The organism is Caulobacter sp. GW821-FHT10C03 (assembly GCF_059415485.1).
Genome location: NZ_JBWKNI010000001.1, coordinates 370,334 through 423,142, shown reverse-complemented (window position 1 = coordinate 423,142; position 52,809 = coordinate 370,334). Strand labels below are relative to the sequence as shown.

Below are 52,809 nucleotides of genomic sequence, written 5' to 3'. Positions count from 1 at the left end.
TACCGCACCGGCGTCGGCGAGCAGAAGAGCATTACCCTGGCCGACGGCTCGGTCGCCACCCTGTCGACCGACACCGTGCTGCGCGTCACCGAATGGGGCCAGCGGCGCGGCCTGACGCTCGATCGCGGCGAGGCCTTCTTCCAGGTGGCCAAGAACCCGCAGCGCCCGTTCGTGGTGACGGCGCAGGGCCGCACGGTCACGGCGCTGGGCACGGCGTTCAACGTCCGCATCGATCCGGGCGTCTGGTCGGTCAGCCTGCTGGAAGGCAAGATCCGCGTCGCCGATCCGGTGGCCCACAACAGCGTCGACCTGCTGCCCGGCTCGCGCCTGGAGCAGCGCGCCGGCGCGACCTGGGCGGTGGCCGCCGCCGATGTCTCGGCCCTGACCAGCTGGCGCCAGGGCAGCCTGACCTTCGACAACCAGCCGCTGTCGGAGATCGTCGGCGAGCTGAACCGCTATTCGGACCGCAAGATCCGCATCGCTTCGCCGCGCGTGGCCGCCACCCCGATGAGCGGCCGCTTCAAGACCGGCGACGTCGGCGGCTTCGTGGATGCGCTCAGCGCCTACGGCGCGGCCAAGGTGCGCCAGGGCGAAGGCGGCGAGATCGTCCTGGTTTCGCCGTAGCGGCGATCCACATCCCTTCGGATCGAACTCTTCAGCCGCGGATCAACCCGACGAGGGCGCGTCGGGCCAGCAGCCTCTCGGCCGCCGGCCCACGCCGTTGTCACTCGCCGAAGCGGAAGCGCAGGCCCAGGCCGTAGTAGCGGCCCTCGTAGCGGACATCGACCGGATAGGTCCGGTCGGGCGAGTAGTTGTTGTAGTTCTCGAACGGCTTGGCCAGCAGGTTGCTGACGTCGAGGCTGACGGTCAGTTGCTTGGAAATGTCGTAGCTCAAGGAGGCGTCGAGACGGGACGTCGCCCGCACCCCTACGCCGGTGTACTGCGAGCCGTCGGTCGCCTGACGGTAGTAGCTGACCCAGGGCGAGCGTCGATTGTAGGAGATGCGCCCCGTCACGCCGTTGCGCTCGTAGAACAGAGCGGCGTTGTAGGTCCACTTGGAAAGGCCCGTGATCTTGACGTAGGACGCATCGGCGCCGAGCGTCTGGGGGAACTGGTTCTTGCCGTCGATGTAGGTGACGTTGCCCTGGACGCCGAAGCCCTTGAAGGCTTCGGGCAGGAAATCCAGGAAGGTCTGGGCGTTGACCTCGAAACCCTTGATCTTGCCCGCCCCGGAGTTTTCCGGACGGCTGATTTCGATCAGGCCATAGACTGGATCCTGGACCCGGCTGGTGTAGTTGCTCGTGAACCCGAAGAGGTCGCGATAGAAGCCGGCGACGGTGATGCTGCCCGTGCTGGAGAAATAGTACTCGGCGCTGATGTCGTAGTTCTTGGACGTGAGCGGCACGAGGTCGGGATTTCCGCCCGAGCCGTAGGCGTTGGGTTGCACCGGCGCGTTGGGATCGACCGGTTCGTTGGGGTCGCGAACGACCTGCGTGACGTTGAGGGCCGGGTTGAGCGCGCCGAAATCGACGCGGGTGCGGGTCTCGGTATAGCCCAGGCGCAACTGCACCTTGTCGAGCGGCCGGATCCGCAGGCTGATGTTCGGCAGCACGTCCGTGTAGTTCTGCTCGATCGTCCTGGGGATCAGGCTCGTGGCGCCGTTGACCGAGACGCGCGAGACGCCGGAGTATTCGCCGACCGTCTGAACCACCCGGACACCGGCCACGCCGTCAAACGCGATCGAACCCACGTCGAAGGCGTACTTGGCCTGGACGTACCCGGCGTAGCTCTGTTCGGTGGCGCTGAAGGCGCCGCCCTGGTCGAGGGGCACGTCCGGGCTGCTGAAGGCCGTCAGGGTGTCCTTGTAGCCCTGGTCGTTGGGATAGAGCGCGATCAGCTGCTGCAGGGCTTCGATCGAGCGTTGCCGCAGGGCGGCGGCGTTCGCCGCGATCCCCTCGCGGGTCGGCATCAGATACTGGGTGAAGCCCTGTGAACTGCCGCGGAACGGATCCTCGATCATCTCGAGCTGCCCAACAGGCAGGCTGGACAGCGCGATCTTCAGCGGCAGCACCCAGGCGTAACGCGAGCCCTGGATCAGCGAGGCGTCGCGATCGGTGTAGCGCAGTCCGAACTTGATCTCGGGCAGGAACGACAGGCGGGTGTCGAACACCGCGTCGCCGCGCCATTGGACCCCGCTGCCCTTGGCGATGTAGTGGCGCTCGTAATAGCCGCGCCAGTAGTAGTTGGCCGGGTTGGCGGCGTCGAAGCCGGTGAGGTCGAACGCCGCGCCGTCCTTCTCGTTGAACTTGACGACCACGGTCGGCGCGGTGGTGAAGGCGCTGTCCAGGCTCCAGTTGCGGGCCTCGTACTCGCTGTCCTCGTAGGCGAGGTCGGTCGACAGGGTCAGGCGATCACCGCGCCAGACGGCGCCGACCGCGCCCTGGTAGGTGTTGGTGTGATCGGCGCCGGTCGAACGATAGGCCTGGGGCGCGACGCCGCCAGTCTTGGTGAAGCCGGCGGCCTGGTCGGTCGTCCCCGGAACCAGCGTGACGTTCGTCAGGGTGGGGTCCTGCAGGACGGTGGAGTCCCAGTCACGAAGGTTGACGTCCAGGTTGTCGGTCGCCTGACGGCCGCGATAGCCCTGGTAGATCCCATCGAAATAGATCTCGAGCTTGTCGTTCGGCTTCCACTGGAGGGCGACGTTCGCCGAAGGCCGGTAGCGCTTGCCGCCGTCGTTATAGAGACCCACCGAGTGGGGGTAGTAGAAGCTGTTGCCGGCGCTGGCCGGCGAGACGCTGGAGGCCGGGCTGACCTGGCGGATCCACTGATTGTTGTAGCGCACGCCGTTGCGGTATTGCGACTGAGCGTAGGTGGCGTTGGCCAGGACGCCGATCTCGCCGATCGACGTGTCCCAGCGGTCCGAGAACAGGATGTTGCCGTTCGGGTCGAACTTCTCGGTCTGGTCGTTGTAGGTGAGGCGCACGCCGCCGCCGATGAACCGGCCCTTGAAATCGAGCGGTCGACGCGTGCGGACGTTGATCAGGCCGGCCAGGCCCGGCTCGACGATGTCGGCGGTGCCGGACTTGTAGATCTCGATCCCCGCCAGGGCCTGGGCCGGGAAGTCCTGCAGCTGCACGCGACGCAGCTCGGCGGTGAAGATCTCGCGGCCGTTGTAGGTGGTGGCGACGTCGGGCAGGCCTCGGATCAGGACACGATTGGCCTCGTCGCTGAAACGTTCGACCTGCACGCCGGAGATGCGCGCCAGGGTCTCGGCGGCCGTGTTGTCGGGAAGCTTGCCGATGTCCTCGGCGACGACCGCGTCGAGGATGGCGTCCGAGGTGCGCTTGATGGTCTGCGCCGAGCGCATGCTCTGGCGAAGGCCGGTCACGACGACCTCGGTCACGGCCGAGGTCTCCGTCGTATCGGTGGCTGTGTCCGTAGCCGCGGCCGTCGTTTGCGCGAGCGCGGGCATGCCGAGAAGCGCCATCGGCGCGACCGACAGCATGAAGGCAATACGCTTCATCAATCCCTCCCATGTCGAGCGCGAGGTATTTTCCTCGTCGCTTCATTTGTCCGACTAAATGTGCAGAGCAATCATTTCCGGTCAATCCAATTGATATGATCAATGCGAAAATTGAAATATGGATTTCACATTTCAGCAGATTTCGAAATCGCGTTCAGGGATGCGGACGCGCATAACCCCATACAAGGAAGGGAAGCTTGGCTTTTTCGGATGGGCGCTCGTTTCAGATGTCGATGCGGAGCGTCGGTTCGACAAAGGCGAGCAGCAGCAAGCTATACTCTGACAAAATGGAGTTTTTATCGGGCTCCGCTTGACCTTGCGGCACGCGCCGCGACGGGGGCGGAGGTCCCTGGCTCCAGGGCGGCGACGACCGGAGACGGGGCGCCCCCGCCCACTTTCTCCCCTCCCCGGTTGAGGAACGGCCTCCCCCCTGCGTCATGGAAGTAGACAGCGGCGCCGTTCGCGTCGCGTTCAGGGAGGCTTTTCGTGACTTCGATCTTCAAGACCGCCGCCGCAGGCTTGGTTTGCGCGCTGATGGCCTCGAGCGCCATGGCCGCGCCGCTGAGCGCCGCCCAGAAGACCCAGCTGAAGGCGAACGTCGACGCCTACACCCCGCAGATGAACGAGGCGGCCCTGAAGATCTGGGATTACGCCGAGCTCGGCTACCTGGAGGCCAAGAGCACGGTCGTGCTGCAGGACCAGCTGAAGGCCGCCGGCTTCGAGGTGAAGGCGGGCGTGGCCGACGAGCCCACCGCCTTCGTCGCCAGCTTCAAGCAGGGCAAGGGCCCGGTGATCGCGGTGCTGGCCGAGTTCGACGCCCTGCCGGGCCTGTCGCAGGCCGCCGTGCCGACCAAGACCCCGCGTGAAGGCACCGACAACGGCCACGGCTGCGGCCACAACCTGTTCGGCGCGGCCTCGGTGGCCGGCGCGGTCGCCCTCAAGCAGTGGATGATCCAGAACAAGGTGCAGGGCGAGATCCGCGTCTACGGCACCCCGGCCGAAGAAGGTGGTTCGGGCAAGGTCTACATGGTGCGCGAGGGCCTGTTCGACGACGTCGACGTGACCCTGCACTGGCACCCGGGCAACGAGAACTCGGCCCGCCAGGGCACCTCGATGGCCAATATCAGCGGCAAGTTCCGCTTCCGCGGCAAGTCCTCGCACGCCTCGGGCGCGCCGTGGGCCGGGCGCTCGGCGCTGGACGGCGTGGAGATCCTCGACACCGCCGCCAACTTCATGCGCGAGCACATTCCCGACGGCACGCGGATCCACTACGTGATCACCAACGGCGGCAAGGCCCCCAACGTCGTGCCCGACTTCGCCGAGGTCTATTACTACGTCCGCAACAGCGACCCGAAGGTCGTGGTCAGCGTCATGGACCGCGTCAAGAAGGCGGCCGAGGGCGCGGCCATGGCCACCGAGACGACGGTGGAGTTCGAGCAGACCGGCGGCGTCTACAACCTGCTGCCCAACGACGTGCTGGGCAAGGTGATGAACGACAGCCTGGTCAGCGTCGGCGGGATCACCTGGACGCCGGAAGAGACCGCGTTCGCCAAGACTCTCGCCAAGAGCCTGACCAACGGCGGCGGCGACCTGGCCTCGGTCGGCAAGATCGAACCCTACGCCCCGGCCGACATGAAGGGCGGCGTGGGCGGCTCGACCGACGTCTCGGACATCTCGTGGGTGACCCCGACGGTGGGCCTGTCGACGGCGACCTTCGTGCCGGGCTCGGCCGGCCACAGCTGGCAGAACGTGGCGGCGGCGGGCAACTCGATCGGCCTCAAGGGCGCGGCCGTGGCGGCCAAGACCCTGTCGATCACCGGCGCCGAGCTGTTCATGAACCCCAAGCTGATCGCCGACGCCAAGGCCGAGCTGAACAGCCGCCGCGGCGACGGCTTCCAGTACAAGGCCATGGTCGGCGACCGCAAGCCGCCGCTGGACTACCGCAAGGCCGGCGGGGCTGAATAAACGCTTCGACCGCGTGAAGACGATGGGGCGGCAGGCTTGCTTGCCGCCCTTCTCTTTGCCCGCTCAGAGCAGCTTCGGACCCAGGAAGATCGCCAGGGCCGCGACCAGCCAGGCGGCCAGCGCGCCGAGGATGGCCAGGCGGTAGTCGACCCGCTCGCTCAGCAGCCAGGCGACGCCGAGAAAGACGAGATAGGCCGGGATGGTCTTGGCGCCGGCCAGGCACGCGGTCCTGAAGCCGCCCGGCTCGCCCTTGGAGCCCACGGCCAGCAGGGCGATGATGGCGAAGGTCGGCGCCAGCGGCAGGATGCCGGGCAGGACGTTGCCCTTCTTCGAGGCCAGCACGATCAGGGCGGTGACGAGGCCGCCAAGCAGCCCCTTCCACAGAACCTCCAGCAGGATCGGCATCAGGCCTGGACGCCCCGCGCCCGCAGCTTGGCCTTCAGTTCGCGGATCGGACGGGCCAGCAGGAAGCCGAACGACACCGCGCCCTCCTTGGTGTGGACGGCGTGGTGGATACGGTGGGCCTGGATCAGGCGCTTCCAGTAGGCCGACTTGCCCAGCGGGACCTTGAAGCGCTGGTGCACCATGCCGTCGTGGAAGATGAAATAGACCGCGCCATAGGCGGTGATCCCCAGGCCGACGGGCAGCAGCCACGGCAGGCCGCCATTGGTCCCGAACCAGATGGCGACGATGGCGGGCGCGGCGAAGACCACCGCGAACAGGTCGTTCAGCTCGAAGGCGCCGTGGCGGGGCTCGTGGTGCGAGCGGTGCCAGACCCACAGGAAGCCGTGCATGACGTACTTGTGGGTGAACCAGGCGAAGCCTTCCATGAAGGCGAAGGCGGCCAGGAACAGGGCGACCTGAAGTCCGAAGGTGACCATCGCTTTCCTACTCTGGAGACCGCCGCCTGATCGGATCAGGCTTTTGCGGACTCATCCTTGCCCTGGCTCAAATCTAGCGCTGCGGATCGCGCGACAGGGCCTGGGCGACGCCGAGACCCGTCGCGCCGACGGCGGCCAGCACGATCCAGGCCTTATACACCGACGCGATCCCGCCGTCGCGCCAGAGCACGGCCTGATAGGCGTCGATGACCCAGGCGTGGGGCGTCAGCCAGCCCAGGCTCTGCAGCCAGGCGGGCATGAGAAAGCGCGGGGCCATGCTGCCGCCGATCGCGGCCAGCACCAGGATCACGAAGGTCGACAGCATCTGGGCCTGGTCGCGCGTGCGGCACAGCGAGACGAGGCCGAGCGCCAGGCCCGCCGAGCAGACGCCGGCCGCCAGGGTGGTGGGCAGCCACAGGGCGAAGTGCTGGAGCGCCTCGACGCCGTAGACGGCTTGGGCGACCACGAAGATCATCACCGCCTGCACAATGGCCTGGGCGGTCAGGAAAAGGAACTTGCCGGTGACCACCGGCCCCATGCCGGCCACGCCCGCCAGCAGGCGGTCGGCGACGCCGGCGCGGCGCTCCTCCATCAGCGACAGCGCCCCCTGCATGGCCGAGAACAGGGCGAACAGGATCATCACCGCCCCGGCGTAATAGGCGATCACCGCCCCGCCCTTGCGGGCGCCGGCGATCTGCTCGCGATCGAACAGGTCTTCCTTCAGCGCCGGCGGCTTGGCGCGCAGTTGCTTGGCGGCGGCGTCAATGCGGGCGGACTGGACGGGCGAGAGTTCACCGAGCGCCGGCGTCAGGGCCTCGACCGAGCGACGCAGGGCAGCATCAGGCGCGGCGGCGGCCAGGGCCTGCTGGGTGCGGGCCTGGGCCAGGGGCGCGGCCACGGCACGGGACGGGTCGGCGACGATCAGGAACGGCTTGCCCGGCGCGGCGGGGTCGGTGCGGATGACGAGGCCGACATCGACCTGTCCGGACTTGACCCTGGCCCGTACGGCGGCGGGATCGGGCGCGGTCTCGGCGCGGACGTCGGGGCTCTTGAGCAGGGCGGCGGCGACCCGGCGAGAGGCGTCGGTCTTGGCGAGATCGGTCACGGCCAGCTTGGGCTGCAGATTGTCGCCCGAAGTCCCGGCGAACACCGACGAGAAGATCAGGAACACCAGCGGCGGCAGCAGGAAGGTCATAACCAGGGCCGCGCGGTCACGCCACAGCTCAAGCGCCATGACCCGCATCATGGCCAGCGCCATCAAGGCCCGGGTCTTCATGCGGCCTTCCGGTCGGCGACAAGGGTGAAGAGGTTGGCCAGGGACGGCTCACGCACGCGGATCTCGCGCGGGGCCAAACCGAGCTTGCGCAGACGGGCGTCCAGGCGCCCGGCCGCCGCGTAGCCGCCGGCGTCGAGGCGGGTCCAGACGCCCGGACGGCGGGTCGGCTCCAGCCCCTCGGCGGCCAGGCGGATCTCGCCGGCGGTGTCGAGGCCTTCCGACAGATGGACCAGGATCTCCATCTGGTCGCCATAGGCCTCGGCGACCAGGGCGCGCGGCTCGCCCTCCAGCACCATGCTCCCGTCGCGCAGGAAACCGACGCGGTCGGCCAGGGCGCCGGCCTGGTCCAGGTCGTGGGTGACGATCAACACGGCGACGCCCAGGTCGCGCAGGTCGCGGATCACTGCGTCGACGGCCTCGCGGGCGTCGATGTCGACCCCGACCGTCGGCTCGTCGAGGATCAGCAAGGTGGGCTGGTGGACGATGGCGGCGGCGATGTTGGCGCGGCGCTGGAAGCCGCCCGACAGGGTGCGGACCGGCGCGTCGGCGCGCTCCAGCGTGCGGGTCAGCTCCATGGCCCGGCGCACGGCGGCGGGGATGGCGGCGCGCGGCACGCCGGCCAGGACGGCGAAGGTCTCGATGTTCTCGCGCACCGAAAGGTTGGCGTAGAGGGCGATCTCCTGCGGCACGAGGCCTAGCCCTGCGCGCGCGGCGGGGGTGCGGGCCGGGTCGGCGCCGTTGAGGCGCACGCTGCCGGCGTCGGGCTTCAAACGACCGCAGATGGCGCGCACCAGGGTGGTCTTGCCAGCGCCGTTGTGGCCCAGCAGGGCGTAGATCTCGCCCGGATGCAGGGTCAGGTCGACGCCCTTCAGCACCCGGCGCTGGCCGTAGGAACGCACGACGCCTTCAGCAACCAGAATAGGGTCTGGGATCACGCCGCCGCCTTGCGCGCGGCGAACAGCCGGCCGGCGTAGGGACCCAGCAGCCCGCCGCCGCCGGCGCACGCCAGGGCGGCCTCGGCCGCGGAGAGATGCTCTTCCATGGCCGCGCGGGCGCCGGCCAGGCCCAGGCGCGACACGGCCGTGGTCATGGCGGCGTCCTTGCCGACGTCCTTGCCGGCGGCCTCGACCGAGCCCTCGGCGTCGATGATGTCGTCGCGGATCTGGAAGGCCAGGCCCACCCGGCGGGCGAACTCGCCAACCTGTTCGACGGCCGCCGCGTCGGCTCCGCCGATCAGGGCCCCGACCTGGGCGGCGGCGATGATCAGCACGCCGGTCTTCTCGTGGTTCAGCCGGTCGATGGCGGCCATGTCGCGCAGCTGGTCGCGGTCGAGCAGGTCGCGGGCCTGGCCGGCCACCAGGCCCATGAAGCCGACGGCCTCTGCGGCGCGGGCCACGATCTCGGCCCGCAGCTCGCCAGGCAGCGCCTTGTCGGCGGCGATGACGGCATAGGCCTGGTTCAGCAGACCGACGCCCGCGAGGATGGCGGTTGCCTCGTCGAAGGCGCGGTGGATGGTCGGCAGGCCGCGACGCAGGCCGGCGTCGTCCATGGCCGGCAGGTCGTCGAGCACCAGCGAGGCGGCGTGGATCATCTCGAAGGCGCAGGCCGCGTCGAGCGCGGCGCCTTCATTGGCGCCGAAGGCCTCGGCGGCCAGCAGCACCAGCATCGGACGGAAACGCTTGCCCGGGGCCAGCAGCGAATAGCGCACCGCCTCGACCAGGCGATCGGGCGCGGTGCCCGGCGCGGGCGCCAGTTCGGCCAGGCGACGATCGACGCGAGCGCGCAGGGCCTCGACCCGCGTCGGGAGTCCCTGTTGGATTTGTTGCAACGTGCCCTGGTCGTCCATCTCGCGAGTCGCGCCGTACGTAGCCACCCCGTCGCGGGCGATTCATTTGAAGGCGCCCCGCCGCTGCGTCAACCCAAGCGGGTCGCGGTATGCGGGTCTTGACCCGACGCCCGAGGGGCGCGTCCATGGCGGCATGTCCACGCCCCTCCCCGCTCCCGCCGCCCACGCCCGCGAGATCCTGGCCCGCCTGGGCGTCGACCTGTCCGCCGACGGCGGCAGCCCGGTGCGCTCGCCGATCGACGGCCAGGTCCTGGCCCATGTCGCCTTCGACGACGCCAAGGCCATCGAGGCCAAGGTCGCCGGCGCGGCGCGGGCCTTCCGGACCTGGCGCTGCGTTCCGGCCCCGCGCCGGGGCGAACTGGTGCGGCTGTTCGGCGAGGAGCTGCGGGCCGCCAAGGCCGACCTCGCCGCCCTGGTCACTCTCGAGGCTGGCAAGATCGCCTCCGAAGGCGCCGGCGAGGTGCAGGAGATGATCGACATCTGCGACTTCGCCGTCGGCCTGTCGCGACAGCTGCACGGCCTGACCATCGCCTCGGAGCGCCCCGGCCACGCCATGCGCGAGACCTGGCACCCGCTGGGTCCTGTCGCGGTGATCAGCGCCTTCAACTTCCCGGTTGCGGTGTGGGCCTGGAATGCCTGCCTGGCCCTGGTCTGCGGCGATCCGGTGGTCTGGAAGCCGTCGGAGAAGACGCCGCTGACGGCGCTGGCGACCCAGGCCCTGCTGGAACGGGCGTTGGCCCGCTTCGGCGACGAGGCGCCGGCGGACCTGTCGAGCGTAGTGCTGGGCGGCCGCGACGCCGGCGAGCGCCTGGCCCGCGATCCGCGCATCCCTCTCGTCTCGGCGACCGGCTCGACCCGCATGGGCAAGGCCGTCGCCCCGCTGGTGGCCGAGCGCTTCGGCCGCTCGATCCTGGAGCTGGGCGGCAACAACGCCATGATCGTGACGCCCAGCGCCGACCTCTCCCTCGCTTTGCGCGCAATCGTGTTCTCGGCCGCCGGCACGGCGGGCCAGCGCTGCACGTCCCTGCGTCGGCTGATCGTGCACGAGAGCCTGGTCGACAAGGTGAGCGACGCCGTCGCCGCCGCCTTCGAGCGCCTGCCGGCCGGCGATCCGCGCCAGGACGGGGTGCTGCTGGGTCCGTTGATCGACAAGGGGGCCTACGAGGCCTTCGTCCACGCCCTCGACCAGGCCCGGGCCGACGGCGCCGATGTGGCCGGCGGCGAACGGCTGCGCGAGGCCGAAGCGCCGGAAGCCTTCTACGTCCGCCCGGCCGTGGCCCGCCTGCCCGCGCCGACGGCCGGCATGGCCCGCGAGACCTTCGCGCCGCTGCTCTACATCGTGCCCTATTCGGACTTCGACGAGGCGGTGGCGATCCAGAACGACGCGCCCCAGGGCCTGTCGTCCTGCGTGATGACCAACGACGTGCGCGAGGCCGAGGGGTTCCTCAGCCCCTGGGGCAGCGACTGCGGCATCGCCAACGTCAATATCGGCCCGTCTGGCGCGGAGATCGGCGGGGCGTTCGGCGGCGAGAAGGAGACCGGCGGCGGGCGCGAGAGCGGCTCCGACAGCTGGAAGCAGTACATGCGCCGCCAGACCGCCACGGTGAACTATTCCGGCGCCCTGCCCCTGGCCCAGGGGGTGCGGTTCGACCTGTAGGGAGCTTGGCCGTATCAACTCTTGGAGAAGGTGAGAAAATTCACACTCCCAGGTTGTTGCGCGAACTAGCGTGCGCCCGCTCATTCCGAGCCGGAGGCAACGTCATGTCGGCCTATCCCATCGCCATCTACGGCAACGGCCTGTTCCAGGACGGCTATCCCACCCCGCCCGTGCCCTATGCCGAGCAGGCGGCGCAGCTGAACCAGGGCATCACCACCGTGATCCTGTGGTCGATCCACATTCACGACGGCGGCGACCTCTATCTGAACGACACGCTGTTCGTGCAGGACGGCAAGATCCAGTACGCCACCGACGGCAAGAGCGGGGTCAATCCGGACTTCCCCGAGCTGATCAAGGCGCTGATGACCGGCGGCAGCGTGCGCGACCTGATCGTCTCGGTCGGGGCCTGGGGCACCACCAGCGACTTCACCGCCTGGCTGGGCTCGCGCGACGCGGTGAAGACCAACCTGGCGGCGCTGAAGTCGGCCTTCGGGGTCAGCGGCGTCGACTTCGACTACGAGTCCCAGACCGGCTACACCAACGACGAGCAGACCATGATCGTCACCCTGACGCTCGACGTCGGGTCGCTGGGCCTCTACGCCACCTACTGCCCCTACACCGCCACCGACTTCTGGACCGGCGCGCTGAGCGCGGTCTACGCCCAGAACGACCAGTCCCAGATCGTCAAGTGGATGAACCTGCAGTGCTATGCGGGCGGCGCCAGCAACACGCCGAGCGACTGGATCGCGGCCGTGCAGGCAACGCCGAACACGGGCGTGACCAACCCCGGCGCGTTCATCGTGCCGGGCTATGCGGTGGAAGGCGCCGACGGCGGCGATCCCAGCTATATCGAGCAGGCCTTCGCCCAGTCGGCGGGAACCGGCGTCACCGGCGGCTTCCTGTGGAACAGCGGCGGCATCTGGTCGACCGAAGCCTCGAATGGAGGCGAGCCGACCCCAGCCGACTACGCCCAGGCGATCACCGCCGGGCTCGGCGCGACGACGACCGCGCGCGAGCCGGTGGACGCCTGACGCCCTGAAGACCCTCGCCCCGCGGTTCGCCGCGGGGCGAGGTTTGTGGGTCGCGCCGCCGGACGCATCACCCTAGGGTAACCTCGATCCCAACGGAGACGAGGCCCAAAGGAGGCGTTTTAAGGCGTGGAGACTGTCGAGATCGTTCTGGCCCTGCTGGCCGCCGTCGTCCTGAGCGGCGCCGCCGCCCGGTTCCTGCCGCTGGCCGTTCCCGCGCCCCTGGTGCAGATCGGCCTGGGCGCGCTGATCGCCCTGGTCACCAAGACGCCGGTCTCGCTCGATCCGCACCTCTTCTTCCTGCTGTTCCTGCCGCCGCTGCTGTTCCTCGACGGCTGGCGGATCCCCAAGGACGAGTTCTTCAAGGACTTGCCGGTGATCCTGGAGCTGGCCCTGGGCCTGGTGGTGCTGACTGTGGTCGGGGCCGGGTTCCTGATCCACTGGATGATCCCGGCCATGCCGCTGGCCGTGGCCTTCGCCCTGGCCGCGGTGATCTCGCCGACAGATCCGATCGCGGTGTCGGCCATCGCCCAGCGGGTGCCGATCCCCAAGCGGCTGATGCACATCCTGGAGGGGGAGTCGCTGCTGAACGACGCCTCGGGCCTGGTCTGCCTGCGCTTCGCCATCGCCGCGGCCCTGACCGGCAGCTTCGTGCTGCACGAGGCGGTGCTGAACTTCGCCTGGGTGGCCCTGGCCGGCGTGGTCGTCGGCGTGGCCACCACCCTGGTCGTGACCACCCTGAACGCCTGGCTGACTCGCTCGGGCGCCGAGGACGCCGGCCCCCAGACCCTGATCAGCCTGCTGATCCCGTTCGCCGCCTATCTGCTGGCCGAACGGGTGCACGCCTCGGGCATCCTGGCCGCCGTCGCCGCAGGCGTGGCGATGAGCTTCTCGGAAGTCGCCCGCCAGACCGTGGCCGCCACCCGCGTCCGCCGCAACATGGTGTGGGACACCCTGCAGTTCACCGCCAACGGCGTGATCTTCGTGCTGCTGGGCGAGCAACTTCCGTCGATCCTGGCCGGAGCGGTCGAGACCGTGCAGACCACGGGACACCACGAGCCGTGGTGGCTGGCCGTCTATGTGGTCGCCATCACCCTGAGCCTTGGCGCCCTGCGTTTCGCCTGGGTGTGGGGCTCGCTGAAGCTGACCCTGCTGCGCGCCAAGCGTCGCGGCGACGAGCGGTCCAGCCCGGACTGGAAGATCATCGCCGCCACCGCCTGCGCCGGGGCGCGCGGGGCCATCACCCTGGCCGGCGTGCTGACCCTGCCGCTGGTCACCGCCTCGGGCGAGGCCTTCCCCGCTCGGGACCTGGCCATCTTCCTGGCGGCCGGCGTCATCGTGCTGTCGCTGCTGATCTCGGCGACCGCCCTGCCGCTGCTGATGAAGAACCTGCAACTGCCGCCCGACACCGCCAGCCACGAGCAGGCCGAACGCGCCCGCGAGGCCCTGGCCATCGCCGCCGTCCAGGCCGTCGAGCAGATGCAGGCCGCCTCGCCGCACGCCGCCGACGCCGACTTCCAGACGGCCTCGGCCCGGGTGGTCGACATCTATCGCGACCGCCTGGACGGCCTGGCCCAGACCGGCGAAGCGGCCCTGGCCGCTCGTCGCGGGCGCGGCTTTGAGAAGGAGGTGCGGCTGGTGGCCTTGCAGGCCGAACGGCAGGCGCTGCACGGGCTGATCCGCCAGCGAGCGGTCGCCGGCGAGGCGCAGACCAAGCTGATGCGCGAGATCGACCTGGCCGAGGCGCGGTTGAAGGTGTGACCAGGGTGGAGGGGATGTCGCCGCCCGAGGCCACCCTCCTCCCGTAAAATCCCCGCGAAAGCGGGGACCCAGGCTTTTCTGCAACCCACAGCGCTCGACGATAAAACACCTGGGTCCCCGCTTTCGCGGGGATTTTACGGATTTGGGGAACGCCCCCCACCGGCCTTCGGCCGCCTCCCCCAGAGGGGGAGGTTCGCATCGTCAAAGCGGAATGTTGTCGTGCTTCTTGGCGGGGTTGGTCAGCACCTTGCCCTTCAGCGAATGCAGCGCCCGTACGATGCGCTTGCGGGTGCCGTGGGGCATGATGACGTCGTCGACATAGCCGCGAGAGGCGGCCACGAAAGGGTTGGCGAAGCGGTCCTTGTATTCGGCCTCGCGAGCGGCCAGGGCCTGCGGGTCCTTGGCCTCCTGGCGGAAGATGATCTCGACCGCCCCCTTGGCCCCCATCACCGCGATCTCGGCCGTCGGCCAGGCGTAGTTGACGTCGCCGCGCAGGTGCTTGGAGCTCATCACGTCATAGGCCCCGCCATAGGCCTTGCGGGTGATCAGGGTGACCTTGGGCACCGTGGCCTCGGCGTAGGCGAACAGGAGCTTGGCGCCGTGCTTGATCAGGCCGCCGTACTCCTGCTTGGTGCCCGGCATGAAGCCCGGCACGTCGACCAGGGTGACGATCGGGATCTCGAAGGCGTCGCAGAACCGCACGAAGCGAGCGGCTTTCCTGGAGCTGTCGATGTCGAGCACGCCGGCCAGCACCTGCGGCTGGTTGGCGACGATGCCCACGGTCTGCCCGTCCATGCGGGCGAAGCCGCAGACGATATTCCTGGCCCATTCGCTGCTGATCTCGAAGAAGTCGGCCTCGTCGACGATCTTCAGGATCAGTTCCTTCATGTCGTAGGGCTTGCCCGGATCGGTCGGGACCAGGCTGTCGAGGCTGGCCTCCTGGCGGTGCGGGTCGTCGAAGCTGGGACGGATCGGGGCCTTCTCGCGGTTGGACGAGGGCAGGAAGTCGATCAGCCGGCGCACCTGGGTCAGCGCCTCGAGATCGTTCTCGAACGCCCCTTCGGCCACGCCCGACTTGGCCGCATGGACGCGGGCTCCGCCCAGTTCCTCGGCGGTGACCACCTCGTTGGTGACGGTCTTCACCACGTCGGGGCCGGTGACGAACATGTAGCTGGTGTCCTTCACCATGAAGATGAAGTCGGTCATGGCTGGGCTGTAGACGTCGCCGCCGGCGCAGGGGCCCATGATCACGCTGATCTGTGGAATGACGCCCGAAGCCAGGGTGTTTTCGAGGAAGATGTCGGCGTAACCCGCGAGACTGTCGACGCCCTCCTGGATCCGCGCCCCGCCGGCGTCGAACAGGCCGATGATCGGCGCGCCGGCCTTCATCGCCTGGCGCTGGACCTTGACGATCTTGGCCGCGTGCGCCCCCGACAGGCTGCCGCCGAACACCGTGAAGTCCTTGGAGAACACGAACACGACCTTGCCGTTGATCGTGCCCCAGCCGGTCACCACCCCGTCGCCGGCCACCTTCTGCTCGGCCATGCCGAACTCGGTCCCCCGGTGCTCGACGAACATGTCGAACTCCTCGAACGAGTCCTCGTCCAGCAGCAGGTCGATCCGCTCGCGGGCCGTCAGCTTGCCCTTGGCGTGCTGCGCGGCGACGCGGCGCTCGCCGCCTCCGGCGCGGGCCTGCTCACGACGACGATCCAGCTCTTCGAGGATGTGTTGCAAGGTCGTGGGCTCCAAGCAGGGACTGGAACCCAAAGGCGTAAAGAGCCCCGGCGGGGCTGGCAAGGCGCAGCCTTCAGGGGGCCCTGGGTCCGAACAGGATGATGGCCGCGCCGGCCAAGCACACGGCGGCCCCGATCAGGTCCCAGCAGTCGGGACGAACCTGTTCGACCGTCCGCATCCAGACGATGGACGACAGGATGTAGATGCCGCCATAGGCCGCGAAGGCCCGGCCGGCGGCGTCGGCCTCGACCTTGGTCAGCAGCCAGGCGAAGGCGATCAGGGCCAGGACGCCGGGGATGGCCCACAGCGCCGAACGCCCCTGCCGCAGCCAGGTCCAGAAGGCAAAGCAGCCGCCGATCTCGCAGACCGCGGCCAGGATGTAGACGAGGAAGCTCTTCACCGTCGCAAGGCGGCGAACCACCGCTCGAGCGCGGCCGCCTCGATGGCCAGGTTGGCGGCGCGGGTCACGGCCTCGTGGTCGTCGCCCCACTGCTCGGCCTGATAGATCTCGTCGAGGCGGGAGAGATCCAGCGCCTTCTGGCCGGTGACGCGGCCGGCGCGCAGGGCCAGGGCCAGCACCGTGGAGCCCAGCAGGCCGGCGGCGTAGGCCACGCCCGTCAGGCTGAAGTCGTCCAGGGTCAGGGCCAGGGCCTCGACCGTGGCCAGGGTGGCCGGCGGCTGCGGCGCGTGAATGATGCCGGTGACCGGGGTCAGCGCCACGCCGTGCTCGGCCTTGGCCCAGTCGAGCATGGCGCCCCATTCGCGCTCCTGGCGTTCGATCAGGGGCGTGGGGCCATCGGCGCGATAGCACAAGAGGTCCGAGCCGGCGTAGGCGGCGACCTCGCGGGCGACCTCGGCCCGGGTTTCGGCGATGCGGTCGATGGCGGTGAAGGCCAGGCGCGTGGCGGGCATGGCCGTGGAGTCGATGACCTTTTCCTGGGCCTCCCACTCGCCGGCGACGACCTGCGCCAGCGCCAGGGTCGGCAGGGCCAGCGGCTTCTTCTGCGGCGACTTGGGCGTGCGGCCGTCGAGCAGCACCGGATAGGCGCCGTCCTTGGCCTCACCGGCGGTCGCGGCCTTGTAGAAGCGGCGCGGCTTGTCGATCAGGTCGGGCTTGTCGGACACGGGAAAGGCTCATTTCTTGGATAAGGGCGAAGCAAGAGCGTCGCCGCCGCGTTGAATGAGCGATCGCCAACTGGACTGCAAGCCAGACCGCAAGGGAGAGCCGCCTTGAGCCCGCCTTCCAAGGACCTGATGGCCGCCCTGGCCGCCACCCGTTTCGGGATGGGCGCGCGACCGGGCGAGATCGACGCGGCGCGAAGCGATCCCAGGGGTTTCCTTACCGACCAGATCCGCCGCGAAGGCGCCGACCAGCCGCAAGGCGACGGCGACAGCGCCGCAACACGCTTCGCCGCCTTCGCCGACTACCGCATGGAGCGGCGCGCCATGCGCCAGGAGACGCGGGCGATCAAGGGCGAGGACGGCATGAAGCCGATCCCGCTGGTCGACGCCAAGCTCGGCCGCGACGCCCTGCAGCAGGCCCAGAAGGACGCCCAGCGCTATCTGCGCGACAAGACCAGCGACGACTTCCTCTCCCGCGCCCAGCTGGCCTGCGACACCCCGGCGAGCTTTCGCGAGCGCTGGGCGCTGTTCTTCGCCAACCACTTCACGGTGTCGGCCACCAAACAGCAGACGGCGGTGATGATCGGGCCGTTCGAGCGCGAGGCGATCCGGCCCAACGTGTTCGGGCGCTTCGAGGACCTGCTGGTCGCCTCCAGCACCCACCCGGCCATGCTGACCTATCTGGACCAGGCCCAGTCGATCGGCCCGACCAGCCGGGCGGCGGGACGCGGCAACAATCGGCGGGTTGGGCTGAACGAGAACCTGGCCCGCGAGATCCTGGAACTGCACACGGTCGGCGTCGACGGCGGCTACGCCCAGGCCGACGTCACCGAGTTCGCCCGCGCCCTGACCGGCTTCAGCATCGGCCGGGCGCAGGACCCCGACGCCGGCGCCTTCCTGTTCCGCGTCAACGCCCACGAGCCGGGCCAGCGGACCATCCTGGGCGCGCGCTATGTCGAGGACGGCGAGGGCCAGGGGCTGGCGGTGCTGAAGGCGCTGGCCAGCGACCGGCGCACCGCCCGCCACGTCTGCGGCAAGCTCGCCCGCCACTTCGTCGCCGACGATCCGCCGCCGGCCCTGGTCGCGCGGCTGGAGAAGCGCTGGATGGACACCGGCGGGCGGCTGGATGAGGTGGCGCAGGCCTTGATCGAGGCCCCGGAGGCCTGGGATCCGGACGCGGCCAAGATCAAGACGCCCTACGAGTTCGTGGTCTCGACCTGGAGGGCCGTGGGCGGCCGGCCGGAGAAGATCGAGAAGCTGAACCCGATCCTGACCAGCCTGAACCAGAAGCCGTTCACCCCGCCCTCGCCCAAGGGCTGGCCCGAGGAGGCGCAGGCCTGGGCCTCGCCCGACGGGCTGATCAAGCGCATGCAGTGGGCGCAGGGCTTCGCCTCGGCCGTCGCCGACACCCGCGATCCCGACGCCCTGGCGCGCTCGGCCCTGGGGGCGCGATTGAGCGAGCCCACGGCCCGCGCCGTCGCCCGCGCCGAGACGCGCCGCGAAGCCTTCGCCCTGCTGGTGATGAGTCCGGAGTTCCAACGCCGATGACCGCTGCCTCGCCCTCCTCCTCGCGTCGTTCGTTCCTGGCTGCGGCCGCCAGCCTGGGCGTGGCCGTCAGCTTCGTCGGACGACAGGCCCACGCCGCAAGCGGGACCAAGAAGCTGATCGTCGTGGTCTGTCGCGGCGGCATGGACGGGATGTCGGTCGCCCCGCCGGTGGGCGATCCGGACTACGCCGCCCTGCGCGGGGCCATCGCCATCAAGCCGGAAGAGGTGCTGAAGCTGGACGGGACCTTCGGCCTGCATCCGTCGCTGACCGCCGTCCACGCTCTGGCGCTGAAAGGCCAGGCGCGGATCGCCCCGGCCATCGCCACGCCCGACCGCGCCCGTTCGCACTTCGAGGCCCAGGACGTGCTGGAGACCGGCGAGGCCAAGGTCTACGGCGCCGACAGCGGCTGGCTGAACCGCACCTTGCAGGTGATGGGGCCGGGCAGGACCGAGGCCCTGTCGGTGGGCGGCACGGCGCCGCTGATCCTGCGCGGCCCGGTGCAGGCGGCCAGCTGGTCGCCGGGCAAGGGCGTCGACGAGACCGCGCGCCTGCCCACCCTGCTGCAGGACCTCTACAAGGGCGATGCCCTGCTGGGGCCGGCCTTCGCGCGCGGGCTGGAGACCGAGGCCATGGCCCAGGCGGCGATGACGGCCATGGCTCCCGTCCCGACCACCGCCCCTGGGATGGCGCCGGCCATGAACGCCCCCGCCATGAACGCGCCGGGCGGGCGTCCCGCCGACAACCGCCAGGGTCGCGAGGCGGCGCGCAAGCTGGGCTCGACCCTGGCCGGCTTCATGCGCCAGGCCGACGGCCCGCAGATCGCCGCCCTGTCGCTGGACGGCTTCGACACCCACGCCGGCCAGCCCGGCCAGATCGCCACGCGGCTGGCCTATCTGGACGCCGTGCTGGACGGCCTGCACGAGGGACTGGGTCCGGACTGGAAGGACACGGTGGTGGTCGCCGCCACCGAATTTGGCCGCACCGCCCGGGTGAACGGCACCGGCGGCACCGACCACGGCACGGCCTCGACCGCCCTGGTGCTCGGCGGCGGCCTGAAGCCCGGCGGGATCATCGGCGACTGGCCGACGCTGAAGGAAACCGCCCTGTTCGAGAACCGCGACGTGGCCCCGACGCTGGACATGCGCGGCCTGTTCAAGGGCGTGCTGGTGGATCACCTGGGGGTGGATCGGGCGGCGGTGGAGCGCAAGGTGTTCGCGGATAGCGCGGGGGCTAAGGCGGTTACGGGGTTGGTTTAGCGAACCTCCCCCTCTGGGGGAGGCGATCGCGCAGCGATCGGTGGGGGGTGTGGGTGCGGGCTTTCGAATACAGCGAAAGCTGAGAACGGCCCCCCACCGGCCTTCGGCCGCCTCCCCCAGAGGGGGAGGTTCCCTAACCAGGAACCGCGTCGAAGGCCATGGTCAGCCGCCGCGTGTCGCCGGTGAAGGGCACGGTGCCGTGCCACATGTAGGACGGGAACAGCACCAGGGTCCCCGGCGCCGGCTTCACCACGTGCTCGGCCGCCAGCTTCGGCGCCGTGGCGCAGCCGGGCTGGCCGAACTTGATCCAGCCTTCGCGCTTGCTCGCGTCGTCCACGCCCGGCGGCAGGTCGATGTAGAAGGCCGACGATACCCAGCCCTGCGGATGGACGTGGTCGGTGTGAAAGCCGTTGGGCTTGAGGCTGACCGACCAGCCGCCCTGGATGGCGACGGCGCCAGTGCGGCGGACGCGAAGCGGATCGCTCCCCTCCCCGATCTCGGCGGCGTAGCGCTCGACGCTGGCGCGGGCGCTGGCGAAGAAGGCCTGGAACAGCGGCTCGGGCGAGGAATGCAGCGACTGCACCTGGGCGCCGCCGCGCAGCGACTGCTGCAAGGGGTGGGTCTCCAGGTCGTGCAGTTGGCCCAGGCGCGTACGCAGGTCGGCCAGGAAGCTGTCGAGGTCGGGCCAACCCTGCGGCGTCGGCAGGATGTAGGGCCGCACGAAGGAGTCGTAGTCGTAGAGCACGCCGTAGCGGGGATCGCCCAGAATCCGCCAGCCCGTGGCCTGCAAGGCCAGGGCGTGCTGGTCGTAGGGCAAGGCGGCCACCACCGCGCCGGCCGCCGAGGACGCGCCAGCCGCGTCGCCGGCCGCCAGCAGCGCCTCGGCCAGGGCCTTGAGCACGGGAGCGGCGTTCGGCGCTAGGCGGGCGGCCGCCTGGGCGTGGGCCAGGCCCTCGCCGCTGTCGCCCAGCTCGGCGGCGGCGTGAGCGGCGGTCAGCAGCAGGTGGATGTCGCCCGGATGACGGCGCAGACCGCCGCGCAGGGTGTCGAGCGCCTGGGGCAGCTTGCCGGCGAACTCCTCGACCAGGGCCTGGACGTGCAGCAGGCGCGGGTCGGACTGCCCGGCCAGCACGGCCTTCAGCGGCGCGAGCGCGTGGTCGAGATCAGCCGTCCGCATCCAGCGCAGCTGCGCCAGATCCCGGTGGGCGTCGACGAAGGCGGCGCGTCGGGCGATCGCGCCCTCGAAGGCGGCTTCCGCCTCGTCGTAGCGGTGCTGGAACTGGATGGCGCGGGCCAGGACCAGCCAGGCCTCCGGCGCGTCGAGACCCAGGGCCATGGCCTTGCGCACGGCGGCTTCGGCTTCGGCCTGACGGCCAAGATCACCGTTGGTGGCGGCCAGATTGTACCAGGCCAGCCGGTCCTGCGGCGCGGCGCGGGCGGCGCGTTCGTTGAACGGCAGGGCCTCGCCGTGGCGCCCCAGGCCCTTGAGCGCGGCGGCGTGGACGATCAGCAGGCCCGGCATGGCGGTGGCGCGCGCGGCGCCCTCCGCCGTCAGGGCGGCGGCCTGGTCGGCGCGGCCTCGGCCCAGGAGATCCCAGGCCTGCTGAACGAGGTTTTGGTTCATCGCCGCTTGGTTTGGCGCCGGGCGAAGGGGTTCTGCTCGGCCTCGTCCTCGGAGAAGCCGAACTTGGCGAAGCCGGCCTGCATCTCGGGGCTGAGCGGAGCCTCGATGTGCAGCATGCCGGCGCTGGGGTGCGGCAGCAGGATCGAGCGGGCGTGCAGCTGCAGCTTCAGCCCTTCCGACAGCTGGGCCGACTTCTCGTCGCCGTACTTGGGATCGCCCAGGATCGGGTGACCGATGGCCTTCATGTGGGCGCGCAGCTGGTGGGTGCGGCCGGTGTGCGGGCGCAGGGCCATGAAGCTGACGCGCGGGCCAGCGCGGCTGATGGTGACGAACTCGGTCTCGGCCGGCGAGGCGTCCTTGTCCTTCGGGTCGGCGGGCACGACGATCTCGCGGTCGTTGACGCCGCGCTTGGCCAGATGCAGCTCGATGACGCCCTCGGTCGGGTGCGGATTGCCGACGACGATCGCCCAGTAGGTCTTCTGGGCCTTGCGCTTGGCGAAGGCGCCCGAGAGGCGGGCCGCGGCGCTGGGGGTCTTGCCCAGCAGCAGCACGCCGGAGGTGTCGCGGTCGAGGCGGTGCACGAGGCGCGGACGGTTGACGCCCTCGCCCCAGGCGCTGAGCAGCTTGTCGATGTGCTTGGTGGTCTTGGTGCCTCCCTGCACGGCCAGGCCGGCGGGCTTGTTGAGGGCCAGGACGTCCTCGTCCTCGTAGAGCACCAGCGAGCGGGCGTAGGCGATGTCGCGCGCCGACAGCTTGCCCTTGTCGGCCGGATCGGGCGCGTCGGGCAGCGGCGGCACGCGGATCTGGCTGCCGGCCGCCAGCTTGGTGTCGGCCTTGGCGCGCGAGCCGTCGACCCGGACCTGGCCCGAGCGGAACAGCTTGTTGAGCTGGACGTGGTTCAGGTGCGGCCAGCGGCGCTTGAACCAACGGTCGAGGCGGACCCCGTCCTCGCCCCCATCGACGTAGATGGTGCGAACTTCTTTCATGCGAACATCCTGCGGGCGAGATAAAGGCCCGCGAAAAGGGCCGTCACGGCGAACACGACGCTGACGGCGGTATAGGTGAAGGCCGAGCCGTAGGCGCGCTTCTCGATCATGAGCGCGGTCTCCAGCGAGAAGGCCGAAAAGGTGGTGAAGCCCCCGAGGACCCCGGTTCCGAGCAGCACCCGGAAGGTTTCCTGCTGGCCGGCTGAGCGGAAAGCCAGCCAGCCGGTCAGCATTCCCATCAGGAAGCCGCCGACCAGGTTCACGGTCAGGGTGCCCCAGGGCCAGCCCGGTCCGATCCAGCGCAGCGCGGCCGTTCCCACGAGATAGCGGGCGACGGAGCCGGCGGCGCCGCCCACGGCGACGAGAAGCACCTTGGTCATGGGCCCCTTATGCGCCGACAGGCCCTGAACGCCAAGGTGCGAACGCCAAGGCCGGCTTGACCTTGGGTGACAGCCACGCTTAGCGTCGCCGCGTTAACTCTCGCGGAGATGGTATGCGCAAGTTCCTCGCACTGGCCCTGACGCTGTGCGCCACGCCCGTCCTCGCGCAAGGCCCCGTTACGCAAGGCCCCGTCACGCAAGGCGTGGTGGCGCCGAAAGGTTCGGTCCCGCCGCCTCCGCCGCTGACACCGCCCCTGCCCACGCCCGCCAGCCTGACGCCGCTGACCCGGATCCAGACCTACGGCCCGCCGCCTTCGGTGATCCGCTGCGAGGGGCGCGACGTGCGCGTGATCGAGAGCGCGCCGTTCCACCCGGACGTCAATGTCCGCTACGTCGCTTCCGGCGCGAAGCCCTCGTCGGGCGATCAGCCGGCCAGCGCCCTCGTCTTCGCGGTCGACGCCAAGGGCGCGCCGATCGACATCCGCCGGGCTCCGAACGCCCAGGCCGACCAGAACCTGATCGCCAGCTTTGCCCGCTGGCGCTTTGCGCCCGGCCAGGCGGCGGCCGGTTGTCGCCTCGAGGTTCCGCAGACCTTCACGCCCCTGGCCAAGGCGCCGACGGCCATCCTGCTGGAGCACATAGCGACGCGGAAGCGCGAGGCTTCGCCCGTGGTGCGCGCCGCCCTCTCGGCACGCGGCGACTGCGGCAAGGCCCCTCGCCGCGCGCCGGCCCTGATCAGCTATCCCGACCTGCGCCGGTTCGACGACCGCGACTTCGCCGGCGCCTGGGCCGGCGTGCTCTACGACATCGACGCCGAGGGCGAGGTGCGCAACGTGCGGATCGCGGCCCAGGGCGGCGATCCGGTGCTGGCCGACCAGGCCGCCTTCGCGATCGCCGAGTCCCGCTTCCAGTCGGGCAAGCCGGTGAAGGGCTGCTACGGCGTGCAGGCCGCCCGCCCCCGGCCGACCGATGCGCCGCCCCGCACCCCGACCAAGCCGATCACCAAGCCGCAGATCGCCTGCCGCGTCGAGCGCGCGGCCCTGAACCTGTCGCTCGACAAGGCCTATCCCGTCCCGTTCGCCCGCGAGCGGGTCGAGGGCTGGGCGCTGCTGCAGTTCGACATCACGCCCGAGGGCCGGATCTGGCCGATCGAGATCCTGGGCGCCCAGCCAGTCGAGACCTTCGGCCTGGCGGCCCGCAGCATGCTGTACAAGGCCCGCCCCGACCGCTCGATCTGGGGCCAGAAGGGCTGCCTGATCCCGGTCACTTTCGCCATCCCCGACATCGTCGAGGATTAACGCGTCCGGAACCAAGCGGGGCCTTGCCGGGCAAGGCTTTGAAGACAAGGTAAAGACGACCTCAACCCTCTTCCTGCACCGGAGGTTAAGGGCGAGCAGGGCAACCTCTGATCTCCTCCCGCGAATCCCACGGTCCGATGCCCGCCTCCCTGCCTCCCAAGGACGACACGACCGAACGCCTGGCCCTGCCGCCGGCGATGCTGAACCGGCTGGCCAGTTCCGATCTGATCGGTCGCGGCTCGGTCAACGTGATCAGCATCAAGGCCATCCGCCGCTGGGCCGGCGACTGGTGGGAACACAAGCGCACCGACGTCTGGACCTATGTCGAGCGCAAGCTGAACGAACATCTCGACCGCGCCGACCTGCGGGGACGGGTCAGCGAGGACGACTTCCTGATCGCCACCCACAACGACCAGGGCCTGTCGGCCCAGGCCGCCAGCGTCCGCATCCTCGAGGACGTGCTGACCCACCTGCTGGGCGCGGCCGAGCTGCGCGACATCGGCGTGCGCTCGGTGATCGGGGTCGAGGCCGGCGGCGTCGTCTGCCGCACCATCGATCCGTCCGTCGTGCTGGCCGCCCGCGCGCGCCGCGACTCCGAACGCTCGCCGTTCCGCACGGACATGGACGTCAGCGACGAGATGCGCCGCACGCCCGTGGCCTTCACCACCAGCGGCGGGGCGGCCCTGCGGGTCGACTTCGCGCTGGAGCACGTGATCGGCCTGCGCCGCAACGTCACCACCGCCATTCGGGTCGAGCCGATCGTCACCCACCTGGGCACCGGCCGCTCGATCAGCGGACGGGCGATCACCAAGCTGGCCGACAAGGACATCGCCTTCATCGACGAGGCGACGCTGCGCTACGGCGCGGCCTTCGCCAAGGCCGCTCAAGGCAACGAGCGCCCCGACCTGGTGCTGCCGGCCTCGTTCCGCACCCTGGGCACCCAGCGCGGCCGCGACCTGCTGACCGGCACCTCGGGCCTGTCGCTGGCCCTGCTGCGCGGCGGGGTGATGATCGAGCTGGTGGACGTCACCCGCGGCACGCCCGCCGGCCGTCTGCTGGAAGTGGTCGGCCTGCTGAAGGCCCTGACCCGCGGCGTCGTCGCCCGCGTGCCGCCGGACAAGGAAGCCTTCAAGCACCTGCGCGACGCCCGCCTGGCGGGGCTGACCCTGGACGCCTGCGACCTGAGCGGACCGGCCGAAAAGATCGCCGCCGACATCATGGCCTTTGGTCGCGAGGCCCGCGGCCTGGCGCCGATGGTTTCGCTGCAGGGCCTGCCGGCGGAAGGCTATTTCGCCGCCGCCGAGACCGCCGGCCTCAGTCACGCCTCGCTGCGCGCGGCCCACCCCTACGCGGCGCGCGTGGCGGCCTGATCCGTTTTCCGCCCCCCCTGCGAAAGCGGGGTACGGATATGAGTGGGTTCAGACCCGGCCCATGCCCTTGCCGATGGTGTTGACCACGCTCTGGGCGTCGTAGGCCTCGCCCGGCGGGCGCGGGCCCTTGCCGAACACGACTTCCAGCGTGGTGCTGAGCGCCGGGCCGGGACCGAGGTTGAAGCTGGTGCCAAGGCCCAGGCCGACGCCGGAGCGGCGGCCATAGCTGCCCGAACCGGCGCCGACCGAGAAGGTCGGACCGCCCCCTCCCCCCGTCGACTGGGTGATGCGGTCGGCGACGCGGAACCAGCTGTAGCCGTCGGCCAGGGCCAGCTCGGCCGCCCGCAGCAGGGCGTAGTCGGTGACCTGGCCGGCCGGCGCGCCGGGGCCGCCGCGGAAGGTCACGCGATAGCGCCCCTCCTCCATCTTGTACTGGGCGAAGCCGACGTCGGTGGCGGCGGCCTGCGGCCGGTAGACGGTGGGCTTGGCGGTGGCGCAGGCCCCCAGGACCAGGGCGCTGGCGGCGAGGACGCAGACGAGGCGGGCGGACTTCATGGCGTTTCTCCCTTGCCTCTCAAACGGCTCGGCCAAGTTCAGCGTTCCGGAAGCGCCAAGTCCAGCTTTTCCAGCACGGCCTTCATGTCGTCGGGGATCTCCGCCTCGATCCGTCGTTCGCCGCCTTCGGGGTGCGGGAACACCAGCCGCGCGGCGTGCAGCATCAGCCGAGGCACCGGCGCGCCGGCCAGCATCAGCGCCCCGCCGTAGCGGCTGTCGCCGGCGATAGGCCGGCCGATCGAGGCCATGTGGACGCGCAGTTGGTGCATGCGGCCGGTGTCGGGGGAAAGCTCGACAAGCGCGGCCTGGGCGTTGGCGGCCAGGGTGCGATAGCGGCTGCGGGCGTTTTCCGCGTCGGGATGGTCGTCCTCGCAGACCCGCATATAGGCCTCGCGGCCGATGGACTCGCGGCGCAGGGCCTTGTCGATCTGGCCGCCGCGCGGCTCGGGCGCGCCGGGCGCGACGATGGCCAGATAGGTCTTGCGGAAGCGTTTGCCCATCAACGCCTTGCCGAGGAACGTCGCCGCCGGCTTGGTGCGAGCGGTGAGGATCACGCCCGAGGTGTCGCGGTCCAGGCGATGGATCAGGCGCGGACGCGGCCGGTCGCGGCGGGCCAGCGCCCACAGCAGGTCGTCCAGCGTGTGGGCCTTGATGCGGCCGCCCTGGCTGGAGAGACCGGCGGGCTTGTTGAGCACGAAGATGCTGTCGTCCTCGTGGATCACCAGCGAGCGCGTGAAGGCGATCTCGTCCGGCGTCAGCTCTATCGGGCTATCGGAGGCCTTGGGCTTGGGCGCGGCGGGCGGACGGCGGGGCGGCTTGGACATCGGCGTCACTTACCGCCTCGGCGCAGTTGGCTCCAGTGGTCGAGGCGGTCCTTGACCTTGGCCTCGGCGCCGATCGGCTTCGGCTCATAGAACTTCGGGCGGGCCATGCCGTCGGGGAAGTAGTTCTGGCCCGAGACGCCGCCCTCGACGTCGTGGTCGTAGGCGTAGCCGTCGCCATAGCCGAGGGTCTTCATCAGCTTGGTGGGGGCGTTGAGGATGTGGGAGGGCGGCATGAGGCTGCCGGTCTCCTTGGCCGCGCGACGGGCGGCCTTGTAGGCGTTGTAGACGGCGTTGGACTTGGGCGCGCTGGCCATATGGACCACGGCCTGGGCCAGGGCGAGCTCGCCTTCCGGCGAACCCAGGAAGTCGTAGGCGTCTTTCGCCGCGGTAGTCAGAAGCAGGCTGAGCGGATCGGCCGCGCCGATGTCTTCCGAGGCCATGCGCACCAGGCGGCGGGCGATGAACAGCGGGTCTTCCCCGCCCTCCAGCATCCGCGCCAGCCAATAGAGGGCCGCGTCCGGATCGGAGCCGCGCACCGACTTATGCAGGGCGGAGATCAGGTTGTAGTGCTCTTCCCGATCCTTGTCGTAGGCCGGACGGCGCTTCTGAAGGAGTTGGCCCAGCTGGGTCGGATTGAGCGGCGTGTCCGTGCCGATCGACAGCAGGGTCTCGGTCAGAGTCAGCAGGTAGCGGCCGTCGCCGTCGGCCATGGCGATCAGCACCTGGCGAGCCTCGGCGTCGACCGGCAGCTTGCGGTTCTCGGCGGCTTCGGCCTTGGCGAGCAGGCTTTCCAGCGCCGTCTCGTCCAGGCGCTTGAGCACGAACACCTGGGCCCGCGACAGCAGAGCGCCGTTGAGTTCGAACGAGGGGTTTTCGGTCGTCGCGCCAACCAGGGTGACGATCCCCTCCTCCACGAACGGCAGGAAACCGTCCTGCTGGGCGCGGTTGAAGCGGTGGATCTCGTCGACGAACAACAGGGTGGACTGGCCGGCCTGGCGGCGCATGCGGGCCTGCTCGAAGGCCTTCTTCAGGTCGGCGACGCCGGAGAAGACGGCCGAGATCTGCATGAACTCGTAGCCGCCGGCCTTGGCCAGCAGGCGGGCGATGGTGGTCTTGCCGGTGCCGGGCGGGCCCCAGAGGATCATCGAGGCCAGGCGATGAGCCGCCGCCATCCGGCCGATCGGGCCGACGGGGCCGAGCAGGTGCTCCTGGCCCACCACCTCTTCGAGGCTCTGGGGACGCAGGCGGTCGGCCAGCGGCGCGGGCGCGTGGGGCGCGATGCCGGCGGCTTGGAAGAGATCGGACATGGGAAGAGGTTTAGGAGGTTCCGCGGTCAGCGGAAACCCTCTCCCCGAAGGGAGAGGGTCGCGGCCGGATCAGGTGCGGAAACGGGCCGAGATGCGCTGGCCGCCCCGCTCGATGACGACGGTCCAGGTGGCCGTCTCGTTGCGGATCGCGGCGGCCAGGTCGGCGGTGGTGTTGACAGCCTTGCCGTTGACCTCGCGCACGAAGTCGCCGGGACGCAGGCCGGCGTTCAACGCGAAGCCCTGGCCGACCTTGGTGACCAGCACGCCCTTGCCGGAAAAGGCGTCGGCGCCGACGTCCTGGGCGGCGGCCGGCGACAGGTTCATCACCGTCGCGCCCTCGAAGGGGTTGCGGCCCGTCAGGGTGCGCTCGTCCTTGGCCGGGATTTCGGGCGCGGCCTCGGCGCGGACGGTCAGGGTCTGCTCGCGGTCGCCCCGGCGGACGACCACCGGCACGCGGTCGCCGATCTTGTGGGTGCCGATGGCGAAGGCGCCGCCGCCCTCGTCGTTCACCGGCTGGCCGTCGATCGACAGGATGACGTCGCCTTCCTTGACGCCGCCCTTGTCGGCCGAGGCGCCGGGATAGACGTCGGAGATCAGCACGCCGCGCGGGGTGGACATGCCCAGGCCCTTGGCGATCTCACCGGTGACCGGCTGGCCGCGCACGCCCAGCCACGGCCGCACGACGCTGTGAGCGCCGCCGAGCGCGGTCGAGACCACCTGGCGCACCACGGCGGCCGGGATGGCGAAGCCGACGCCGCTGGACGAGCCCGAACGCGAGATGATGAAGGTGTTCACCCCGATCAGGTCGCCGTCCATGTCGACCAGCGGACCGCCCGAATTGCCCGGATTGATGGCCGCGTCGGTCTGGATGTAGCTGCCGAACTCGGCCGCGCCGACGTCGGTGCGGGCCAGGGCCGAGACGATGCCGTTGGTGACGGTCTGGCCGACGCCGAACGGGTTGCCCATGGCCAAAACGAGGTCGCCGACCTCGAGCTGCTCTTGGTCGTCGATGGCGATGGTGGGCAGGCGCTCGCCCTTGGTGTCGATCTTCAGGACGGCCAGGTCCGAACGCGGGTCGTCGAGCAGCACCGTGGCGGGGAACTCGCGCCGGTCGGCGAGCTGCACGGTGATGTCGCTCATGTTCTCGATGTTGTGGTGATTGGTGATGATCACCCCGTCGGCGCGAACGATGGCCCCCGAGCCGAGCGAGCCCTGCACCTGCGAGCGGGGCGCGCCGCCACGACCGCCCATGAAGAAGTCCCAGAACGGATCGGCCTGCTGGCGCACGACGCGGCGGCTGGCGACGTTGACGATGGCCGGGGCCGTCTTCTTCACCACCGGGGCGAAGGAGGCCTTCATCGACACCGGATCAGTCGGCGACTTGCGGGTCGGCTGGGCGAGGTCGGGGATGGACTGGGCCTGGCTGCGCGAGGCCGGATCCGAGCAGGCGGCCAGCAGGGCCAGGGTCGGGATCAGGACGCGAAGGGCGGGCTTGGACAAGTCGGTGACTCCGTCAGTCTTCAGGACGCGACCGCTCGAAAGGCGAGCGGACGCGTTTGTTCATCCCTAAACAGCGAAGGTTTCGGGCGCATTCAAGGCCTTCAGCGCGCGGGATCAAGGCCGGGTTCCCCGACCGCCAGCGGACGGGCGCGGCGCGTGCGCAGGATCACGGCCAGGCCGCCCAGGGCCAGCAGGCCGGCGATGACCAGCGGCAGACCCGGCAGGTGCAGGGTCTGCTCGTGGCGCACGGCGAAGGCCAGGGTCAGGCCGTAGAGCACCGGCCCGACGATGGCGGTCAGGCCCATGATGGCCGAGTTGGCGCCCTGCAGCTGGCCCTGCTCGCTGGGGCCGACGCGCTTGGTCATCATGCCCATCAGTCCGGGCTGGATCAGGGCCGAGAAGGCGCTGACGGCCAGGCCCGAGGCGAAGATCCAGCCGGTCGGGGCGAAGGCGAAGATCCCGAACGAGACGACGAAGCAGACCAGGCCCGCGATCACCGCCCCGCGCTCCTTCAGGCGATCGACGATCGGCCCGATCAGCACCGCCTGGACGATGACGCCCAGCACGCCCGACAGCATCATCAGCAGGCCGATCTGGGCGGTGTCCCAGCCGTAGCGGTAGCCGGTGTAGAGCACGAAGATGCTGGGATAGGCGTTGTGGGCCAGCTGCATCAGGAAGCTGACCACGCCCAGGCGCGGCAGGTCTGGGTGCGACCCCAGGAGCTTCAGCGAGCCGACGGGATTGGCCGTGGTCCAGTCGAAGCGGGCCACGCGGCGCTCGGGCGGCAGGGATTCGGGCAGCACCAGCAGGCCGTACAGCCAGTTCAGCAGCGCCATGCCGGCCGCCACCCAGAACGGCAGGTGCAGGTCGATCTTGCCCAGCAGCCCGCCGAGCGCCGGGCCGACGATGAAGCCCGCGCTCCAGGCCGCGCCGATCAGGCCAAAGGCCTTGGCCCGGCCCTTCTCGGGCGTGACGTCGGCGATATAGGCGCCGGCCGCCGAGAAGCTGGCCGCCGTGGCCCCGTGGATGATCCGGCCGAGGAACAGCCACCACAGGGTCGGGGCCAGGGCCATGAAGATGTAGTCGATCCCCAGTCCGAAGATCGAGATCAGGATCACCGGCCGGCGGCCGAAACGGTCGGACAGCATGCCCAGGATCGGCGAGCAGACGAACTGCATCACGCCCCAGACCATGCCGAAGGCGGCGGTCCACTGGGCGGCGTCGTCGGTGCGGCCGCCGGCCATGGACTTCACCAGGCTGGGCAGCACCGGGATCATCAGTCCCAGCGACAGCACGTCCATCAGGGCGGTGATGAAGATGAAGCCCAAGGCCGCCTTGCGGACCTTATGGGCGGTGGGTTCGGACATGGGACCTCCCGAGGAGCGGGATCTTTGACCGCGTGGTGGATAGTCGGCAAGGGCTGAAGCCCCGGTCTTCTCTCCGTAAAATCCCCGCGAAAGCGGGGACCCAGGTGTTTTGTCGTCGAGCGCCACGCGTTTCAGAAAAGCCTGGGTCCCCGCTTTCGCAGGGATTTTACGGGTGGATATGCCCAGCCAACCCCTCCAGCAGCCCCGTCCACCACTGGCCGTGACGCAGCAGGAACAGCTGATCCGGAAAGCCATGGCGGGCCACGTGCTCGGCGGGCACGGTCTCCCAGCCGCGGTGCTCGACAGTGACGCGGGTCTCGGCGCCAACGGGTTCGAAGCGGACCTCGACCTCGGTGTCCATGCCAGGGGCGAAGGCCGCCTGGCGCCAGCCGAACACCAGCCGCTCGCCCGGCGTCCAGACGCGGACACGGCCGATCTCGAAGGCCTTGCCCGAGGCCAGGCGTTCGACCAGGCGCGCGCCCTCCCCTTCGCCCTCGAAGGCCAGCACGCCGGGCGAGCGCGGGGGGAATGAGAACAGCGGATTGGGCCGCCACCAGGCGCCGATCTCGCCGACGAAGGCGTCGAACACCCGGGCGGGCGCGGCCTTGATGCGCAGGGCCACGAGGATGCGGGCGCTCACCCTTCCGTCTCCAGGTGAGCCTTCAGCGACAGCAACTGGTCGCTCCACAGCGCCTCGGCCGCGGCGGCCCAGGCCTTGAGCTCGGCCATGGGACCGGGCTTCAGGGCGTAGACCCTCACCCGGGCGTCGAACGGCGGGTGACTCTCCTCGACCAGCTGCGCCTGCCGCAGCGTGCGCAGGTGGCGGCTCATGGCCGGCGGCGACAGGCCCAGGGCGTCGGCCAGCTCGCCCGCCCGGCGCGGACCGTCGGCCAGCAGCTCGACCGTGCGGCGGCGGTGCGGGTCGGCCAGGGCCGCCAGGGTGCGGTCGATGCTCACCGGGCCGCGTCCAGTTCGGCGACGAGGCGCTTGCCGGCCTTCAGCCGCCAGGCCTGCTCCAGGGCGCTCTTCAGGGTCGGCTCGTCGATTGCGTCGAGCACGACGTTGGTCGCCCCCTTCAGGCCCCAGCCGCCCTTGACCGGGACGAAGGCGGCGGGCTCGGCGGCGACCAGCATCGCCTGCAGGTCGGGCGTCAGCTGCACCATGCCATGGCGGGCGTCGGGGTAGCCGAGGGTGGCGAAGATCCGGCCGACGCGGAAATCGGTCGTGCCCATGTGCGCGCCCTCGACCACGCCCGGCAGGGCGAGCGCCAGCCGACGAAAGTCGTCCGGCGTCACGCCCAGCCCTGGATCTTCAGGCCGGTGGCGGCCTCGGCCTCCTCGCGGGTGACGGCCTGGACGGTCTGACCCACGGTCCAGATGTGGCCCTCGGGGTCGCGGCAGCGATAGGTGCGGTCGCCGTAGAACTGGGTTTCGGGCTCGGCGAGGATCTCGGCCCCGGCGGCGCGGGCGCGCTGGCAGTGGGCGTCAACGTCCTCGTCGATATGGATGTGCACCGTCTGGGTGTTCTTGCCGCCCAGCGAGGCGGGGCTGGCGTGGTCGGCGCTCCACTCGTTGCCGACCATCACGTGGGCCTCGCCGAACGTCATCTGCGAGTGGGCGAGATTGCCCTCGCCGTCCTCGATCAGCAAAACGAGCTCGAAGCCGAACGCGGCCTCCAGCCATTTGAGGGCGGCCTTGGGATCCTTGTAGCAGAGGGCCGAGGTCAGGCGGGCCATGCGCGCCTCCTATTGCGTTGAGACGCAATATTTAACGCATAACGCAATTATCTGAGCAAGAGAAAAGGGCGGGCCTTCCGACCCGCCCTTGCCTTTCGATCAGCGCAGCGCGGCCTTCACCGGGGCCAGTTCGCCGTCGACCTTTTCCGGCTTCACGCCGATCACCTTGGCCAGCAGCGGATAGACGTCGACATTGTCGAACACCGGCAGGGTCTTGCCCGACTTGAACGACGGGCCGCGGGCGATGAACACCGCCTGCATCAGCGGGTCGGCGTTGTCGTAGCCGTGGGCCCCGCCGTCGCGCATCTCGCCGCCCTCGCCCTCGCGCTTCTTCTGCGAGGCGGCGGTGGTGATGTACCAGCCGGTCTGGGCCGAGCAGACGATCGGGCCGATGCGGCGGTTGGTTCCGTAGTGCAGGCGGGCCGGGATCCTGGCCTTCTCCCAGCAGCTCATGTGCGCGTGCGGCTTGACCAGGGCGGTGGTCACCGCGGCCTCCTCGCCGGGCTTGGGGTAGATGCTGGCGATGGCGCCGAGGCCGACATAGCGCAGCTTGGCGAGGTCGACGCTGTCGTCCAACACCACGCGCTGGCTGGCCGGCAGCGGGGCCATGCCGTGGTCGGCGACGATGATCAGGTTCGTGCGGTCGTAGAGGCCGCGGGCCTTCAGTCCCTCGACCAGGCGGGCGATGGCGACATCGACGTCGGCCGAGGCCTTGCGGACCTCCGCCGAGTCCGGGCCGTACTTGTGGCCGGCGCTGTCGACGATGTCGAAATAGAGGGTGGCCAGGCCCAGCGGTGCGTCCTTGGTCTCGTCCAGCCAAGACAGCAGCGTGTCGACGCGGTCGTTGGAGAGCTTCTTCTGGTCGAACACCGCCCACTTGGTCGGCCGCACGCCGGCGATCTGCGCTTCAGAACCGGGCCAGAACATGGTGCCGGCGCGCACGCCCTGCTTCTCGGCCGTGGACCAGATCGGCGTGGCCATGCTCCACCAGCGGGTGTCGGTGACGGCGTCGTGGTTGGAGAGGGTGAAGGTGACGCCCGGGATCTCCGGGTCCTCCATGGTGTTGCTGACGATGCCGTTGTGGTCGGGGCGCATGCCGGTGACCAGGGCGTAGTGGTTGGGGAAGGTCAGCGACGGGAACGAGGGCCGCATGGCCGCCCGTACGCCGCCGTCGGCCAGGGCCTTCATGGCCGGGGTGTCGCCGCGGTCGAGATAGTCGGCCCGGAAGCCGTCGATCGAGACCAGGATGGTCAGGGCGGGCTTGGGCGGCGGCGCCTGCGCCGTCTGACGGGGCGCGGTGGCGCAGCCGGAAAGAACAACGATCGCCAGAAGTGCGGCGAAACGGGAAAGCACGGTCATGGCCAGGCCCTGAAGCGAAGACTTCCGCCCCTATAGAACAGCTTGGCGACAATTCGTATTGCTGGCGCCAAACAACTTGGCCGACCGGCGTTTCCGCGCCCATAGTCGCGCCAAGTTCATAAGGGAGAGTCGCCGATGCCGCCGAGCCGGGACCGCGCCGCATGAGTTTCGCGCTGGAGGCCGAGGGGCTGACCAAGACCTACGGCGCCGTACGGGCGCTGGACGACCTGACCTTGAAGATCCCCGCCGGCGGCGTGTTCGGCGTGCTGGGTCCCAACGGCGCGGGCAAGAGCACCCTGTTCCGCATCGCCATGGGCCTGGTGCGTCCGACCTCGGGCGTGGCCCGGCTGTCGGGCGCGCCTGCCGGCCACGCCTCGTCGCTGCGCCAGGTGGGCGCGATGATCGAGACGCCGCGCTATCCGCCCTACCTGACCGCCCGCGACGCCCTGAAGATGCTGGCCCTGCAGAGCGGCGCCGCCGACGCCGACATCGGCGGCTGGCTCAAGCGCGTGGGCCTGGCCGAAGCGGCCGACCGCAAGACCTCGACCTTCTCGGTGGGCATGAAGCAGCGGCTGGGCCTGGCGGCGGTGTTCTTCACCCGCCCCTCGCTGGCCATTCTCGACGAGCCGACCAGCGGCATGGACCCGGCCGGCATCCAGGAGATCCGCGAGTTGATCCGCCGCCTGGCCGCCGAGGAAGGCGCGACCATCATCCTGGCCAGCCACCAGCTGGACGAGGTGCGACGCGTCTGCGACCGGGTGGCGATCCTGTCGAAGGGCAAGCTGGTCGCCGAAGGTCCGGTCGAGACCCTGGCCGGCCGCAAGCCCGCCCTGCGCCTGGTCGCCAGCCCCGTGGCCCAGGTGCTGGAGGTGCTGGGCGACCAGGGCCGCGCCGACGGCCCCGACGCCGCTCTGGCCCAGATCGAGCGCGGCGAGGCCCCTGCCCTGATCCGCGCCCTGGTCGGCGCCGGCGTCGACATCCACGAGGCCCGCTGGCGCGAGGCCGACCTGGAAAGCGCCTATCTCGACATCCTGCAAGCCAAGGAGCCGGCCGATGCTCGTTGACGCCCTCGCCGCCGAGCGCTTCCGGCTTCTGAAGGACCGCGGCACGGTGTTCTGGGGCGTGCTGTTCGCGCCCATCGCCGGCCTGGTGCTGACCATCGGCGGCGAGCTGTTCGCCCGCCGGCTGATGAAGGGCGCGCCGCCCATTCCTGTCGACCTGGTGGGACGGATGGTCAAGGCCCTGGCTGGCGGCGCCTCGCCGGTCATGGGGCTGTTCGTGCTGATCCTGTCGGCCGCCGTGCTGGCCGGCGACTATCGCTGGGAGACCTGGCGACTGCTGACCCCGCGCAACGGCCGGGTGAACCTGCTGCTGGCCAAGCTGGCGACGGCGGCGATCGCGGTGGCGGTCAGCCTGGCGCTCTACGCCCTGGCGGCGGCCCTGGGCGGACTGTTCAGCGCGGCGACCAGCGGCGGGGCCTTCGTGGCCTATCGCGGCGAGGCGCTGACGGACCTGGCCGGAACCTTCGCGATCAGCTGGCTGCAGCTGGTCGTGCTGGTCGCCCTGGCGGCCCTGGTGGGCGTGGCCACCCGCTCGACCATGGGCGCGCTGATCGTCGGCCTGGTGTTCGCCGCCGCCCAGTCGATGGTCGCTGCCTGGATGCACGAGCCGAGCCTGAAGGCCCTGCTGCTGCCGGCCTTCTCGGGCGACCTGCTGAAGACGGCGCTGCTGCAGGACCGCAGCGTGGTCGACGAGCCCCTGCCCTGGGCCAAGGCCCTGGCCTTCCTGCTGGCCTGGGCGGTCGGCCTGTCGGCGGCGGCGCTGGCGCTGTTCCAGCGGCAGGACCTGACGCGCGAATGAGGGCGGCTCTCATTGTCCTGACCGTGGCGGCCCTGGCCGGCTGCGCGAGCGCGCCGTCGCGCGAGCCGGACTTCGTCCTGTCCGAAGCTCAGCAGAAGCTAGCCTTCGCAGGCGCCGTCTTTCGGGCGATGGCGAAGGAAGAGGCGATGGGCTTCGAAGTGCAGCCCGCCCCCACGCCGAGCGCCTGGCGCCCGGCCCCCTGCCGCCTCACCTCGATCACCAATGTCGCGCTCTGCCGCGAGACCAGCCGGCTCTATCGTGACTGGCGGACCGCCGACGTCCGCTATGTTCGCGGGGCCGGCAATTCGGGCTGGGCGTTGTTCAACGGGACCTACGAGACCGTCGCCGGCCGCTATCGCCTAGCCTCCGACGCCCAGGGCGAACACGTGAGCCTGTGCTGGGAGCGCGACGCCCTGACCTGCGAGACGGTGCTTGGACCGCGCATCGACCAGTACGGCGGCAACGACCGCTATGTCGTCATCGCCCGTCGCGACCTGCCCGACGAGACGCCGCGGTTCTACTATGTGGAGGCGGCCAAGGACGGCCCGGGAACGGTGCACGGCCCGCTGACCGCCAGCGCCTTCACGCGCGAGAAGCTGACCCTGGCCCTGCCGGAGTTCGATGGGATCATCGTCAGCCGGTGAGCGGCCCCGGGCTTCGGACGCCCCCTCTCCCATAGGGAGAGGGCCGGGGTGAGGGGTTACGGCGCCTGACGGAGCGCCGGCACGCCGTCAAACCTCGTAACCCCTCACCCTCCCATCGCTTCGCGACGGGCCCCTCCCTCTCCCTCTGGGAGAGGTTTTTGTAGAGCCCCCTCCCCCGGGGCTCCAGACAGCAAAAAGGCCCCGGATCGCTCCGGGGCCTTTTCGTTTCAGCCTATGAGGCCGAGATCTCTTAGTCTTCGGCTTCGTTGACGTAGACCGGACCCGAGTCCTTGCCCTTTTCCGAGACGTCGCGATCGACGAACTCGATGACGGCCATCGGGGCGTTGTCGCCGTAGCGGAAGCCGGCCTTCAGGACGCGGATGTAGCCGCCTTGACGGTCCTTGTAGCGCGGACCGAGCACGGCGAAGAGCTTGCCGACTTGTTCGACGTCGCGAACCGAGCTGATGGCTTGACGACGAGCGTGCAGGTCGCCGCGTTTGGCCAGGGTGACCAGCTTTTCGACGATCGGACGCAGTTCCTTGGCCTTCGGCAGGGTGGTGACGATTTGCTCGTGCTTGATCAGCGAAGCCGACATGTTGGCGAACATGGCGGTGCGGTGAGCCGAGGTGCGGCCGAGTTTGCGGTGGGCGTAACCGTGACGCATTGGGTATCTCCTGGGCTCTTGGCCCGAGCGGCGCGTAAGAAGCGCCTGTTGTCACCAGTCCCAGCTCGCATCCCGGCCGGGTCAGAACGAAGCGCCGGGGCCCTCTGCCGCGGGTGCGGCTTCAAAAGGCCCAGGCCGCCCTTCGGCCTCGATGAGGACGAAGAGCGGCCCGGATTCAGCGCGATAGTCTCTTAGATCTGGTCGTCGAACTTCTTGGCCAGGTCTTCGATGTTTTCCGGCGGCCAGTTCGGCACGTCCATGCCGAGGTGCAGACCCATGCCGGCGAGAACTTCCTTGATCTCGTTCAGCGACTTGCGGCCGAAGTTCGGGGTGCGGAGCATCTCGGCTTCGGTCTTCTGGATCAGGTCGCCGATGTAGACGATGTTGTCGTTCTTCAGGCAGTTGGCCGAACGGACCGACAGTTCCAGCTCGTCGACCTTCTTGAGCAGAGCCGGGTTGAACGGCAGCTCGGGCTTCGACTCGTCCGCGGCCTTGGCCTTGGGCTCTTCGAAGGTGATGAAGATCTGCAGTTGGTCCTGCAGGATGCGGGCGGCGTAGGCCACGGCGTCCACCGGAGTGACGGCGCCGTTGGTCTCGACTTCCAGGGTCAGCTTGTCACGGTCCAGGCGCTGGCCTTCGCGGGTCGGCTCGACCTTGTAGGCCACGCGCTTCACCGGCGAGTACAGGGCGTCGACGGCGATCAGGCCGATCGGCGCGTCTTCCGGACGGTTCTGATCGGCCGGGACGTAGCCCTTGCCGGTGTTGACCGTGAATTCCATGCGCACCGAGCCGCCCTCGTCCAGCGTGCAGAGCACGTGGTCGGGGTTGAGGATCTCGATGTCGGCCGGGGTTTCGATCTGGCCAGCGGTGACCGGACCGGCGCCCGAGGCGCGCAGGGTCATGCGCTTGGGGCCCTCGGCGTGCATGCGCACGGCGAGTTGCTTGATGTTCAGAACGATGTCGACGACGTCTTCACGAACGCCCTCGAGCGAGGAGAACTCGTGCACCACGCCATCGATCTGGATGGCGGTGACGGCGGCGCCTTGCAGCGACGAGAGAAGAACGCGACGCAGGGCGTTGCCGAGCGTCACACCGAAACCGCGCTCGAGCGGTTCGGCGACGATGCGGGCCTTGCGGCTGGCGTCGGCGCCGGTTTCGATCTGCGGCTTCTCAGGACGGATCAGCTCGTTCCAGTTTCTTTCGATCACGTGGTGTCCCTTGAACGCGACTCGCCGGCCGCGTTTGACGCAGCCGGCGAAGGAGAATTGGATCTAAAAAATACTAGACGCGACGACGCTTGGGCGGACGGCAGCCGTTGTGCGGGATCGGCGTGACGTCGCGGATCGTCGTGATGGTCATGCCGACGGCCTGCAGAGCGCGCAGAGCCGACTCACGACCCGAACCCGGACCCGAGACGTTCACTTCCAGGGTCTTCACGCCGTGTTCCGCAGCCTTCTTGCCCGCGTCTTCGGCGGCCATCTGAGCGGCGTACGGGGTCGACTTGCGCGAGCCCTTGAAGCCCATCATGCCGGCGCTCGACCAGGAGATGGTGTTCCCCTGGGCGTCGGTGATGGTGATCATGGTGTTGTTGAACGAGGCGTTCACGTGCGCCACGCCCGAGGTGATGTTTTTGCGTTCGCGCTTTTTAACGCGACCCGGTTCCTTGGCCATCGGTCAGGCTACCTTACTTCTTCTTGCCGGCGATCGGCTTGGCCGGACCCTTGCGGGTGCGGGCGTTCGTGTGGGTGCGCTGGCCGCGGACCGGCAGGCCCTTACGGTGACGCAGGCCGCGGTAGCAGGCCAGGTCCATCAGACGCTTGATGTTCATCGAGTTTTCGCGACGGAGGTCGCCTTCCACGGTGAACTCACGGTCGATCGTCTCGCGGATCTGCAGGACTTCCGCGTCGGTCAATTGATTGACGCGACGGGCGTCCTCGATGCCCACTTTCGTGACGATGTCACGAGCGGACTTCGGGCCGATGCCGTGAATGTACTGAAGCGCGATGACAACGCGCTTGTTCGTCGGGATGTTGACGCCTGCGATACGGGCCACGTCTAATGTTCTCCTAGTCACGCACCAAAGACGCGAACGGCGCGCTCGGCCCGATCCGAAGACCCAGACCGACGCGCACAGATCGCGCCCTTTCGCGGAAGCGCCCCGTTATAGGGATAGTTGCGCATCCGTCAATGGCGGAATCCGTTCAGGGAACGGATTCCGTTAAAAGTCACGCCACGACCGAAAGGGCCGCGTCGATCGCTCCGGCGACCGCTTCCACGGTCCCCATGCCGTCGACCGCCACCAGCTTGTTCTGCGCACGATAGTACGGCAGCAGCGGCGCGGTGTCGGCGTTGTAGCGGGCCAGACGGTTCACGAAGGTTTCGGGGTTGTCGTCAGACCGCCCCTGCTCCGCGTATCGCTTGGTGATCCGCTCGATCAAGGCTGGCTCGTCTACTTCGAGTCGCACGACGGAGTCGATCTTCTGGCCACGCTTGGCCAGCATCACGTCCAGAGCCTCGGCCTGAGCGACCGTGCGCGGGAAGCCGTCGAAGATCGCGCCGCCGGCGGCCTCGGCCTCGGGCAGGCGCTCTTCGATCAGAGCGATGACGATTTCGTCGGTGACCAGGTCGCCGCGGTCCAGCACGTCCTTGACCTTCAGGCCGAGCTCGGAGCCCGAGGCGATGGCGGCGCGCAGCATGTCGCCGGTCGAAAGCTGGACCATGCCGCGCTGTTCGACCAATCGCTTGGCCTGGGTGCCCTTGCCCGCCCCGGGAGGGCCAAACAGGATCAAGTTCATATAAGCCCCTTTACGCGTTTCCCAGGGTCTGACGCCCTCTCTTGGTCAGACCTAGAATGCGTACAAAGAAAACGGAAGCCGGATTGTCACAATCCGGCTTCCGACGGTTTCACACCTGCGTCAGCGACCGCGGCCGCCCCGCAGCTTCGACTTCTTGATCAGGCCCTCGTACTGGTGCGCCAGCAGGTGGGACTGGATCTGGGCGACGGTGTCCATGGTCACCGTCACGACGATCAGGATCGAGGTGCCGCCGAGGGCGAAGTTCTTGTTGCCAAGAGCGCCCATCAGGATCTCGGGGAACAGGCAGACGGCCGTGATGTAGGCCGCGCCGATCACCGTCAGGCGGGTCAGCACATAGTCGAGATATTCGGCGGTGCGCTTGCCCGGACGGATGCCCGGCAGGAAGCCGCCGTACTTGCGCAGGTTCTCGGCCGTCTCGTCCGGATTGAACACCACCGAGGTGTAGAAGAACGAGAAGAAGATGATCAGGCCCGCGTAGCAGAGCATGAACAGCGGCTGGCCGTGCTGCATGGCGCCGACCACGGACGGCAGCCACTGGCCCCAGCTGGGCAGGTTGGCCGGGTTCAGGAACTGCATGGCGGTCGTCGGCAGCAGCAGCAAGCTGGAGGCGAAGATCGGCGGGATGACGCCCGCGGTGTTGATCTTCAGCGGCAGGAAGGAGCTGTCGCCCCCGACCATGCGGTTGCCCTGCTGGCGCTTGGGATAGTGCACGAGCAGGCGGCGCTGCGAGCGCTCCATGAACACGATGGCGAAGATCACCGCCACGGCGAGCACGAAGATCACCAGGAGCGGGAAGTAGTTGCCGGTGTTCTGGGCGGTCACGAACAGCTGGCCAAGGCCGCGCGGCAGGGCCGCGACGATGCCGGCGAAGATGATCAAGCTGACGCCGTTACCCACGCCGCGGCTGGTGATCTGCTCGCCCAGCCACATCAGGAACAGGGTGCCGCCGGTCAGCGAGACCACGGTCGACAGGACGAAGAACCAGCCCGGCAGGTCGGAATAGACCAGGTTCGGCTGGCTCTGCAGGCCGACGGCGATCGAGAACGACTGCACCAAGGCCAGGATCACCGCCAGGTAGCGGGTGTACTGGTTGAGGGTCTTGCGGCCGGCTTCGCCGCCTTCCTTCTTCAGCTTCTCCCACGGCGGATACACCGAGCCCATCAGCTGCACGATGATCGAGGCGCTGATGTAGGGCATCACGTTCAGCGAGAAGATCGCCATCCGCTCGACGGCGCCGCCCGAGAACATGTTGAACATGCCCAGGATGCCCTTCGACTGGCCCGCGAAGGCGCTGGCGAAGGCGTCCGGATTGATGCCCGGGATCGGCACGTAGGTGCCCAGGCGGTAGACCACCAGGGCGATGAGCGTAAACCAGATGCGCTTGTGAAGTTCGGTGGCCTTCTGGAAGGACCCGAAGTTCATATTGGCTGCGAGCTGTTCGGCGGCCGAGGCCATTCAATTCCCCACGACGAGAACGCGACCGGCCGTCTTCAGCGACGGACGCGGAGCGCGCTCCAAGTATTGGACGGGGCCTGGCCGAAGCGCCGGAGGAATCGCCGGTCGCTGGGCGTAGGCCCCAGTGCGGAGCCACACATAGGTGAGGCTCGCCGTGATGTCACGGCGAGCCTCGAAAGAACGTCATCCCGATGGGGCTTTATGGCGGACTGGTGCGCGAACGCCCCTCCCCGCCTGGGCTCCCGCGCGGTCCGACAAGACCGCCCGGGATGACACTGTGGTCTTAGGCTTCGGCTTGCGCCTTGGCCTTCTTGGTCACGGTGACCGAACCACCGGCCGCTTCCACGGCCTTGATGGCGGCGTCGGTGGCCGAGTAGACGGTCAGCTTCAGAGCGGTCTTGATCTCGCCCTTGCCCAGCAGCTTCACGCCGTCGAGTTCGCGACGGATGACGCCGGCGGCGATCAGGGCGGCCGCGTCCAGCTCGGTGCCGGCCTTCAGCTTGCCGGCTTCGACGGCTTGTTCCAGGCGCCACAGGTTCACTTCAGCGAACTCGAGACGGAAGGGGTTGTTGAAGCCGCGCTTCGGCATACGCATGTGCAGCGGCATTTGACCGCCTTCGAAGCCGTTGATGGCGACGCCCGAGCGCGCCTTCTGGCCCTTCACACCGCGACCGCCGGTCTTGCCCTTGCCCGAACCCGGGCCGCGGCCGACGCGCATGCGGCCCTTGGTGGAGCCGGGGGCCGGAGCCAGATCGTTCAGCTTGGTCATATGTGCCTCTCCTTGGAGATCTGCGCCCGGCCGCCTGGCCGGACTCGGCGTTGAAATTCTTGGCGAAACCCCATCCGAGAAGACGGAGCTTCAAACGAAAGCCACCCCGGTTTTCACCGGGGTGGCGATCTTGGGTCGTCGTGTAACAGACTTACTCGACGATTTCCAGCAGGTGCGCGACCTTACGGATCATGCCGCGGACCGACGGGGTGTCTTCCAGCGTGGACGTGCGGCCCAGCTTGTTGAGACCCAGACCGGCGAGCGTGGCGCGCTGGTCCTTTTCGCGACGGATCGGGCTGCCGGTTTGGCGGACCGTGACTTGCTTAGCTTCAGCCATGACTTAGCCCTCGATAGCGTCCGGAGCCGAAGCTCCGTCGGCGCGGCGGCCGAGGATGTCGCCGACCTTCTTGCCGCGCTTGGCGGCGATCTGGCGGGGCGACGATTGAACCTTCAGGGCCTCGAACGTGGCGCGAACCATGTTGTACGGGTTCGAGGAACCCGTCGACTTGGCCACGACGTCCTGGACGCCCAGGGTTTCGAGAACCGCGCGCATCGGACCACCGGCGATGACGCCCGTGCCCGGAGGGGCAGCGCGCATCATGACCTTGCCAGCGCCCCAACGGCCAGCGCCGTCGTGGTGCAGGGTGCGCGACTCGCGGAGCGGGACGCGGATCATGGTCTTCTTGGCTTCTTCGGTCGCCTTGCGGATGGCTTCCGGCACTTCACGCGCCTTGCCATGACCGAAGCCGACGCGGCCCTTTTGGTCGCCAACGACCATCAGAGCGGCGAAGCTGAAGCGACGGCCGCCCTTAACGGTGGCGGCGACGCGGTTGATGTGGACGAGCTTTTCGACGATGTCGCTGTCGACCCGCTCTTCGGGGGCGTTGCGGTCGCGACGGTCACGGCGTTGACCGCCTTCACCGCGCTGTTGGTCACCACGAGCCATTGTGTTTCCCTTAGAAGTTCAGGCCGGCTTCGCGCGCGGCGTCGGCCAGGGCTTTCACCCGTCCGTGGAAGATGTAGCCGCCACGATCGAAGACGACGTCCTTGACGCCCTTTTCGATCGCGCGCTCGGCGACGAGCTTGCCGACGGCGGCGGCCGCGTCCTTGTCCGCGCCCTTGCTGTCGGCTTCCAGAGTGGAAGCCGACGCCAGGGTCACGCCGCGTTCATCATCGATGACCTGGGCGTAGATGTTCTTGGACGAACGGAAGACCGACAAGCGCGGACGGCCATTGGCCAGCGACTTGAGACGGGTGCGGTTGCGCTGAGCGCGACGCACGGCGGATTCGCGAGGTGAGAGCGCCATGGCTTACTTCTTCTTGCCTTCCTTGCGGCGAACCTTCTCGCCAGCATAACGCACGCCCTTGCCCTTGTAGGGCTCCGGCGGACGAATGCGGCGGATCTTCGCGGCAATCTCGCCGACCGCCTGCTTGTCAGAGCCGGCGATCTTGATTTCGGTTTGCTTCGGCACGGCGAACGTGATGCCGGCCGGGGCCGGGACGTCCACATCGTGGCTGAAACCGAGCTGGAGGCTCAGGGCGGTGCCCTTCATGGCCGCGCGGTAACCGACGCCGACCAGCTCGAGGGTTTCCTCGAAGCCGGCGGTGACGCCGTGCACCATGTTGGCCACCAGGGTGCGGGACAGGCCCCACATCGCCTTGGCGCGCTTGGTATCGTCGCGAGGAGTCAGCGAGAGCTCGGAGCCCTCTTGCTTGATCTCGATCTCGTCGGCGATGGTCCACGACGACTGACCCTTGGGGCCCTTCACCGTGACCGTCTGGCCTTCGAGCGTCAGGGTGACGCCCGAGGGGATTGCGACGGCTTTCTTACCGATACGTGACATGCTCTTTCCCTCCCGCGCCTAGTAGACGCGGCAGAGGACTTCGCCGCCGACGTTAGCGTCGCGAGCAGCGGTGTCCGACATGACGCCCTTCGGCGTCGAAAGGATCGAGATGCCCAGGCCGTTCTTGATCGGCTTGAGGTCCTTGATCGACGAATAGACGCGACGGCCAGGCTTGGACACGCGGCTGATCTCGGCGATCACGGGCTCACCGTCGAAGTACTTGAGCTCGATCTCGAATTCGGGGAACGCACCGGGCTTCTCGACGAGCGAGTAGCCGCGGATGTAGCCTTCGTCGGCCAGCACGTCGAGGACGCGGGCGCGCAGCTTGGAAGCCGGCGTCGAGACCTTGGAGCGCTTGCGCGTGGCGGCGTTCTTGATGCGAGCGATCAGGTCGCTCAGGGGGTCGTTCATCGACATATGATCGTCCTCACCAGCTCGACTTGACGAGACCGGGGATCAGGCCCTGCGAGCCCAGCTCGCGGAGCGCAACCCGGCTCATCTTCAGCTTGCGGTAATAGGCGCGCGGGCGGCCCGTGACTTCGCAGCGGTTGCGGATGCGAACCGGCGACGACGAACGGGGCAGCTTCGCGAGCTTCAGGCGAGCTTCGAAGCGTTCTTCGAGCGGCAGGGTCTCGTCGTTGGCGATCGCCTTCAGCGCGGCGCGCTTGTCGGCGAGTTGCTTGACGAGAGCCTTGACGGCTTCGTTGCGGTTGACGGCGCTTTTCTTGGCCATGTGCTTTTCCCTTCCCGCTCTCTTAGTTGACGAACGGGAACTGGAATTCCTTCAGGAGAGCCTTGGCTTCCTGGTCGGACTTCGCAGTGGTGCAGACGATGATGTCCATGCCCCAGATCTGTTCGATCTGGTCATAGTTGATTTCCGGGAACACCAGGTGCTCCTTCAGGCCCATGGCGTAGTTGCCACGGCCGTCGAAGCTCTTGCCGTTCAGGCCGCGGAAGTCCTTCACGCGCGGCAGCGCGATCGTGACCAGGCGGTCCAGGAATTCGAACATCCGGTCCTTGCGGAGGGTCACCTTGGCGCCGACCACCATGCCTTCGCGCAGCTTGAAGCCGGCGATGGACTTGCGGGCCTTCGTGGCGACCGGCTTCTGACCGGCGATCGCCGTCAGATCCTTGATGGCCGTCTGGACCTTCTTGGAGTCAGCCACCGCCTCGCCGACGCCCATGTTCAGGACGATCTTGTCCAGCTTGGGGATCTGCATCTCGTTGGTGTAGCCGAACTGCTCCTTCATCGCGGCGCGGATGCGCTCGCGATAAACGGTCTTCAGCCGGGGCTCGTAAGCTTGATCAGCCATTGATCACCTCGCCGGTCGTCTTGGCGACGCGCACCTTCTTGTCGCCTTCGATCTTGAAGCCGACGCGGGTGGGCTTGCCGTTGGAATCCACGATGGCGACGTTCGAGACGTGCAGCGCGGCTTCCTTGTGCTTGATGCCGCCCTGGGGGTCGGCTTGGGTCGGCTTGGTGTGGCGGGCGACCATGTTCACGCCCTCCACGACAACCCGGTTTTCCTTCGGCAGGACCTGGGACACAGCGCCTTGCTTGCCCTTGTCCTTGCCGGCCAGAACGACGACGCGGTCGCCCTTCTTGATCTTAGCAGCCATTACAGCACCTCCGGCGCGAGGGAGATGATCTTCATGTGGTTCTTGGCGCGCAGTTCGCGGGGAACCGGGCCGAAGATCCGCGTGCCGACCGGCTCGCTCTGCTTGTTGACGATGACGGCCGCGTTCTTGTCGAAGCGGATCATCGAACCGTCTTTGCGCTTCAGGCCTTGGTTCACGCGAACCACGACGGCGCGCAGAACGTCACCCTTCTTCACGCGACCGCGCGGGATGGCTTCCTTCACGGAGACGACGATGACGTCGCCAACGCTGGCGTAGCGACGGCCTGCGCCGCCCAACACCTTGATGCACATGACCCGGCGAGCGCCAGAGTTGTCGGCGACGTCCAGGTTAGTTTGCATCTGGATCATGGTTTAGACCTTCCAGATATTAAGCCGAAGCCTTGGGAAGCACTTCCCAGGTCTTCAGCTTGGACTTCGGAGCGCACTCGACGATGCGAATGGTTTCGCCCGTCTTGTACACATTGGCTTCGTCGTGCGCGTGGTACTTCTTAGAGCGGCGCACGATCTTCTTCAGAAGGGGGTGGACGATGGTGCGTTCCACCTTCACCACCACGGTCTTGTCACCCTTGTCGGAGACGACGACCCCTTCGAGGATACGCTTGGGCATATCGTTCTCCTTAAGCCGCGGCCTTGGCGCGCAGCACGGTCTTGATCCGCGCGATATCCTTGCGGATTTCGTTGACGCGGTGGGTCTTCTCGACCTGGCCCGTCGCACCTTGGAAGCGCAGGTTGAACTGCTCCTTCTTCAGGGTCAGCAGGGTTTCGGCGAGCTGATCGGGGGTCATGCCCCGGATGTCGGCGATCTTCATGAGCCTCAAGCCTCCACGGCCACGCCCGCGTCGAGGCGGGTGACCACACGAGTGCGGATCGGCAGCTTCGCCGCGCCGAGGCGCAGCGCTTCACGCGCGACATCGTCCGGCACGCCGTCGATTTCGAACATGATGCGGCCGGGGGCCACGCGAGCGGCCCAGTAGTCGACGGCGCCCTTGCCCTTACCCATCCGGACTTCAGCGGGCTTGCCGGTGACCGGCACGTCCGGGAAGATGCGGATCCAGACACGGCCTTGACGCTTCATCTGGCGGGTGATGGCCCGACGAGCAGCTTCGATCTGGCGAGCCGTGATGCGCTCCGGCTCAACGGCCTTAAGGCCGTAGGAGCCGAAGTTCAGCAGGGTGCCGCCCTTCGAAGCGCCGTGGATACGGCCCTTGAACTGCTTGCGGAACTTGGTTTTCTTCGGTGACAGCATAGCGCTCTATCCTTAGTCCCGATTGCGACGGCCGCGGTCGCCGCGGTCCGAGCGATCGCCGCGCTCACGTCCGCCGCCTTCGCCGGCCGGGCCGGATTCAGAAGCGAGACGCTTGTCCAGCGCCATCGGGTCATGCTCCAGCACTTCGCCTTTGAAGATCCAGGTCTTCACGCCGATGATGCCGTAGGTGGTCTTGGCTTCCGCGAAACCGTAGTCGATGTCGGCGCGCAGCGTGTGCAGCGGCACGCGACCTTCGCGGTACCATTCCATGCGGGCGATTTCCGCGCCGCCGAGGCGGCCCGAAACGTTGATCCGGATGCCCTTGGCGCCGAGGCGCACGGCCGACTGGATCGAACGCTTCATGGCGCGACGGAAGGCGATCCGGCGCTCGAGCTGCTGAGCGATCGACTCGGCGACCAGCTGAGCGTCGGTTTCCGGCTTGCGGATCTCGACGATGTTCAGGTGGACGTCGCCTTCGGTCATCACCGAGAGGTCCTTGCGGAGCTTCTCGATGTCAGCGCCCTTCTTGCCGATGATGACGCCCGGACGGGCGGCATAGATCGTGACGCGGCACTTCTTGTGCGGACGCTCGATGATGATCCGCGAAACGCCGGCTTGATACAGGCGCTTCTTCAGCATCGTGCGGACCGCGAGGTCCTGGTGCAGCAGCTTGCCGTACTGGGCGCCGTCGGAGAACCAACGGCTGTCCCAGGTGCGGTTCACGCCGAGCCGCAGCCCGACCGGATTGACTTTCTGACCCATCAGGCGGCCTCACCCAGTTCGCGGACCACGATGGTGATCTCGGAGAACGGCTTTTCAACGCGCGTGGCCCGACCGCGAGCACGCGGCGAGAAACGCTTCATCACCAGGTTCTTGCCCACATAGGCCTCGGACACGACCAGCGAGTCGATGTCGAGGTTGTGGTTGTTCTCGGCGTTGGAGATCGCCGAGTACAGCGCCTTGCGGACGTCCTGGGCGATGCGCTTGTGGCTGAATTCGAGCTCGTTCAGAGCGCGCTGGACGTTCAGGCCACGGATGGACTGAGCGACCAGGTTCAGCTTGCGGGCGCTGGTGCGCAGGGTGCGCACCTTGGCCATCGCCTCAACGCCTTCAAGGCGGCGAGCTTGCTTTTGCTTGGCCATGATTACTTCCTCTTGGCCTTCTTGTCGGCGGCGTGGCCGGGGAAGTTACGGGTGGGAGCGAACTCACCGAACTTCATGCCGACCATGTCTTCCGACACGGAGACCGGGACGTGCTTTTGGCCGTTGTGGACGCCGAACACCAGGCCGACGAACTGCGGCATGATGGTCGAACGACGCGACCAGGTCTTGATGACGTCCTTGCGGCCCGACGCGAGAGCGGCGTCGGCCTTCTTCAGGAGGTACCCGTCGACAAACGGGCCTTTCCAGACGGAGCGGGTCATGGCTTAGCGGCCCTTCTTCGCTTTGTGGCGCGAACGGATGATGAACTTGTCCGTGGCCTTGTTGACGCGGGTCTTGGCGCCCTTGGTCGGCTTACCAGCCGGGGTCACCGGGTGGCGGCCGCCCGAGGTGCGGCCTTCACCACCACCGTGGGGGTGGTCGACCGGGTTCATGGCGACGCCGCGGACGTGCGGGCGACGACCCATGTGACGAACACGACCGGCCTTGCCGAGGTTTTCGTTCATGTGGTCGGGGTTGGAGACCGCGCCGACGGTGGCCATGCAGGTGTCGAGGACCATGCGCAGCTCGCCCGAGTTCAGGCGGATCTGGGCGTAGCCGGCGTCACGACCGACCAGCTGGGCGTAGGCGCCAGCCGAACGGGCGATCTGACCGCCCTTGGCGGGCTTCAGCTCGACGTTGTGGATGATCGTGCCGATCGGCAGCGTGCGCAGCGGCGAAGCGTTGCCCGGCTTCACGTCGACCTTGTCGGCGGTGACGACTTCGTCGCCGGCCTTGAGGCGTTGCGGGGCCAGGATGTAGCTCAGCTCGCCGTCCTGATACTTGATCAGGGCGATGAAGGCGGTGCGGTTCGGGTCGTACTCGAGACGAACGACCGTGGCCACGCCTTGCTTGCGACGCTTGAAGTCCACCAGACGGTAGAGGCGCTTGGCGCCGCCGCCGCGGAAGCGGACGGCGATGCGGCCGTTGCCGCCACGACCGCCGGACTTCGAGAGGCCCTCAACGAGCTTCTTTTCCGGACGGCCCTTGTGGAGCTCGCTGCGGTCGATCAGCACCAGGCCGCGCTGGCCGGGGCTGGTCGGGTTAAAGTGCTTCAAGGCCATGTCTTAGAGCCCCGTCGTGATGTCGATCGACTGGCCTTCGGCCAGGGTCACGATCGCTTTCTTGACGTCGGAACGGCGTCCGACGATGCCGCGGAAGCGCTTGGTCTTGCCCTTGGTGACCAGGGTGTTGACCTTGGTGACCTTGACTTTGAACAGCTCTTCGACAGCGGCGGCGATTTCGTCCTTCGTCGCGTCGGCGGCCACCTTGAAGACAACCTTGTTCAGCTCGCTGAGCAGGGTCGACTTTTCGGTGATCACCGGCGACAGGATCGTGTCGTAGTGGCGAGCGGTGGCGGCCATTAGGCGGCTTCCTTCTCAGCGAAACGGGCCGAGATCGCTTCGACCGCGTCCTTGGTCAGGACGAGGGTTTGGCGACGCAGCACGTCGTAGACGTTCAGGCCGGCGTTCGGCAGCACGTCCACGTTCGGAATGTTGCGGGCGGCGAGCTTGAAGTTCGCGTCCACTTCCGGACCGGCGATGACCAGGGCGTTCTTCAGGCCGATCTTGTCGAAGGTGGCGCGCAGAGCGGCCGTCTTCGCTTCGGTCAGAACCACGCTGTCCAGCACGACCAGCGAGCCGGCCTTGGCCTTCGACGACAGGGCGTGACGCAGAGCCAGAGCCCGGATCTTCTTGGGAAGATCGAAGGCGTGGCTGCGGACGACAGGGCCGTGGGCCTTGGCGCCGCCGACGAATTGAGCCGCACGGCGCGAACCGTGACGAGCGCCGCCGGTGCCCTTCTGCTTGTACATCTTCTTGCTCGTACGAGAGACCTCGTTACGAACCTGAATCTTGTGGTTGCCCGAGCGGCGCTTGGCCAGCTGCCAGGTCACGACGCGCTGCAGGATGTCGCCGCGGATGTCTTCGATGCCGAAGATGGCGTCGTCGAGATCCACGGAGCCGGCCTTGCCGCCGTCAAGTTTGATGACGTCGAGTTTCATTAGCCTTCGCCCTCTTCGGTCGTCGCCGCGGGGGCCTCTTCAGCGGGGGTTTCAGCAGCCGGAGCGGCTTCACCAGCCTTACGGAAGGCGCCCGGACGCGGCAGATCGGCCGGAGCGGCCTTCTTCACGGCGTCGCGGATCTTCACGTAGCTGCCTTCATGGCCGGGGACGGCGCCCTTGACCAGGATCAGGCCGCGCTCGACGTCCACCTTCCAGACGGTGACGTTGAGGGTGGTGACGGTTTCTTGACCGAGGTGACCAGCCATCTTCTTGCCCGGGAACGTACGGCCCGGATCCTGGCGGTTACCGGTCGAACCGTGCGAACGGTGCGAGACCGAGACACCGTGGGTGGCGCGGAGACCACCGAAGTTCCAGCGCTTCATGGCGCCGGCGAAACCCTTACCGACGGTGACGCCCTGGATGTCGACCTTCTGGCCGGCGACGTAGTGGTCGGCGGTGAATTCCGCGCCCACTTCGATCAGAGCGGCTTCTTCGACGCGGAATTCGGCGACGATCCGCTTGGGCTCGACCGAGTTCTTGCCGAAGTGACCACGTTGGGCCTTCGAGGTGTTCTTGGGCTTGCGAGCACCGGCGCCGAGCTGCAGGGCGGTGTAACCGTCCTTCTCGACCGTGCGCTGAGCGATAACCTGGCAACCGTCGAGCGACAGGACGGTGACCGGCACGTGCTGGCCAACTTCGTCGAAGAAGCGGGTCATGCCGAGCTTCTTGGCGATCAGGCCGGTGCGGTTAGCGGGGAGAGTCATCAGTTCGGCCCTCCTTACAGCTTGATTTCGACGTCAACGCCGGCCGACAGGTCGAGCTTCATCAGCGCGTCCACGGTCTGCGGAGTCGGGTCAACGATGTCGAGAACGCGCTTGTGCGTACGGATCTCGAACTGCTCGCGCGACTTCTTGTCGACGTGCGGCGAGCGGTTGACGGTGAATTTTTCGATAAGCGTGGGCAGGGGGATGGGGCCCCGCACCGTCGCACCCGTGCGCTTGGCCGTGTTCACGATCTCGCGCGTGGAATGATCCAACACGCGGTGATCGAAGGCCTTGAGCCGGATGCGGATGTTCTGACGATCCATATCGCTCGGTTTCCTAGTGGGCTGCGCCCGCGTCTCGAACCATTTCAAAGACCAACCCGGACTCCTCTTTCGAGACGTCCGAACGCAGCGTCCGCAAAACAAATTGGCCCGCGCAGTCGCCTGCGAGGGCCGGTGATCCACAACCTCGCCGTCCTCCGAGGAGAACCCTCCTCTGGATGAGAAGGACGCTAGGGTACGGGTCGCTTGCGAACCGCGTTTGAGCCCTAGAGCTCACAGCCGGTCCAACAGAGGGGCGCTTTTACGTGCCTGAATCGGTTTCGTCAAGCGCCCCGGGCGGGGTTTCGGAAGGGTTTGATTAATACTTCCCTACCCCGCGCGAGCCCCCTTAATGGAGACGGCGAAAACAAGGCCTCAAAGAGCATTGTTCACCGCCCGCCGCTAGATGGACACAATCTTTATGCGCGACCCGCGCGTATAGGGACGGAATTCGTGCCTGCAAGTGTAGTATTTGCGCACCATCCGGCCTTCAACGGTCAGACGAAGCCTTGCGGCCGTCATCGAACCTTCATAGATCCGCCCCGCTCGCCGGACGGGAGGCCCTCCCCCAAAACGACCGCCCGCCGGCGAGCCCACATGAGTAAGGGGATTACCCACTATGAAGACCCAACTGTTCGCCGCCGCCGCCGTCCTGGCCGTGGCCGTTTCGGCTCCCGCCTTCGCCCAGAACATCGGTTCGGTCGGCGCCGCCGTGAACTACAACAACCTCGACACCAGCGTCGCCAACGCCGACGGCACCTCGGTGAAGATCGACGGCTCGGTCGCCGTCCCGACCGGTTCGTGGACCGTCACCCTGAACGGCGACGTCTCGATCTCGGACAACGACATCGCTGACGAAACCGTCGCCTCGGGCGCCGCTCACCTGACCACCACGGTCGGCGACGGCTGGCGCGTCGGCGGCTTCACCGCCCTGTCGCGTCCGCAGAACGACACCCTGTGGGCCGTCGGCGGCGAAGCCCAGAAGTACCTGGGCAACGTCACCCTGACGGGCCTGGTCGCCTACGGCCAGTCGAACGACCTGGACGCCGACCTGTGGACCGTCCGCGGCACGGCCAACTACTTCGTCTCGGACGACTTCCGTCTGGACGCCGGCCTCGGCTACGCCAAGATCGACTCCTCGATCGACGCCGACGCCTGGGACGTGAACCTGGGCGGCGAATACAAGTTCGCCAACTCGGGCTGGTCGACCTTCGGCAAGTACACCCACACCGAATCCGAAGACCTGGCCGACCTGAAGTCGGACGCGGTCAAGATCGGCGTGCGCTACACCTTCGGCGGCAGCCTGAAGGCCCGCAACGCCGCCGGCGCCGACCTGGCCCAAGCCAGCGACCTGTTCGGCTTCGGCGTCCGCTAAGCGGAAGCCCGGACCTTCCCTTTTCGGCGGGAAGGCTCCGACCGATCGTCCGCGGCGCGTGCCCACGCGCCTCAAGGGCCCCGCCCTCCCCCCTCCTCCCAAAGGCGGGACCCGACGGACAGCAAGACGCCCCGGAGCGAAAGCTCCGGGGCGTTCTTCTTTATATAGGGCTACGTGGGTGTGGAGCCGGTCGGCTCACTGGCCGATATAGATGTTGCCCGAGCCCATGGACGACTTCTTGACCGGGCCGTTGACCTTGGCGACGCGGACGTCGCCCGAGCCGGCCACCGACAGCGACACCTTGTCGGC

The 52,809-nt window shown here is 68.5% G+C and carries 63 protein-coding genes and 1 pseudogene (2 of these 64 only partly in view); 14 read left to right on the top strand and 50 right to left on the bottom strand.

What is annotated here, in order from left to right; translation table 11 throughout:
* A protein-coding gene (locus AC07NG_RS01960; protein WP_494591811.1) for a FecR family protein crosses the window boundary here: on the top strand, positions 1–624 show its 3' portion. It extends 405 nt beyond the left edge of the window; only the last 624 of its 1,029 coding nucleotides appear in the window; its start codon lies off the left edge, out of view; the stop codon is at positions 622–624.
* A 100-nt stretch (positions 625–724) separates the two neighbouring features.
* Here the strand turns inward: AC07NG_RS01960 and AC07NG_RS01955 are convergent, their stop codons facing one another.
* A complete protein-coding gene (locus tag AC07NG_RS01955; protein WP_494591809.1) occupies positions 725–3,523 on the bottom strand; it encodes a TonB-dependent receptor in 2,799 nt (932 codons plus the stop codon).
* A 534-nt stretch (positions 3,524–4,057) separates the two neighbouring features.
* Here AC07NG_RS01955 and AC07NG_RS01950 point away from each other — a divergent pair.
* Complete coding sequence (locus tag AC07NG_RS01950; RefSeq protein WP_110122126.1) at positions 4,058–5,488, top strand: amidohydrolase; 1,431 nt, start codon at positions 4,058–4,060, stop codon at positions 5,486–5,488.
* A gap of 63 nt (positions 5,489–5,551) precedes the next feature.
* On the opposite strand, the gene AC07NG_RS01945 is transcribed toward AC07NG_RS01950, so the two are convergent.
* From AC07NG_RS01945 to AC07NG_RS01925, 5 genes are all read right to left on the bottom strand, one after another.
* Complete coding sequence (locus AC07NG_RS01945; protein ID WP_487289650.1) at positions 5,552–5,893, bottom strand: GlpM family protein; 342 nt, start codon at positions 5,891–5,893, stop codon at positions 5,552–5,554.
* Positions 5,893–6,369 carry a sterol desaturase family protein gene (locus AC07NG_RS01940; RefSeq protein WP_487289648.1) on the bottom strand — a complete coding sequence of 159 codons (477 nt, stop codon included), beginning with the start codon at positions 6,367–6,369 and terminating at the stop codon, positions 5,893–5,895. Before AC07NG_RS01940 ends, AC07NG_RS01945 begins: the two co-directional genes overlap by 1 nt.
* Positions 6,370–6,442: 73 nt before the next feature.
* Positions 6,443–7,645 carry an ABC transporter permease gene (locus tag AC07NG_RS01935; RefSeq protein ID WP_494591807.1) on the bottom strand — a complete coding sequence of 401 codons (1,203 nt, stop codon included), beginning with the start codon at positions 7,643–7,645 and terminating at the stop codon, positions 6,443–6,445.
* Complete coding sequence (locus tag AC07NG_RS01930; protein WP_494591805.1) at positions 7,642–8,544, bottom strand: ABC transporter ATP-binding protein; 903 nt, start codon at positions 8,542–8,544, stop codon at positions 7,642–7,644. Before AC07NG_RS01930 ends, AC07NG_RS01935 begins: the two co-directional genes overlap by 4 nt.
* Positions 8,545–8,576: 32 nt before the next feature.
* Entirely contained in the window at positions 8,577–9,473 is an 897-nt protein-coding gene (locus tag AC07NG_RS01925; RefSeq protein WP_492857147.1) for a polyprenyl synthetase family protein, read from the bottom strand.
* Positions 9,474–9,624: 151 nt separating this feature from the next.
* Between AC07NG_RS01925 and amaB the strand changes: the two genes are divergently transcribed.
* From amaB to AC07NG_RS01910, 3 genes are all read left to right on the top strand, one after another.
* Positions 9,625–11,148 carry an L-piperidine-6-carboxylate dehydrogenase gene (gene amaB / locus AC07NG_RS01920; protein ID WP_494591802.1) on the top strand — a complete coding sequence of 508 codons (1,524 nt, stop codon included), beginning with the start codon at positions 9,625–9,627 and terminating at the stop codon, positions 11,146–11,148.
* A 104-nt stretch (positions 11,149–11,252) separates the two neighbouring features.
* Complete coding sequence (locus tag AC07NG_RS01915) at positions 11,253–12,179, top strand: hypothetical protein (RefSeq protein ID WP_494591800.1); 927 nt, start codon at positions 11,253–11,255, stop codon at positions 12,177–12,179.
* A gap of 126 nt (positions 12,180–12,305) precedes the next feature.
* Complete coding sequence (locus AC07NG_RS01910) at positions 12,306–13,937, top strand: Na+/H+ antiporter (protein ID WP_494591799.1); 1,632 nt, start codon at positions 12,306–12,308, stop codon at positions 13,935–13,937.
* Positions 13,938–14,138: 201 nt separating this feature from the next.
* On the opposite strand, the gene AC07NG_RS01905 is transcribed toward AC07NG_RS01910, so the two are convergent.
* The 3 genes from AC07NG_RS01905 to AC07NG_RS01895 all read right to left on the bottom strand — a co-directional run bounded on the left by AC07NG_RS01905 (position 14,139) and on the right by AC07NG_RS01895 (position 16,796).
* The gene (locus tag AC07NG_RS01905; RefSeq protein WP_494591797.1) at positions 14,139–15,671 is read right to left on the bottom strand and encodes an acyl-CoA carboxylase subunit beta; all 1,533 of its coding nucleotides are present in this window, start codon (positions 15,669–15,671) and stop codon (positions 14,139–14,141) included.
* A 73-nt stretch (positions 15,672–15,744) separates the two neighbouring features.
* On the bottom strand, positions 15,745–16,071 hold the full coding sequence (locus AC07NG_RS01900) for a YnfA family protein (RefSeq protein ID WP_494591838.1): 327 nt from the start codon (positions 16,069–16,071) through the stop codon (positions 15,745–15,747).
* The gene (locus AC07NG_RS01895; protein ID WP_494591795.1) at positions 16,068–16,796 is read right to left on the bottom strand and encodes an ATP12 family chaperone protein; all 729 of its coding nucleotides are present in this window, start codon (positions 16,794–16,796) and stop codon (positions 16,068–16,070) included. Before AC07NG_RS01895 ends, AC07NG_RS01900 begins: the two co-directional genes overlap by 4 nt.
* A gap of 105 nt (positions 16,797–16,901) precedes the next feature.
* Here AC07NG_RS01895 and AC07NG_RS01890 point away from each other — a divergent pair, with 105 nt between their 5' ends.
* Positions 16,902–18,341: a DUF1800 domain-containing protein gene (locus tag AC07NG_RS01890; RefSeq protein ID WP_494591793.1), complete on the top strand. Its 1,440-nt coding sequence runs from the start codon at positions 16,902–16,904 to the stop codon at positions 18,339–18,341.
* Positions 18,338–19,597, top strand: coding sequence for a DUF1501 domain-containing protein (locus tag AC07NG_RS01885; protein ID WP_494591792.1), 1,260 nt, complete (start codon positions 18,338–18,340; stop codon positions 19,595–19,597). The genes AC07NG_RS01890 and AC07NG_RS01885 overlap by 4 nt, the downstream gene beginning before the upstream one ends.
* A 133-nt stretch (positions 19,598–19,730) precedes the next feature.
* Here the strand turns inward: AC07NG_RS01885 and AC07NG_RS01880 are convergent, their stop codons facing one another.
* The 3 genes from AC07NG_RS01880 to crcB are packed head-to-tail and all read right to left on the bottom strand — an operon-like array spanning position 19,731 to position 22,587.
* Entirely contained in the window at positions 19,731–21,221 is a 1,491-nt protein-coding gene (locus AC07NG_RS01880; protein ID WP_494591790.1) for a 2OG-Fe(II) oxygenase family protein, read from the bottom strand.
* A complete protein-coding gene (locus tag AC07NG_RS01875) occupies positions 21,218–22,207 on the bottom strand; it encodes an RluA family pseudouridine synthase (protein ID WP_110118191.1) in 990 nt (329 codons plus the stop codon). The genes AC07NG_RS01880 and AC07NG_RS01875 overlap by 4 nt, the downstream gene beginning before the upstream one ends.
* On the bottom strand, positions 22,204–22,587 hold the full coding sequence (gene crcB / locus AC07NG_RS01870) for a fluoride efflux transporter CrcB (RefSeq protein WP_110118190.1): 384 nt from the start codon (positions 22,585–22,587) through the stop codon (positions 22,204–22,206). Before crcB ends, AC07NG_RS01875 begins: the two co-directional genes overlap by 4 nt.
* Positions 22,588–22,700: 113 nt before the next feature.
* On the opposite strand from crcB, the gene AC07NG_RS01865 reads away from it, so the two are divergent.
* The gene (locus AC07NG_RS01865) at positions 22,701–23,885 is read left to right on the top strand and encodes a hypothetical protein (protein ID WP_494591787.1); all 1,185 of its coding nucleotides are present in this window, start codon (positions 22,701–22,703) and stop codon (positions 23,883–23,885) included.
* Between the two features lie 137 nt (positions 23,886–24,022).
* Positions 24,023–25,255: a hypothetical protein gene (locus AC07NG_RS01860; protein ID WP_492857427.1), complete on the top strand. Its 1,233-nt coding sequence runs from the start codon at positions 24,023–24,025 to the stop codon at positions 25,253–25,255.
* Between the two features lie 48 nt (positions 25,256–25,303).
* Here the strand turns inward: AC07NG_RS01860 and AC07NG_RS01855 are convergent, their stop codons facing one another.
* The 10 genes from AC07NG_RS01855 to AC07NG_RS01810 form a co-directional block, all read right to left on the bottom strand.
* Complete coding sequence (locus AC07NG_RS01855; RefSeq protein ID WP_487289630.1) at positions 25,304–25,810, bottom strand: CC0125/CC1285 family lipoprotein; 507 nt, start codon at positions 25,808–25,810, stop codon at positions 25,304–25,306.
* 38 nt (positions 25,811–25,848) lie between these two features.
* Positions 25,849–26,634, bottom strand: a complete 786-nt coding sequence (locus AC07NG_RS01850) for an RluA family pseudouridine synthase (RefSeq protein ID WP_494591784.1) — start codon at positions 26,632–26,634, stop codon at positions 25,849–25,851.
* 5 nt (positions 26,635–26,639) lie between these two features.
* Positions 26,640–27,941: a replication-associated recombination protein A gene (locus AC07NG_RS01845; protein ID WP_494591782.1), complete on the bottom strand. Its 1,302-nt coding sequence runs from the start codon at positions 27,939–27,941 to the stop codon at positions 26,640–26,642.
* 69 nt (positions 27,942–28,010) lie between these two features.
* Positions 28,011–29,441: a Do family serine endopeptidase gene (locus tag AC07NG_RS01840; RefSeq protein ID WP_487289627.1), complete on the bottom strand. Its 1,431-nt coding sequence runs from the start codon at positions 29,439–29,441 to the stop codon at positions 28,011–28,013.
* Positions 29,442–29,542: 101 nt separating this feature from the next.
* Complete coding sequence (locus tag AC07NG_RS01835) at positions 29,543–30,808, bottom strand: TCR/Tet family MFS transporter (RefSeq protein ID WP_494591780.1); 1,266 nt, start codon at positions 30,806–30,808, stop codon at positions 29,543–29,545.
* 166 nt (positions 30,809–30,974) lie between these two features.
* Positions 30,975–31,448 carry an SRPBCC domain-containing protein gene (locus AC07NG_RS01830; RefSeq protein WP_494591778.1) on the bottom strand — a complete coding sequence of 158 codons (474 nt, stop codon included), beginning with the start codon at positions 31,446–31,448 and terminating at the stop codon, positions 30,975–30,977.
* Positions 31,445–31,765: an ArsR/SmtB family transcription factor gene (locus AC07NG_RS01825; protein ID WP_494591776.1), complete on the bottom strand. Its 321-nt coding sequence runs from the start codon at positions 31,763–31,765 to the stop codon at positions 31,445–31,447. The genes AC07NG_RS01830 and AC07NG_RS01825 overlap by 4 nt, the downstream gene beginning before the upstream one ends.
* Positions 31,762–32,103 carry an MmcQ/YjbR family DNA-binding protein gene (locus AC07NG_RS01820; RefSeq protein ID WP_494591774.1) on the bottom strand — a complete coding sequence of 114 codons (342 nt, stop codon included), beginning with the start codon at positions 32,101–32,103 and terminating at the stop codon, positions 31,762–31,764. Before AC07NG_RS01820 ends, AC07NG_RS01825 begins: the two co-directional genes overlap by 4 nt.
* Positions 32,100–32,543, bottom strand: coding sequence for a VOC family protein (locus tag AC07NG_RS01815; RefSeq protein ID WP_494591772.1), 444 nt, complete (start codon positions 32,541–32,543; stop codon positions 32,100–32,102). The genes AC07NG_RS01820 and AC07NG_RS01815 overlap by 4 nt, the downstream gene beginning before the upstream one ends.
* A gap of 99 nt (positions 32,544–32,642) precedes the next feature.
* Positions 32,643–33,902, bottom strand: a complete 1,260-nt coding sequence (locus AC07NG_RS01810; RefSeq protein ID WP_494591770.1) for an alkaline phosphatase family protein — start codon at positions 33,900–33,902, stop codon at positions 32,643–32,645.
* Positions 33,903–34,063: 161 nt separating this feature from the next.
* Between AC07NG_RS01810 and AC07NG_RS01805 the strand changes: the two genes are divergently transcribed.
* The 4 genes and pseudogenes from AC07NG_RS01805 to AC07NG_RS01790 form a co-directional block, all read left to right on the top strand.
* The gene (locus tag AC07NG_RS01805; RefSeq protein WP_494591768.1) at positions 34,064–34,966 is read left to right on the top strand and encodes an ABC transporter ATP-binding protein; all 903 of its coding nucleotides are present in this window, start codon (positions 34,064–34,066) and stop codon (positions 34,964–34,966) included.
* Complete coding sequence (locus tag AC07NG_RS01800) at positions 34,956–35,762, top strand: DUF2705 family protein (RefSeq protein WP_494591766.1); 807 nt, start codon at positions 34,956–34,958, stop codon at positions 35,760–35,762. The genes AC07NG_RS01805 and AC07NG_RS01800 overlap by 11 nt, the downstream gene beginning before the upstream one ends.
* Positions 35,759–36,406: a hypothetical protein gene (locus tag AC07NG_RS01795; protein WP_494591764.1), complete on the top strand. Its 648-nt coding sequence runs from the start codon at positions 35,759–35,761 to the stop codon at positions 36,404–36,406. The genes AC07NG_RS01800 and AC07NG_RS01795 overlap by 4 nt, the downstream gene beginning before the upstream one ends.
* Positions 36,407–36,454: 48 nt before the next feature.
* A pseudogene (locus tag AC07NG_RS01790) lies at positions 36,455–36,562 on the top strand (hypothetical protein); the annotation flags it as partial.
* A gap of 94 nt (positions 36,563–36,656) precedes the next feature.
* Here the strand turns inward: AC07NG_RS01790 and rplQ are convergent.
* The 27 genes from rplQ to rpsJ form a co-directional block, all read right to left on the bottom strand.
* Complete coding sequence (gene rplQ / locus AC07NG_RS01785) at positions 36,657–37,070, bottom strand: 50S ribosomal protein L17 (protein WP_110119927.1); 414 nt, start codon at positions 37,068–37,070, stop codon at positions 36,657–36,659.
* A gap of 191 nt (positions 37,071–37,261) precedes the next feature.
* A complete protein-coding gene (locus AC07NG_RS01780) occupies positions 37,262–38,278 on the bottom strand; it encodes a DNA-directed RNA polymerase subunit alpha (RefSeq protein ID WP_101715822.1) in 1,017 nt (338 codons plus the stop codon).
* Positions 38,279–38,351: 73 nt separating this feature from the next.
* Positions 38,352–38,741, bottom strand: a complete 390-nt coding sequence (gene rpsK / locus AC07NG_RS01775) for a 30S ribosomal protein S11 (protein WP_058348453.1) — start codon at positions 38,739–38,741, stop codon at positions 38,352–38,354.
* 13 nt (positions 38,742–38,754) lie between these two features.
* Positions 38,755–39,123 carry a 30S ribosomal protein S13 gene (gene rpsM / locus AC07NG_RS01770; protein WP_110119926.1) on the bottom strand — a complete coding sequence of 123 codons (369 nt, stop codon included), beginning with the start codon at positions 39,121–39,123 and terminating at the stop codon, positions 38,755–38,757.
* Positions 39,124–39,295: 172 nt separating this feature from the next.
* Positions 39,296–39,865: an adenylate kinase gene (locus AC07NG_RS01765; protein ID WP_492857439.1), complete on the bottom strand. Its 570-nt coding sequence runs from the start codon at positions 39,863–39,865 to the stop codon at positions 39,296–39,298.
* Between the two features lie 120 nt (positions 39,866–39,985).
* Positions 39,986–41,341 carry a preprotein translocase subunit SecY gene (secY, locus tag AC07NG_RS01760; RefSeq protein ID WP_487289611.1) on the bottom strand — a complete coding sequence of 452 codons (1,356 nt, stop codon included), beginning with the start codon at positions 41,339–41,341 and terminating at the stop codon, positions 39,986–39,988.
* 283 nt (positions 41,342–41,624) lie between these two features.
* Positions 41,625–42,110, bottom strand: coding sequence for a 50S ribosomal protein L15 (gene rplO, locus AC07NG_RS01755; protein ID WP_494591760.1), 486 nt, complete (start codon positions 42,108–42,110; stop codon positions 41,625–41,627).
* 151 nt (positions 42,111–42,261) lie between these two features.
* A complete protein-coding gene (gene rpmD, locus AC07NG_RS01750; RefSeq protein WP_099579521.1) occupies positions 42,262–42,447 on the bottom strand; it encodes a 50S ribosomal protein L30 in 186 nt (61 codons plus the stop codon).
* A gap of 3 nt (positions 42,448–42,450) precedes the next feature.
* Positions 42,451–43,056, bottom strand: coding sequence for a 30S ribosomal protein S5 (gene rpsE, locus AC07NG_RS01745; RefSeq protein WP_110119922.1), 606 nt, complete (start codon positions 43,054–43,056; stop codon positions 42,451–42,453).
* Positions 43,057–43,066: 10 nt separating this feature from the next.
* On the bottom strand, positions 43,067–43,417 hold the full coding sequence (gene rplR, locus AC07NG_RS01740) for a 50S ribosomal protein L18 (RefSeq protein WP_487289608.1): 351 nt from the start codon (positions 43,415–43,417) through the stop codon (positions 43,067–43,069).
* 3 nt (positions 43,418–43,420) lie between these two features.
* Positions 43,421–43,954, bottom strand: a complete 534-nt coding sequence (gene rplF / locus AC07NG_RS01735; RefSeq protein WP_110119920.1) for a 50S ribosomal protein L6 — start codon at positions 43,952–43,954, stop codon at positions 43,421–43,423.
* Between the two features lie 18 nt (positions 43,955–43,972).
* Positions 43,973–44,371 (bottom strand): 30S ribosomal protein S8, encoded by a 399-nt coding sequence (gene rpsH, locus AC07NG_RS01730; RefSeq protein WP_110119919.1) that lies wholly within the window; start codon positions 44,369–44,371, stop codon positions 43,973–43,975.
* A 10-nt stretch (positions 44,372–44,381) separates the two neighbouring features.
* A complete protein-coding gene (gene rpsN, locus AC07NG_RS01725; RefSeq protein ID WP_110119918.1) occupies positions 44,382–44,687 on the bottom strand; it encodes a 30S ribosomal protein S14 in 306 nt (101 codons plus the stop codon).
* Between the two features lie 22 nt (positions 44,688–44,709).
* On the bottom strand, positions 44,710–45,267 hold the full coding sequence (rplE, locus tag AC07NG_RS01720; RefSeq protein WP_487289607.1) for a 50S ribosomal protein L5: 558 nt from the start codon (positions 45,265–45,267) through the stop codon (positions 44,710–44,712).
* Complete coding sequence (rplX, locus tag AC07NG_RS01715) at positions 45,260–45,574, bottom strand: 50S ribosomal protein L24 (RefSeq protein WP_110119916.1); 315 nt, start codon at positions 45,572–45,574, stop codon at positions 45,260–45,262. Before rplX ends, rplE begins: the two co-directional genes overlap by 8 nt.
* Positions 45,574–45,942, bottom strand: a complete 369-nt coding sequence (gene rplN, locus AC07NG_RS01710) for a 50S ribosomal protein L14 (protein ID WP_058348440.1) — start codon at positions 45,940–45,942, stop codon at positions 45,574–45,576. Before rplN ends, rplX begins: the two co-directional genes overlap by 1 nt.
* A gap of 19 nt (positions 45,943–45,961) precedes the next feature.
* Positions 45,962–46,201 (bottom strand): 30S ribosomal protein S17, encoded by a 240-nt coding sequence (gene rpsQ, locus AC07NG_RS01705; protein ID WP_101715813.1) that lies wholly within the window; start codon positions 46,199–46,201, stop codon positions 45,962–45,964.
* 10 nt (positions 46,202–46,211) lie between these two features.
* Positions 46,212–46,403, bottom strand: a complete 192-nt coding sequence (gene rpmC, locus AC07NG_RS01700) for a 50S ribosomal protein L29 (RefSeq protein WP_110119915.1) — start codon at positions 46,401–46,403, stop codon at positions 46,212–46,214.
* 5 nt (positions 46,404–46,408) lie between these two features.
* Entirely contained in the window at positions 46,409–46,840 is a 432-nt protein-coding gene (gene rplP / locus AC07NG_RS01695; protein ID WP_109455088.1) for a 50S ribosomal protein L16, read from the bottom strand.
* A 12-nt stretch (positions 46,841–46,852) separates the two neighbouring features.
* Complete coding sequence (gene rpsC, locus AC07NG_RS01690) at positions 46,853–47,602, bottom strand: 30S ribosomal protein S3 (protein WP_110119914.1); 750 nt, start codon at positions 47,600–47,602, stop codon at positions 46,853–46,855.
* Positions 47,602–47,982 carry a 50S ribosomal protein L22 gene (rplV, locus tag AC07NG_RS01685; RefSeq protein ID WP_058348435.1) on the bottom strand — a complete coding sequence of 127 codons (381 nt, stop codon included), beginning with the start codon at positions 47,980–47,982 and terminating at the stop codon, positions 47,602–47,604. The genes rpsC and rplV overlap by 1 nt, the downstream gene beginning before the upstream one ends.
* Before the next feature lie 2 nt (positions 47,983–47,984).
* Positions 47,985–48,263 (bottom strand): 30S ribosomal protein S19, encoded by a 279-nt coding sequence (gene rpsS / locus AC07NG_RS01680; protein ID WP_012285669.1) that lies wholly within the window; start codon positions 48,261–48,263, stop codon positions 47,985–47,987.
* Positions 48,264–48,266: 3 nt separating this feature from the next.
* Positions 48,267–49,103, bottom strand: coding sequence for a 50S ribosomal protein L2 (gene rplB, locus AC07NG_RS01675; RefSeq protein ID WP_110119913.1), 837 nt, complete (start codon positions 49,101–49,103; stop codon positions 48,267–48,269).
* 3 nt (positions 49,104–49,106) lie between these two features.
* Entirely contained in the window at positions 49,107–49,403 is a 297-nt protein-coding gene (locus AC07NG_RS01670) for a 50S ribosomal protein L23 (protein WP_110119912.1), read from the bottom strand.
* Entirely contained in the window at positions 49,403–50,041 is a 639-nt protein-coding gene (rplD, locus tag AC07NG_RS01665) for a 50S ribosomal protein L4 (protein ID WP_110119911.1), read from the bottom strand. The genes AC07NG_RS01670 and rplD overlap by 1 nt, the downstream gene beginning before the upstream one ends.
* Positions 50,041–50,805, bottom strand: coding sequence for a 50S ribosomal protein L3 (gene rplC / locus AC07NG_RS01660; protein WP_110119910.1), 765 nt, complete (start codon positions 50,803–50,805; stop codon positions 50,041–50,043). Before rplC ends, rplD begins: the two co-directional genes overlap by 1 nt.
* Positions 50,806–50,819: 14 nt before the next feature.
* Entirely contained in the window at positions 50,820–51,128 is a 309-nt protein-coding gene (gene rpsJ, locus AC07NG_RS01655; protein WP_004616952.1) for a 30S ribosomal protein S10, read from the bottom strand.
* 616 nt (positions 51,129–51,744) lie between these two features.
* On the opposite strand from rpsJ, the gene AC07NG_RS01650 reads away from it, so the two are divergent.
* Positions 51,745–52,500: an outer membrane protein gene (locus AC07NG_RS01650; protein ID WP_494591747.1), complete on the top strand. Its 756-nt coding sequence runs from the start codon at positions 51,745–51,747 to the stop codon at positions 52,498–52,500.
* A 195-nt stretch (positions 52,501–52,695) separates the two neighbouring features.
* Here AC07NG_RS01650 and AC07NG_RS01645 read toward each other — a convergent pair whose 3' ends face one another.
* Positions 52,696–52,809, bottom strand: the 3' end of a protein-coding gene (locus tag AC07NG_RS01645) for a GIN domain-containing protein (RefSeq protein ID WP_487289601.1). Its footprint extends 729 nt past the window's final position; the window shows 114 of its 843 coding nt (coding positions 730–843); the start codon falls outside the window, past its right edge; the stop codon is at positions 52,696–52,698.

What these genes read in the sequence shown, in the direction of transcription:
- AC07NG_RS01955 (WP_494591809.1), bottom strand. Translation starts at nt 3,523, where the DNA reads ATGAAGCGTATTGCCTTCATGCTGTCGGTCGCGCCGATGGCGCTTCTC.
- AC07NG_RS01950 (WP_110122126.1), top strand. Translation starts at nt 4,058, where the DNA reads ATGGCCTCGAGCGCCATGGCCGCGCCGCTGAGCGCCGCCCAGAAGACC.
- AC07NG_RS01945 (WP_487289650.1), bottom strand. Translation starts at nt 5,893, where the DNA reads ATGCCGATCCTGCTGGAGGTTCTGTGGAAGGGGCTGCTTGGCGGCCTC.
- AC07NG_RS01940 (WP_487289648.1), bottom strand. Translation starts at nt 6,369, where the DNA reads ATGGTCACCTTCGGACTTCAGGTCGCCCTGTTCCTGGCCGCCTTCGCC.
- AC07NG_RS01935 (WP_494591807.1), bottom strand. Translation starts at nt 7,645, where the DNA reads ATGAAGACCCGGGCCTTGATGGCGCTGGCCATGATGCGGGTCATGGCG.
- amaB (WP_494591802.1), top strand. Translation starts at nt 9,625, where the DNA reads ATGTCCACGCCCCTCCCCGCTCCCGCCGCCCACGCCCGCGAGATCCTG.
- AC07NG_RS01915 (WP_494591800.1), top strand. Translation starts at nt 11,253, where the DNA reads ATGTCGGCCTATCCCATCGCCATCTACGGCAACGGCCTGTTCCAGGAC.
- AC07NG_RS01885 (WP_494591792.1), top strand. Translation starts at nt 18,338, where the DNA reads ATGACCGCTGCCTCGCCCTCCTCCTCGCGTCGTTCGTTCCTGGCTGCG.
- AC07NG_RS01880 (WP_494591790.1), bottom strand. Translation starts at nt 21,221, where the DNA reads ATGAACCAAAACCTCGTTCAGCAGGCCTGGGATCTCCTGGGCCGAGGC.
- AC07NG_RS01875 (WP_110118191.1), bottom strand. Translation starts at nt 22,207, where the DNA reads ATGAAAGAAGTTCGCACCATCTACGTCGATGGGGGCGAGGACGGGGTC.
- crcB (WP_110118190.1), bottom strand. Translation starts at nt 22,587, where the DNA reads ATGACCAAGGTGCTTCTCGTCGCCGTGGGCGGCGCCGCCGGCTCCGTC.
- AC07NG_RS01865 (WP_494591787.1), top strand. Translation starts at nt 22,701, where the DNA reads ATGCGCAAGTTCCTCGCACTGGCCCTGACGCTGTGCGCCACGCCCGTC.
- AC07NG_RS01860 (WP_492857427.1), top strand. Translation starts at nt 24,023, where the DNA reads ATGCCCGCCTCCCTGCCTCCCAAGGACGACACGACCGAACGCCTGGCC.
- AC07NG_RS01855 (WP_487289630.1), bottom strand. Translation starts at nt 25,810, where the DNA reads ATGAAGTCCGCCCGCCTCGTCTGCGTCCTCGCCGCCAGCGCCCTGGTC.
- AC07NG_RS01850 (WP_494591784.1), bottom strand. Translation starts at nt 26,634, where the DNA reads ATGTCCAAGCCGCCCCGCCGTCCGCCCGCCGCGCCCAAGCCCAAGGCC.
- AC07NG_RS01845 (WP_494591782.1), bottom strand. Translation starts at nt 27,941, where the DNA reads ATGTCCGATCTCTTCCAAGCCGCCGGCATCGCGCCCCACGCGCCCGCG.
- AC07NG_RS01835 (WP_494591780.1), bottom strand. Translation starts at nt 30,808, where the DNA reads ATGTCCGAACCCACCGCCCATAAGGTCCGCAAGGCGGCCTTGGGCTTC.
- AC07NG_RS01815 (WP_494591772.1), bottom strand. Translation starts at nt 32,543, where the DNA reads ATGGCCCGCCTGACCTCGGCCCTCTGCTACAAGGATCCCAAGGCCGCC.
- AC07NG_RS01810 (WP_494591770.1), bottom strand. Translation starts at nt 33,902, where the DNA reads ATGACCGTGCTTTCCCGTTTCGCCGCACTTCTGGCGATCGTTGTTCTT.
- AC07NG_RS01805 (WP_494591768.1), top strand. Translation starts at nt 34,064, where the DNA reads ATGAGTTTCGCGCTGGAGGCCGAGGGGCTGACCAAGACCTACGGCGCC.
- AC07NG_RS01800 (WP_494591766.1), top strand. Translation starts at nt 34,956, where the DNA reads ATGCTCGTTGACGCCCTCGCCGCCGAGCGCTTCCGGCTTCTGAAGGAC.
- AC07NG_RS01795 (WP_494591764.1), top strand. Translation starts at nt 35,759, where the DNA reads ATGAGGGCGGCTCTCATTGTCCTGACCGTGGCGGCCCTGGCCGGCTGC.
- rplQ (WP_110119927.1), bottom strand. Translation starts at nt 37,070, where the DNA reads ATGCGTCACGGTTACGCCCACCGCAAACTCGGCCGCACCTCGGCTCAC.
- rpsK (WP_058348453.1), bottom strand. Translation starts at nt 38,741, where the DNA reads ATGGCCAAGGAACCGGGTCGCGTTAAAAAGCGCGAACGCAAAAACATC.
- AC07NG_RS01765 (WP_492857439.1), bottom strand. Translation starts at nt 39,865, where the DNA reads ATGAACTTGATCCTGTTTGGCCCTCCCGGGGCGGGCAAGGGCACCCAG.
- secY (WP_487289611.1), bottom strand. Translation starts at nt 41,341, where the DNA reads ATGGCCTCGGCCGCCGAACAGCTCGCAGCCAATATGAACTTCGGGTCC.
- rplO (WP_494591760.1), bottom strand. Translation starts at nt 42,110, where the DNA reads ATGACCAAGCTGAACGATCTGGCTCCGGCCCCCGGCTCCACCAAGGGC.
- rpmD (WP_099579521.1), bottom strand. Translation starts at nt 42,447, where the DNA reads ATGGCTGAAGCTAAGCAAGTCACGGTCCGCCAAACCGGCAGCCCGATC.
- rpsE (WP_110119922.1), bottom strand. Translation starts at nt 43,056, where the DNA reads ATGGCTCGTGGTGACCAACAGCGCGGTGAAGGCGGTCAACGCCGTGAC.
- rplR (WP_487289608.1), bottom strand. Translation starts at nt 43,417, where the DNA reads ATGGCGCTCTCACCTCGCGAATCCGCCGTGCGTCGCGCTCAGCGCAAC.
- rplF (WP_110119920.1), bottom strand. Translation starts at nt 43,954, where the DNA reads ATGTCACGTATCGGTAAGAAAGCCGTCGCAATCCCCTCGGGCGTCACC.
- rpsH (WP_110119919.1), bottom strand. Translation starts at nt 44,371, where the DNA reads ATGTCGATGAACGACCCCCTGAGCGACCTGATCGCTCGCATCAAGAAC.
- rpsN (WP_110119918.1), bottom strand. Translation starts at nt 44,687, where the DNA reads ATGGCCAAGAAAAGCGCCGTCAACCGCAACGAAGCCGTCAAGGCTCTC.
- rplE (WP_487289607.1), bottom strand. Translation starts at nt 45,267, where the DNA reads ATGGCTGATCAAGCTTACGAGCCCCGGCTGAAGACCGTTTATCGCGAG.
- rplX (WP_110119916.1), bottom strand. Translation starts at nt 45,574, where the DNA reads ATGGCTGCTAAGATCAAGAAGGGCGACCGCGTCGTCGTTCTGGCCGGC.
- rplN (WP_058348440.1), bottom strand. Translation starts at nt 45,942, where the DNA reads ATGATCCAGATGCAAACTAACCTGGACGTCGCCGACAACTCTGGCGCT.
- rpsQ (WP_101715813.1), bottom strand. Translation starts at nt 46,201, where the DNA reads ATGCCCAAGCGTATCCTCGAAGGGGTCGTCGTCTCCGACAAGGGTGAC.
- rpmC (WP_110119915.1), bottom strand. Translation starts at nt 46,403, where the DNA reads ATGAAGATCGCCGACATCCGGGGCATGACCCCCGATCAGCTCGCCGAA.
- rplP (WP_109455088.1), bottom strand. Translation starts at nt 46,840, where the DNA reads ATGCTGTCACCGAAGAAAACCAAGTTCCGCAAGCAGTTCAAGGGCCGT.
- rpsC (WP_110119914.1), bottom strand. Translation starts at nt 47,602, where the DNA reads ATGGGTCAGAAAGTCAATCCGGTCGGGCTGCGGCTCGGCGTGAACCGC.
- rplV (WP_058348435.1), bottom strand. Translation starts at nt 47,982, where the DNA reads ATGGCCAAGCAAAAGCAAGCTCGCCGCCTTGAAGGCGTTGAGGCGATG.
- rpsS (WP_012285669.1), bottom strand. Translation starts at nt 48,263, where the DNA reads ATGACCCGCTCCGTCTGGAAAGGCCCGTTTGTCGACGGGTACCTCCTG.
- rplB (WP_110119913.1), bottom strand. Translation starts at nt 49,103, where the DNA reads ATGGCCTTGAAGCACTTTAACCCGACCAGCCCCGGCCAGCGCGGCCTG.
- AC07NG_RS01670 (WP_110119912.1), bottom strand. Translation starts at nt 49,403, where the DNA reads ATGGCCGCCACCGCTCGCCACTACGACACGATCCTGTCGCCGGTGATC.
- rplD (WP_110119911.1), bottom strand. Translation starts at nt 50,041, where the DNA reads ATGAAACTCGACGTCATCAAACTTGACGGCGGCAAGGCCGGCTCCGTG.
- rplC (WP_110119910.1), bottom strand. Translation starts at nt 50,805, where the DNA reads ATGACTCTCCCCGCTAACCGCACCGGCCTGATCGCCAAGAAGCTCGGC.
- rpsJ (WP_004616952.1), bottom strand. Translation starts at nt 51,128, where the DNA reads ATGGATCGTCAGAACATCCGCATCCGGCTCAAGGCCTTCGATCACCGC.
- AC07NG_RS01650 (WP_494591747.1), top strand. Translation starts at nt 51,745, where the DNA reads ATGAAGACCCAACTGTTCGCCGCCGCCGCCGTCCTGGCCGTGGCCGTT.